Origin of the sequence: Rarobacter faecitabidus, from assembly GCF_006716265.1 — a bacterium.
Taxonomy (GTDB): Bacteria; Actinomycetota; Actinomycetes; order Actinomycetales; family Cellulomonadaceae; genus Rarobacter; species Rarobacter faecitabidus.
In genome coordinates, this window is sequence record NZ_VFOS01000004.1 from 115,343 (window position 1) to 173,013 (window position 57,671).

The window sequence follows — 57,671 nt, forward strand, 5'->3', positions numbered from 1 at the left end:
GCCGCCACAAAGCGACAACAACCACAGAAAAGTGCGCCAGCTCCACCGTCCATCGAGTAGGCCCTGTTGGACGACTCTCTCCGACAAGTGGGGAGTGGGCGGTCTACCGATCGCTTTCTTCACGGCCGAGAACCTCGAACGCAGTCGCGGCGTACTTCTGCTTCGCCTCGTCCGCCGGCCCGGAATCCTCGGTGACGTTCACGCTGATCGATATGATCGCCCCTGTTCCCAAGGTCGCGGTCTGGGCCTTGGGGATGGCCCTGGCGTCGATCTTGACGATCTCGCCCCCGTCCATCTCAAGCTGCCATGCGGCGATGTCACTCACGGTGCGCAGCACGCCTCGGATGGTGGTCGGCTCCAGCTCCAGCTCCCGCGAGGAGATGACCTGGGCAATGTACATCAGCTCGGCGGCGTTCAGACGGGTCCGGAGCCGTGGTCGTCGAGGTTGTGCCCATGCGATGTCGGGCTCGAACCCGAACTTGACGAGCGTCATGGTGAAGTCGCGCAACGTCGAGGCGACTCTCGGACCGCGCTGCGTGAGATCGCTCAGGAACGCGCTCCCGTCGACGTCGGGGCCGAGTTGTCGGCCCCCGTCGAGTAGCCCAAGCGCGTCCTTGACCGCAAGGTCAACGAGTTGGTCCTCGGTGTCTCCGAAGAGTCCAGTCTGACCGTCCGGGACGATCTCCTCTGCTGGCGGCATCGCCGGGACCATTTGGAGCACAAGACTCCCGGGCAGTGGTGATCCAGAGAGGCTCAGCCGTGTCTTCGCCACGACGTCGGCGGGGGGCTGCCCCCTCAGTGACGTGTGCCCGGTCGATGCCAGGCCAGTGGCCAGCACGAGCCGCTGGAGGTTCCGTAGCGTCTCTGCGATACCGTCGATCGACCCGGAGTGTCCCTCGATGCCGCTGCCTGTAAGCCGGAGCGAACCAGAGGATGAGTCCCGGCGCAGGCCGCCGCCCTCGGTCCGGAAGGTGTCGATGCTCATGCGCGCGAGGTCATCCGAGTCCGCCCAGTCAGACGAACCCGTCAGCCCTCTCTTGAATGCCTCCCAATCAAATACCATGGAAGCCGTCCAGCTCTACCTCGAAGTAACCACGTTTCGGCAGCGCGTCAGCAAGCTGCGGAGGTGCATCCTTCGTGCCGGCGCGGCGCCGCATCCAGAAGTCGTCCCAGTAGCCTCGGGCAGTGACGTAAGCCTGATGCTCTAGGCAGGAGGAGCGATCCGCCTCGGGGTACAAATGCCATTGGCAGTATCGCGTGTCCACACGCAGGCCGGTCGCTCGTCGAACCAGGTTGTCCGCAAACAGTTGCAGAAGCTCCCTGTCGCGAGGGTCGGCAACTTGGTTGACGAGGTTGTCCTGACACCAGTAGACGAGGTCGATGTCGTCAGGGTCCAACTTGTCGGTGAGGAAGCTACCGCCCACCCAGACACTGATAACAGGGACGACCGAGCGTAGCCCCGCTGTGGCCGACCAGAAGTCCTGCCAGATCTGCTTTCGCGTGCTCGATGCCGAGAAGTAATCGGCGTCGACAAAATCACGCTTGATCTGATCAAGCGTGGCGCCGAATCTCCCCAACGGGAGTGCTCCGGTTCGCGTGTCGAGCCCAGGGAGCACCGCCCACCTCCTCGTGTCCGAACCCTCTCTCCGATTATGGACCACACCTACGACAGCTTGTGCGAGGCTGGCCGTACACGGGATCCCCTCCGGGGGCCTAGCCAACCCATGGGGCATCGTCGGCTAGGGTCGGAGCATGGACCTGACACACTCATACGACCGCGTGGTGCCCGAAGCTGTGCGCTCACGCTACGTCGTCCGTGAGACACGACAGGCTGCGGCGATCCTCCAGGCGACCAACCCCGAGCTGTTCGACGAGATGGTTTCCGCGCTGAACGAGTTCGAGATCGTGGGGAACGACCTACTCACGGCGGGCGGACAGGAGACTCAGCTCGCCCGTCGGTTCAACGACGCCTTCCGCAGCAGGGGATGGCGCGAAGCCCGCGTCGACACGGAGATTGAACTGCGACTGCGCATCATGCCTTACAAGCCCGCCGGGGAGACCAAGGCCGAGGTCATCACTACGCCGGTGAGCAACAAGGGATACAAGGTCGACAACTTCAAGGGCAGGGTGGCGCTCGACCTGGAGTGGAATGCGAAGGATGGCAATCTAGACCGCGACATCGGCGCGTACCGGGCGCTCTACGAGGCTGGATTCATCGATGTCGGAGTCATCGTCACGCGTACCCAGGACGAGCTGCGAGCCTTCGCGACGCAGCTACGCCTCGACGCGGGCATGCCCGAGGTCGAAGCCAAGAAGATGCTCGCCACGACGACCACGACCAACCTGGAGAAGCTCATCCCACGGCTCACGCGAGGTGATGCGGGCGGATGCCCCATTCTTGCCATCGCGATCTCCAGCAGCGCTTACGAGAACGCGCCTACACCGCGGCCCCAGAACCCTCCTGCCGCTTCGGTCGACCCCGGCCACGCAGTGTGACCCCACCCTTCGCTAGCAGCGTGCGAACCCGCGCGATTGAGTAGCCCGACCTGTCCGCGAGCTGCTGGACGGACGAGCCGGATTCGTACTCCTCCACAAGAGCACGGGCAACGCGATCAGACAGCCAGTCGCTCATCCGCTCGTTGGGCTCCAGGGTCGGCAGGTAGGTGATCTCGCCGCCGCTGTAGCCCTTGTGCGTCTGGCCCTTGGGCTCAATCGTCGCGTCCGACTCATTGCCCCAGGCGGTCCATCCCGGTCGGGCGTAGCGCGCGAACATCTCCAGGTAGGGGCCAGGGGAGCACGACTCGATGAGGTCGTATTGCTCGTCAGGCTTGCGGCTGTGCTCCCGCTTGCGCGTCTCGATCATGTTCACGGTGGACCGGGCTGGGGCCAGCGTGCGCATGGAGCCCTTCACGCCGAACAGGATCGGCTCTGTGACGTTGCGGAAGTAGAAACCCACTCCTCGCCCGTCCGGGCCGCCGTCCTTGCGGCGCTTGGCCCACACGACGTTGCTTACGTAGCGGAAGCCCCACGCCTGAAGCACTTCCAACCCCTCCGGCAGCAGTGCGTTCGGAACCCAGAGGTACAGGTGTGCGTTCTTGGCGGTCACGTCGGCCACCGGGAGTGACTTGATCGACTCCAGATCCATCGTCCCGTAGCGGTCGAGCCTACGGTGCTCGGGCGCGACCTTCCCCGTGCGGTTGGCAAACCGCCACGGAGGGTCAGCGAGCACCGTCTGGAACCCGCCCTCCACGGTCGGCAGAGGTGCAATGTCCGGGGTCTGTGGCAAGGTATCGATGGTCGCCGTCATGCGCCCATCCTAACAGGATAAGATCTACTTCTCCATATTAGATCTTTAGAGCGTGTCGTTTGCCAGCCCCGCAGTAGCGGGCCTCGGGACTCTTCCTGAGAGTCGTGCCGCGCGGCGTAACCGCGTCCATTCACACGAGCAGGACAGCCTGCCGTGCGCACGGCCCTCCACCACAAGGAGGAGCTGCCGTGACCACCACAACACCCGCTACCGAGACGACCCCGAGCGCCTGGATCGGCTGCCTCGCCTGCTACAACGCGGGCCGCCTCGTCGGCGACTGGTTCGACGCCATCAGTGCTGACGAGGTCACAACCTACGACATTCACGGCGCTCACTCGCGTGCTGATTCCCACGATGAGCTGTGGGTGATGGACCACGAGAACATCCCCGTCTCGGGCGAGATGAGGTCACGACTGGCGGCCTGTGGTGGCAGCTCGCGGGGAGAAGTCGACTGCACGGGTGACAATCACGTCCTCGAGTCGACCTATCGAGAGCTCGAGACTTCATCGATGAGCCGACTCCCCCGATCGAACCCCACTGAGGAGAGTTAGCAGGCTCGATCAGTGATGAGAGTCCTCATCGAGATGACTTATCAGTCATTACTTCTAAAGGCTATGGACTTCTGGCACCGTGGTCATCACATCATCAGTTCGGCCCGCTCGCGGCGGGGCGGGACGTGTGGTGTGCATGAGCGAATCAGAGGTTGGGACGTGCTGGCGTTGCGGTGGGAGGCTGTCGGGGCGGCAGCGGATGTGGTGTTCTGATCGGTGTCGTTGGGCGGCTGCGCAGTTGCGGCGTGGTGGCCGGGCGGGTCGGGTTTCGCGCAGTGATGTGGTGGCGGCAGCGGTGACGAGGTCTGCTGCGGTGCGCCGTGGGGCGCTTGGTGTGGAGCTTGCTCAGGCTCGTGGGCGGTTGGCTGCTTTGGCCAGCCAGGTGGCGCAGTCACGCGACGAGGTGGCTGAGGCTCGGGCAGTAGCGGCTCAGGCGGTGGCTGATGTTCAGTGGCTGGCGGGGTGGGTGGTGGCGGTCATGGACCGTACTGGCTGGCGTGGGTATTCCGGGCAATTGCGTGAGGTGGTGGAACGCTATGTGCCTACCGGTCATTGACCGCTCATCACATGCGGCGGGAATGGCGGCTGGCGGGCGGTGGTGGCTGCGGCGGTTGGAGATGCGACTGGCGGCTGGTGGCGGATTGTGGTGGCTGGCGGCGTGGATGGCTAGCGGCTGGCTGGTGGTGTGGGTGACTGAGGGCGGTTTGACTGCTGGCGGGACGGGTGGTGGCTGGTTGTGGCGATGAGTTTGACGCGGCTGACTGCTGCTGGTGGCGTGGACTATCTGCTGAAGACGGTGGCGGCTGGTGACGCCACGGTGGCTGGTGGCGGGCTGACTGACTACTACGCTGCGAGCGGGAATCCACCTGGCCGGTGGTGGGGCGGCGGCGCGGCGGTGGCTGGTCTGGCTGACGGAAGTGTGGTCAGCCATGAAGGCGCCGACCGGTTGTTCCGCCATTGTGAGCATCCGCTGACGGGTGAACCGTTGGGTGTGCAGCCAAAGCTTGGTACGGGGCGGTCACCGGTGGCGGGGTTTGACTGCACGTTCACGATCCCGAAGTCGGTGGCTGTCGTATGGGCGGTGGCTGACCGCCGCAGCCAGGAGTTGGTGATGGCTGCTCATGAGCGAGCGATTGACCAGGCGCTTAGCTGGCTGGAGTCCGAGGTGATCCAAACCAGATCGGGCCGTGGTGGTGTGGCTAGTGAACCGGTTGACGGGATTATCGCCGCCCGGTTCGACCACTACACCTCTCGTGATGGCGACCCACACCCGCATGTGCACGCGGTGATCGCCAACCGTGTGCGGCGGTCGCGTGATGGCAAGTGGTTGACGATCGACTCGCGCAGCCTCCATAAGGCTGCGGTCGCGGCCAGCGAGCTTCACCAGAACTTGTTCCTAGACGAGATCTCCCGGACCCTCGGGTGGGGGTTCGTTGAACGTGAGGATCCGGGCCAGACCTCTCGGGCCGTGATCATGGACCTGGACGGTGTCGATAGCCGGCTCCTTGACCGGTTCTCCTCGCGTGACCGTCAGATCAGGGAACGCGAAGCGGAATTGACGGCACTGTTCGTCGCGTCGAACGGTCGCGAGCCGGGGAAGCGGGAGCGGGCGGTGATTCACCGTGATGCGTGGCGTGACACACGCCGGCCGAAAGATGAACGGCCCGAACCTCTTACGGATTCCATGAGTCGGTGGCGGACCGAGCTGCGCTCGTTAGGGATCAAACCAGGTGCGTTGATTGATTCGATTAGCCGTTCAGATGCTCCAGTGACAGGACTACGGGCGGGCCTTGACCCCACATTCGTGGACGCCGCGGCTGCGACCGCCTTCCAGGACGGTGCGAGCAGTACCATCACTGACTCCGCTGCGGACAAGGGCGTCAGTGGGGACGTGGACGATGTTGCTGCGGCAGCGGTCGAGGCGACGATGGGGGCCAGGTCGACGTGGTCGAGATTGAATCTTCGCGCTGAAGTCGAACGCCTGACCCGCCATGTCAGGTGTGACAGTCACGAGTCCCGAAGCGTGATGGTCGAGGCGATCACTGACCGGGCCATCGAGATGAGTGTGCCGTTAACCGCCCGGCGATATGCCGTGATGGACGATCACCGGTTGGTTCATCGCGGCCGGTCAGTGTTCGATGACCCTGGGCTTGAGTTGTTCACTCACGGCCGGACCTTGGCTGCAGAGGACCTGGTGCTGTCCGCCGCCCACCAGCCCTTCGAGTCGCTGACCCCCGAAGAGGCCAGTCAGATGATTGCGGAATACAGTGCCGCGATGCAGCAGGAAACTGGCTTCTCGCTCGGGCAGGACCAGGTCGACGCGGTCGTGGGTGCGCTCAGTGATGGACGAGCTCTCAGTGCGATCGTTGGACCGGCGGGCACGGGTAAGACCTCTGCGATGCGGATACTGCGTGAGGCGTGGGAAGTGGGTCATGGTGCCGGATCGGTCATCGGCCTGACGACCTCGGCGCAAGCTGCTGCCGTGTTGGGAGAGGAAATTGGTGCCGGTACTGACACGGTCGCGAAATGGTTGTTCGAGTCCGTGGGCGGCGGTGTTGCGTTGCGAGAGAAACGGGCGCTGGAACTTGAACGGCGTATCGAGGGCGCGACCTCTCGGCGGACACGTGGACGCTTCGAGCGTGAGCTTGTGGCGTTGCGTGCACATCAGGCGCACTACAGGATGCGCCCGGGCCAACTCGTCATCATCGATGAAGCCTCCATGACCGGCACCTTCCCAATGGCCGAGATTGTCCGCCAGGCCCGCGCGGCCGGCGCGAAGGTCCTGCTGGTGGGTGACCCTGCCCAGCTCGGCGCACCCGAGGCAGGAGGACTCCTGGCCAGGCTTGACCGTGAGAACCTGACCTCGCATCTGACGGCAGTATGGCGGTTCCGAAACGACTGGGAAGCAAAGACGAGCCTGAAGCTGCGTGCCGGTGATGTCGGCGCGATCGCGGACTACGCCGCACGCGACCGTATCCGTCACGGGGTCGATGAAACCATGCTCGATGGCTGCTACCAAGAAGCACTCACAGATCTGGCCGCAGGCCATGACACGCTCCTGGTCGTAGGCACCAACGAGACGATGCGGGACATGAACACCCGCTTCACCCTCGACCGGCGCGCAGCCGGCTTGGTAGACACCACGACATTAGCCGCACTGCGCTCACGCCAAGATGCCGGCGTGGGTGACGTGATCGTGTCCCGCCACGTCGACCGAACCATCACTGACACCGCAGGTGACTTCATGCGCAACGGAACACTCATGACCGTTCTGGATATCGCGGCATCCGGTGAGATCCGTGCCCGACGCCACGACAACAACGCAGAAGTCACGCTGCCCGTCCAGCATGTGCGCGAGCACACGGACTTGGGATATGCGATGACCGCGCACCGTGCGCAAGGTTCCACCGTCGATCGAGCACACGTGGCGATCCCCACCTCGGCTTCCCTGCCACGGGAATTGTTGTACGTGGCGATGACACGAGGCCGGGATTCCAACACCTGCTGGGTTGGGGAAGAAACCGTACCCGATGATCACACCTTCGACGAAGACGGACTCCTGCGCTGGCAAGACCGGCTCGCCAAAGCGATCACAACGTCAGGGGCAGAACGCTCAGCAACGCAGGTGCGTTTGGATGAAAACGACCGCCAGCACAACCTCGCACAACTGCACGCAGAACGAGACCACCTGCTCTCGCTCATCGCCCCACCTGTGGACCCCCTCGCGGTCGACCACATGCACACATGGATCGTGTCGAGGTTCGGCAAACCCAAGGCCCTAGTCAACGACCACGATGATGCCGGCGCGTCCCGCCGTGTCCTTGCACGCCACCTCGCATGGCTTCAAGCACAGGGACACGACGTTAACGCTGTTATCAACCAGGCGCTCGCGTTACGTGACACCGGAGATGCGGACGACATGCCAGCACTCATTCACTGGCGACTCACGCATCTCCTCGACCTGCCCATGGGCGGCACGCCAGCGGACGTCGACATGCTGGCAAAGGCCGACCCACACCTATATGAAGCCATCACACAGGTGGGCGCAATGATCATGGACCGTGAACGCGTCCTCGCGCAACGGCCAGCACACGAACCCTGGGCGCGAGACATACCAGGAGAAGGACAAGCACACGCCAAACTCGTCACAGCCGTGCGCTGCTACCGCGAACAATGGAGCATCGACCCGACCGAAGCAACACCGCTGGGACCGGCTCCTGATGCACGCAGCAAGACGCAAGCCCGCGCATGGCTAGCGCTCAAACAGGCGATGACGAGTCCGAGAACCGGACCAGCAACGGTCAGCGACATCGTGATTGAAGGCCAACAAAAGATAGAACTTGGATAGCACTTAGGAGCGGCAAAGAACCGGGTCTGAGTTCAACGACTTCACATACGTCCGCACCTGGGCGGGGTTCGCCTACGTCGGGTTCGTCGTGGATGTGTTCGCCCAGCGAATCGTCGGCTGGCACGCCTCCACCTCGAAGCAGGTCGACCTGGTCATGACGCCGCTGCGCATCGCGATGTGGCAACGAGAACGGGAAGGAAACCCTGTCTCGCCTGGGGATTTGATCAATCACCGCGACGCTGGATCTCAATATACCGCGCTTCGGCTGACCGAGCATATCGCCCTCGAAGGGATCGTCCCGTCGATCGGGATTGTCGGCGACGCCTTGGATATCGCGCTGATGGAGACGATCAACGGCCTGTACAAGACCGAGTGCATGCGCGCGACCGTCTTCCACGCCGATCCCTTCCGTACCCTCGCGGACGTCGAGTTCGCGACCGCCAGCTGGGTCGACTGGTACAACAACCGCCGCGTCCACAGCTCCGTCGGGATACTCACCCCGGTACAGTTCGCGATGCTCCACTACGAGGCCCTCTCCCGAGAGCCCGAACCCACAAAGTAGCGGCAGAAAACCCGGGCTGATTCAGATCGCTCCTCGAAACAGGAGGAATCCGACCCCATCTACAGCCTCAGATGCGATGAGCCGATTTAGAGTTGTTTAAAAGTCGCAATGAGTGTCGAGATTAGATTTTGCTCATCATTAGAATCTTCTTCTGATTGTTGTATCGCAAGGGATATTAAAAGCTTCGGGTCAAGCCCACGCCGACGAAATTCATTTTCTGCAATCTCTAGCAACACTTTTAATGAGCATTTGCTGGGAATGGAAATGTGAACATATTCGGCCAATCCATGTTCAACTCGCACTAATACTATCCTTTCTGCCGCGCGGATTTCGCTTCGGATTACCCTAGAATGCTAACAGATACCCCCTGAATTCCCTGGCATCTTGACGGTTGAATAAGAATGGTCGCCACTCCATCTGCCACGGCAGTGGATTTACGAGACATATTCTCTAGCATCTCGAATAACCCATCAAAGGCGTCGACCTCGTTTCCATTTATGAAGCTCTCCGCTACTAGCGTATTAGCAAGGGTGTCATCTGTCGAGTATTCAATTGCTAACCCAACAGTGCCTATAACTTCATATTCTCTAATGGCAGCACTTGGTATGCGGTTTTCATCAGAAATAGCTGTGCTCGAAGGGATATACCAAATTTTCTTTACGCGTGAGAGCTCAGCGTGCGCTTCTGCTATCCTCTCTCGCGCTGAGCTGATTAGTTGCAAACCGTCATCACTACGAATCGATGGAGTGAATCCGAGTACACGTAAGCGAGTCCATGTCGATCGGCTGACCATCCGATTCAATCCTGTCTATCTGTATAAGTTTCGTATTCGACCACCACCACCGCCGATACCAGTGATTCTACCCGCACTTCCGCCGCCACCGCCACCGCGCATTTGACTGCGCGCGGTGCCGCCGCGATTGTTCGAGATGTTCTTCTCGTGGTTTTCCACCTTCTTCTGTGCTTTTGACTTCGACTTACTTGAACTTTTTTGACCAGAATTCTTCGTATATCCTTCTCGTTTTGGTATATCTCTTTCGCGTTTAAACTTTTCGTTCGCAACTTGCTTTCTTTTACCGGAGTGAAATGCCCTATTGTCATAAGGCAGTCCTGCCTTTTTGTTCGCTATCGCGACCCATTCAGCATCTGTCAACTCATATTTCTGCATGAGGCCCGACAGATCATTCCAATTTATCGGATCCTGCGGGTATGTATATGCCGTGGTGTTGCCGCCTTTGACGGGGTCGGGGCTGGTGAAGAGACCGGTGGTGGGGTTGTAGAGGCGAACGCCCATGAGGGTGAGGCCGCTGGTGGGGTTGCCTGCGCGTTCTTTGCCGCCTTTCCAACCGTAGGTGATGTCACCTGTGGTCGGGGTGGTGGTGAGGGGGTTGCCGTATTCGTCAAAGCTGGATAGCCCGGAGATGGTTCCGAGTGTTGTTCCGGTGACGGTGATGGTGGCTGCGACTGAGTCCCAGGGGTCGACGATGTCGAGGGTGAGGTCGGTGCCGGTGTGCTGGGCGCCGAGGTCTCCGGCGATGCTGGAGGCATACCGGGTCAAGGTGGTGGTGCCGTTTTTGGTGGTGGTGGCCCAGCCGGGGTTGTCGCTGGTGTCCGCGTAGCCACGCCTGATGGTTGTTGTTCCACTACCAGTGGTTCTTGTCTCTACGAGACGGCGTTGCAGAGCATCCAGGGTGAAGGTGGTGGTGTTCTCGCCTTGGGTGATGGACCTTGCGAGGTCGTTGTCGTAGTAGCCGATGGTGATGGGCCCAGCGGCCTCACCGAGAGGTGCGTCAGTTGACGGTATCTGGGTTTGGCGTCCGAGCATGTCGTATTCGTATGCTCCAGCTACCCGGTCAGCGGCGTCGTAGCCCCACGTCCGGCTACTGGGTGTCGAGCCCAGGTAGGCGCACTGCCCATTGATTGTATTTCGGTATAGGCCGGTGCGGTTTCCGTTGCTGTCGAAAGTGTATCCGCGGATTTGGCAGGTGTTTGAAATGCGGTCACGTACCTGGGTAAGCCTATCGGCAGTGTCGTACTCATAGTTCACGGTGCGCAGTCCGCCATCGCTAGCTGGCCCAGTAACCCACGCTTTCTTACCTTCGCTGTTCCATCCGGTGTCCCAGGTCGCAATGGGCGTGCCTGTCGAGCTGGCGTAGGCGAGGGTGGTTTGTTGCCCGGTACGGTCAAAAGTGTTGGTCTGGACCAGGCCGCCGGGGGAGGTTTGACTGGTCATGTCTCCGGCAGCGTCATAGACGGCTGTCCATGTTCCCATCCCTGTCACGGTTTGGGATGTGACCAGGCCGCGATATTCTCCTGGCCCGTCATATCCGAACGTCGTGGTCCCGTTCGGATCCTCGACTTGGTAGACACGACCCGCAGCGTCATAGGCGGTCAATGTGGAGCTTATCTGGGACCCGGTGGTGCTGACGTGTGAGATCGCTCGTTCCCACGCGTCGTAGTAATCGTTTTCAGTACCAAGCGTGGTGGCTCCATTCGCGCTCAGAGCTGACGTAGTTGTCAGTTGGCTGGTGATCGTGGAGTACCCGTAACTGGTGAACAATGTCCCCGAAGTGTCGGGTTGGTTGTTGATCGAGGTTTTGGATGTCACCTGCCGGCCAGCGGTATCAAACGTGTTCGTGGTTGACCGCACCACGGACCCGTTCGACTCGGTAGTTTCCTGGACGGCCAAGTAGTGGCTGTAACTGGTGACTTGTTCAGTGGTGATGCCGTCCACAGTCCGACAGGTCAACCCCGCCCAGGCAGCGAACTTGGCCGTCGTGCCACCACAGGCCTGATTCGGTGCAGGTTGTGCGTCGACCGTGTAATACGAGGTTGTGCTGGCCGCCCCCGAGGGCTGACGTTGCTCCACCACCCGCCCTTGGGAGTCATAGCGTGTTTTTGTGGTGATATTGTCCCCACCGACGAGGACAATCGCGTTGGTGGTGGGTGCTCCCAGGATCCATCCGGAAGTTTCGCCGGTCGGGCTGGAGGTATCGATCGGGTTGTACCCGGTCTCGGTCTGGGACAAGGCATTCGTTTCCAGTGGCACAACAGTTGCCGGGTCCCAGGTGGCGGTATTGGCCGCAGCTGTGGTGACAGTAACCGTGGTCGGTAGCCGCCACGGCATTTTGGTGGCTGGGTTGAGTTGTGCCGGGGCGCCTTGGTCATAGTCAGTATGGGTACGTTGACGGCTGTACGTCGGGACGCCATTGAGTGGACGGATCTCGCGCACGGGTTCCCAGACGTCTGTGACGAGTGTGCCCGCTGGGGTCAGGACGGTGCCCGCGGGGACGGTTTCCCCGTCAACGGTGATGGCCGTGTCGGCGATGACGTCGGGGTTGTATTTGGTGATGGTGGCATAGTCGTCGGGGTTGACCGATTGGCTGCCTGCTAGGGCTGTTCGGATGTGGTGGATGCCTCGTGCGTCAATTGTCCGCACGACGCGGTTGCCGGTGTCGTAGGTGGTGGAGGTGGGTTGCCAGTCACCGGCGCCGAAGGTGGCGGTGTTGATCACGCGTCCTTCGTCATCGGTGAAGGACAAGTCGGCATAGCGGAGGTCTTCCGTGCTCGGGGTTGTCCCGATGGCACCTGCCCGGTCTTGCCCCCACACGGCATACCCGTGAGTGGGAGCAGCATCTTGCCCCCACGTGGCAACATCGGCCGAGGTGAGGTCCGGCATCCCAGCAGCGCTAAGGCTTAGGTCGTAACCGTACTTGGACAAGACTGTGGTGCCTGAACCGGTCGGGTTGGGGCGCGATACCGAGAGCAATGCGCCGGCCTGGGCAGTGCTCGACGACCCAGTCGCATAAGTGAACAGGAAGGGCTTAGGAGCGAGGGAACTGCTGAGTTGAGTGGTCACGGTCGCCGGGGTAATGGAGGTCAGCGCCGCTACACCATTGCCGTTGATCGGGGCCCCGTAGCTGTACCCGGTGATCAGGTTCAGCCGCGGGTCAGTCACGGAGACAAGCCGGCCGTCTTGATCGTACTTATAGGAGGCGACTACCACTGTGGTCATCGCACCGCTGCCATCACTGGCTGTCGGTTTGAATGCCGTGTAGGAGATCGACTTCACCTGATCCACGATGTCGCCGGGAACTGTGTTCGTGGCCGTGGTCGCGGTGGCGTAGTCGATGGTCAGGATCCGGCATCCAGGCTGCGGGGATGCGATAGGGCAGGTGATCGGCGTGCCGGTCTTGGGCGGGATAGGCGCAACAATCCTGGTGAGTTTCCCGCCAGTATGGGTATAGGACGTGGTCAAACTAGTGCCTGGTTCACTGACCGACAGCACCTGCCAGGCACCAGAGACCCACGACCAGATGGTGTTCGTGCCATCGTCCTCGGTGAAGATCAACTGCTTGCCACTACCCACAGTCTTGATCTCCAGGCGCGCGCCCATATTCGCGGTTTCCTCATCCAGGGCAAGGTAGACCCCTACCTTCTGCGCGGCAGGCGTAGTGGTCCCGGTCAGGCCGGGCTGCTCGTAAACGAGTGCTTCGCCTTCGGAATCCACCAACGCGATCGTGCCATCAGAAGCAGTGTCGTCATACACCTCAACCCCTGCCACACCAGCATCCACACCGTCAAAGGACGATGTCCACCCCGGCCCGAACGGCCCCATCTTAGACGCGTCCGCGAAGGTGTTGTACGTCCGGGAGACCGACAGGTCCCCGGTGTATCCCGGGACGGACACATCCGTCGCGGTATGAGTGAACTCACCCGTCCACAACGACACCGTCCCCGGCCCGGCCTCACTCGTCGGGTAAGCATCCCCGAACGCGTGAGGAACATAGGTGACGGTACGGGTGGAGTATTCCTCCCAGATCCCGCCTTGTTGTGTGCATAGTTCCAGGTTGGATGGGTACGTGAAACAGACCTGAACTTCGTAGGTGACAGGTCGCCTGCTGGTCGATAGCTCCGAAGCGATGTTCCAGTCACCCGTCGCCTGGACCATACCGCTACCAATCGAACTGGTCGAGATCGTCAACGGCGCGTATTGGGCATCCTTCCACCCACTCACACCACTATTGAGTTCCCGGTACTGCAACCTGGCAGTGACGGCACCATTCACACTCCCGTTTGCGTGAGCAAGAATCTTGGTCGCCGTGGTCGCTTTCACCCCACCTTGACGGGGCAAATACGGCAAAGCCAAACCATTACCAAAGGAGAACGCCGAGGTTGTTGTGTTCCCGGCCCGGTCCACCAGTTGCGCAGTGAGCACATGGGACCCTGTCGGATTCCACGCGAACGTGGTCGTGGTGTTCCCGGAAGAGACAGGGATCGTGACCCAACCGCCGTTATCTTGCTTATACGCGGCAGCGACCAGATCACTGCCCGAGCCGGTAATCGTGAACGTGTTCGATCCCGGAAGGTCGGTCACCCATTGCCCGTTCGTATACGCGGTCGCGGTGATGGCGGGGCTAGCTGGTGGATCGAGGTCCACGCCCATGGTGGTCCATCCGGCCCAGCCTGGTGAAGACAGGCCGAAGGCGTTAATCGTTTTAGCCCGCACGTAGTATGTCCCAGAGGTCAGGGCTGTGCCTGGCTGGCAGGAGCCTTCGGCGCCGGAGGCGACTAGCGCGGTAGTGCAAGTACCGGCCAGAGTTGCTGCTGTCGCGGCGGTGGAGGTGTGAACCTGGATCTCATACCTGACGTTATCCCCATACGGATCCGTGCCCTTGGCCTTGAGGACCGGCTGCGGTGCATTCGTCCACCCCGCCACCGTCCCAGTTTGGGTAAAGGACACCGTGGAGGGGTTGGTCGGGGCTTTGGTGTAGGTGACCGAAAGTTTCGGAGTACGTGCCGTCTCGAAACATGCCCCAGAGTTCACGTCAACGTTATAGGAACAGAACCGTTTCCCGTAAGCCGGGTTGGATGCCTCAGCCACAGGGGCATTTAACTGCAAGCCATGATTCGCCCGCACACCAGAAACCCAATCCTGGACCATCTGTTTGAGAGAGACCGTCACCCACCCATTAGGCGAATTAGCACACCCATCACCGCCCTTGTTATCAGCAAAACTGGTAGAGGCAGACGTCCCAGTAGCAGGGGCAGGCTTGTTCGACCACAACGTTGCGTTCGAGAATGCCCCACCCAACGGGTGAACACTTGTCCCGATCGACGTCGAGCAGCTCCCGGCCTCATACTGCAGCATCTGCAAGGTCGCGGCCGTGACCGTCGCACCCGTGATATTCGCCGGCAGATTCCACTTCGCGAACGTCAGACCCTGGTTCGCATTCGTCGTGGTCGCCCCCACCAACCACCGATAATCACTACCCTGGGCCGTCGTCGTACCCGAACGCACCCATGTGTCAGCCGCGATCGTCAGCGAACTCACAGCCGGATCAACCACAACGGGATAGACCGTGTCAGGGTCCTGTAAAAACTCCTCCGACACCGACAACGAAAGCGTCTGCTCCACCACTGGAGCATCGCCCGCCGCAGCCCGCTTACCCTTCGCCACCTTTCGCGCAGCCTTGACAGTTTCGCCATCGCTCAGATCCGGGTCGACATCCACCACAACCTCAGGATCACCGCCACCATCCTCACGGGCATCCCACGCCGTCAAGTCCGCCGACTCACCGACCCTTTCGCCCTCACCGTCAGCCAATACCAAAACATCGCCGTCCTGGGTGAGTTCCGCACCCTGGGTGAGCACACCCAACTCCACGGTCCCTTCCCCGGGCTCGGGCGCAGAGTTCAACCGCACCGCGACATTCATGCCCGTCGAGGTCAACCACACCAACACATCACGATCCTCATCGACCGCATAGGTAGCCACACCACCCTCAATCGCTGGCTCAGGAACGTGACCTTCTGGCCAGGTGAACGACACCGTCGAACCGTCCCCGAGTGTCAACCGGCCCAGTAGGTCCGAACCACCACCACCAGCAACTACATCTGCCGCCGAGGCACGCGGCACGAAATTGCCGTCCCCATCAGCCTTAAACCGTAAATCAACATCCGACCACGCGCCCTCAGCATCCCGCACCTGAACCGGACTACCCCACAATTCAGAGGTCCACGTCCCATCAGGATTCACAAACGTCTTCGAGGACTCCGTGCGTTGGGACACATCCTCCACCCGCGAACCCTGCAACCGTGCCTGCACGCCCGCTGAGAACGTGTCCGGACTCTCGATCGCCTTTGACGGCACCGGCACTGGAGTGGGGTCAGCCTGCTGTCCCTCGTCAGCAGCCGCCTGGGTCACCGTCAATGACGAGCCCACCACCGCGAGAGCCAACCCCACAACACCCAGACGAGAACCCAAACGACGCATCACAACACCGATCTAGACATAAGAATGAAACTCCAAACGTCCAGACACTACCAGCCTGAAAGCACCCTGGGAAGGCGTTGGTCAAAAGTTTTCCGACATGTGCCGGTTTGGCTGGGGCTGTGCTGAGGTCCGGCGGTTTCATTCATGAGTTGTTCTCCCGAGCCGTCCGGTGAAGGTGATCGGTTACGCTTTGAATGCGGGCTTCCATCTCAATACCCAGCGTGCTCTCCCATCTCCGCTGGTGGGGTAAAGCAACCGAGTCACAAGATACAGGCACTACGCTGAAGCCTGAACGTTCGGGAAGGGCCCGCGCGCCTGGACCGCCCGCCATCATCTGGCGTTGATCGACTCGATCGCATGATCGCCCAAATCACTCAGCGCATATCGACGCCATACTCCAGGAACGGCTCAACCTCAGTCCATATTGGCCCAGCTTTCAACTCGACGAACACCGTAGGCAGAACCGAGACGCTCTGAGCCCCTACACCGTTGGTCGACGTGGGTCGGATGTCGTGAAGATGGCCCTGGGGGTGGTGGGTGGTTGATTCTGGCCGCTACAGTCCGGGCGCGTGAGGCGTGAATGGGATATTCGACTGTGACCCTTGCGGGGCTGCGGCGGGGTGTGGTTTGTCTGTGACGCCCGGTAGGACGTGGCGGGGATTGGCTGGTGAAGCCGCCACGCGCATGAGTGCTTCTGTTTTGGGTGAGCTGGTTTCGAGGGTGTTGAGCCAGGTGGCAACATTCCGGTTGGAGATCTGGCCTATGCCGTCGGTGCCGTGGGTGAGTACGGCTGTGGCTGCCAGAGACATGATGCCGGTGCGGTGGCCTGGTCTGCTGGTGCGGGCTAGATCGACTGCGACTCTGGTGAGTGACCGGTCGCGGATGAGTTGTGTGCGTGCTTGGTGTGCTGCTGCGGGATAGTTGGCTAGTTCGGTGATGAGGGTCGGGACGTGGACTTCCTTACCACCGATTGGCATGGGAGCGTGCCAAAGATCGGGATCGTTTGCCAGGGTGCTGAGGGCGTTGGTCATCAGAGTTGCTTGCCGATCGGGTGGGAGCTGGCCTGCCAGGGCGGCGACGTCGATTGTGTCGTCCACGAGAGGCGCTGCTGGGTTTTCCCCCGGTAGACGCCATGTGAGTCGGGCGAGAACTTCAGTGGGACTGGCTGCTGTGTGGCCGAACTTGCTGAGCAATGGGTGCCGGGTGCGTTCTTGCCATACGTTTTCTTGGCCTTGTCGCAGCTGACTTCCGTCGATGGTGATGGTCGTGGAGATCACTGGTGGGCGGGGGTGGTTTCGCGCGTGGTTTCGTAACGCCGCCGTCCAGGGGTCATTGTCTGCCAGCTGCGGGTCGTAGGTGAGTATTTGGATGCTTGTGATGCCAGGGATCGCGGCGTGGAGGGCGATGGCGTCGGCCTCAGGGCTGAGACGCGCGATCGCGATATCGCGCCCGGCGGTCACCATGGCCACGGTGCCGGCGTGAACTGCGTAGCCGATCACGGTATCGACGAGGTCTGGAAGATCAGTGATCTGTAGTGGTCTCATCGGTCCTCAAATCGGCGGCCGGGATCCACACAATGTCGATCACAGGGCCGGAAAGCTCGAGTGTGGCGGGGCGCTGGGTGGCGGGCTGTTGTGACATGGACTGTCCTGCTCACACCTGGGGTTTGACGTTGATGGTGGTGTCCTATCGGGTCGGGCTGGTGTCGTGACGAAAGGCGTCTGAGGTGGGTAACTGCGACTGGGTAGGGGTGGCCGCCAACACGGTGGCACGGCGGCGGTCGGTTTGATCGACCGGGGTGTTTCTGAGTGTGGATCCGGTCATGTTAACCCCTGTCAGGTCCGCGCCGGTCAAGTCCGCGCCGGTGAGATCGGCACGTTCAAAGTTGGTGGTGGTGGCCCGTGACTGTTGTAGAACGGTTGACACGCATAGTGTTCGCCGGAAGATCGCCTGGGAGATGTTGGCGCGGGTCAGGTCTGCACGGGTCAGGTCTGCGCTGTCGAGATTTGCCAGGTGGAAGGACGCATAGGGCAGGCGTGCGCCTAACATTTTCGCGTTCATGATGTCAGCCGAAGCGAAGACCGCTCCGGGCATGGTGACGTTGTTCAGGGTGGAATTCATGAGTAGTGCGTTACTGAAGTTCGCGTCGGGGGCCGTTGCCCCAGTCAGGTCTGCCCTGATCATCATTGCCCGCTGAAACGAAACTTCGGGCGCTGTGATGTTACGGAGGTTACTGGAGGAAAGGTCCGCCCCATCGAAGATTGCACGCGACAAGCTCGCGCCTGCAAGTTTGGCTGCTGCCATGCGCGCTTCGCGACACGAGGCTTTCGTCAGGTCCGCGCCAGTCAGGTCGACACCACCCAAGCGGGCACGTTCCAGAGATGCCCCAAGTAGTGAGGTTCCCCGGAAACTGAAGTGACGCAGATCCATACCGGTCAGATTGACCAGGTCGAGCATCAGCCCATCGAGGTTGATAGTGATATCGGCTGCGGCGTTGAGTTCCACCATTTGCTCGATCAGGTCGGTTTTCTGGTCGGAATGCAGGGTGGATGATTCAACCAGGTGGGCGCGAAGATCCATGATGCGCGCTGCATTCGGATGCACAGAAGGGGTGTTATCGGTAGTCATCAACATGTCCTTAACTGAACGTGGCCGGAAGAGTCATCGTGATAGCCCACGTGAAGCTTCTTGAGGGTTCTATGGGAGATACGGCGCCGTGGGGCGGGACGTGACTGTGTTGATAGGTCGAGGCCGGATTTGGTGGTGTTCCTGTCCGGCATCTCCGTGGTGGCTGCTGCTGAGATCACGGTCTGGGGCGCGTTCTTCACGGTGCGTTGATACCGGTGGTAGGCGGCGCGTGTGTGATCTGGGTGGTGTGGGTTTCAGCCTGGCTCTGGTTGGCTGCTGCAGCTGCCATCTCCTCGTTGATCTGGGTGAGCCGTGATTGGGCGATCGCTAGGTCGTGTTCGTGTTTGAACGGTTGGCCGATGCGCTGGCGTGCCTGGTCTGCGTCTCGCAGTGCGGCGTCGCGGTCTGTTTCCATGCGCGTGACCTTCTGGGCGATCGCTCCAGGGAGCCGTTCGAGGCGGGCGATGATGAAGTGTTTGCCGGGCTCGAGTTCGCCCGGTTCAATTTCGAAGGAGATTCCGCTGACTCCAGCGAGGGTGAATCGGAGCCAGTACTTCCCGAACGAGAACGAGGTATCGGTCTCGATGGTGTGCCCTGCGAGCTGGATCTGGGCGGGAAGTTGAACATGCTGATCGATGCCGTACCGCAGCCGGTGATGGTGAGTCTCTATGACTGCGGAGGTGAGGTCATGGAGGTGGGTTTGCGCCTCGACTCGGGAGGTGAAGTGGCGATCGCCAATGCGGATCTGAAATTCTTCACCGGCTGTAGAGATGGTGCGCGCCATAGCGGCCCGCAATGCCGGCATCTGCAGCTCGACGTCATCGACGATGGCGGCGGCCGCGGTGATGGCGGCGGATAGTCCTTGTTGGGTGCGGTGGTGGGCGCGCTTGAGCCTGGACAGTTTCGTGACGCGGGCTTGTGTTTGGGCGAGTTCGAGGATGAGCGGGTCACCAGAGGCAGCTGCTTTGGCCGCTCCGGCGCTGAGTGTGGCGTCCCCGATGTCTTCGATTTCCCGGACGTCGAGGCTGCGTTGCATGAGCTGGTGAATCATGCGTGCTTTGCGTTCTACGGTCTGCCACATGAAGGCGTCAAAGGACCGTTCGGTCAGGTACCTGAACACGGCCACTTCGGGGTTCTGGTTGAGTTGCCGGATGGCACGGCCATCACGCTGGGTGAGGTCTGCTGGACGCCAGGGGCAGTCGACGTGGTGCAAGGCGATGATGCGGTCTTGGACGTTGGTGCCGGTGCCCATTTTATCGGTCGACCCGAGCAGGACTTTGATGCGCCCCTCACGCAGTGCCGAGAACAGGCCCGCTTTTTTGGCGTCGGTATTGGCGGAGTGGATGAACGCTATCTCGCCCGGCGGCATCCCTGCGTTGATGAGCCCTGACCGGATTTCCTCGTAGATGTTCCAACCGGCTCCGGTAGGGGTGGAGTAGTCGCAGAAGATCAGTTGTGTCGCCCCGGTGGTGGTGGATGGTTCTCCTGTGGTGGGGTTGATGTAGGGGCGGTCTTTGGTGGCTTGCCAGATGCGCGTGACTTTGTCGATGACGTAGTCGGCTTTGGTGGGACTGGTCGTGGTTTGCCCGATCATGCGCATGTCGCAGGCAGCTTTTCGTCCGTCGGTGGTGACCTTGAGCATGTTGTCCTCGCTCGGGTCGACCAGGCGCGACGCGATCGCGTCCACGCGCCTGGTGAGGTGGACCATATAGTTGTGCAGTTCGCGGCTGGCGGGGATCAGGACGTTCATCGCGGCGCGTTCCCCGTCTGGCCCGGGCGCGAAGTCGGGGCGCGGGAGTTGCATGTCTTCGGCGGTTTTGGTGTCGGCGAACATCGACCACATGGCCAGGAGTTCGGGCACGTTCTGAAAGGAGGACAGGCGCGTGTTCAGCTTGTATCCACCCTGAGGTGCGATCTCCATTTCGGTGACTTGGGTGCCAAATGTCGCCACCCACTGGTCGAACACTTCGATACCCGCATCGGTGAGGATGTCGGGGCGTAGGTAGCGTTGCATGACGAAGGTTTCGGTGATCGAGTTCGATACCGGTGTGCCGGTAGCAAACGTCGCCACCTTGCCCTTGTTCTCCCGGAGCCATTCGATCTTCATGTGCAGGTCGGTGGCTCGATCTGAACCGGCGATCGCAGCACCAGGAACAGCCGAGGGCGTGGCCAAGTTCTTGTAGTGGTGGGCCTCGTCAACGATGAGGTAGTCGATACCGGTCTGTTCGAATGTCAGGCCTGGGTCCCGGTCAATGCCTGCGATGGTAGCTTTGAGTTTCTCCTCGCGTTTCTGCAACGTCTTTTCAGCGTTCTTGATCGACTGGGTAGTGCCGATACCGGCCTGCCTGGTCCGTTCGATAGTCAGGCGCAGCGCGTCGATTTCATGGCGCATATAGGCTTCCTCAGCATCGGCGCTAAGTGAGAGTCGTTTGAATGCCCCTTGGGTCATGATGATGCCGTCCCAGTCGTTCACGCTGGCCCCGGCCACGAACGCGCGCCGGTCCTCGATACTGGTCAAGTCTTGGCTGGATGCAGCGAGAATTCTCGCTGCGGGATACAGGCCAAGCCATTCCCGCGAGAACTGTTCAAGCATGTGGTTGGGCACAACGATCAGGGGTTTGTTCACCATGCCCAGGCGGCGCAGTTCCATCGCACCCATGACCATTTCGGCTGTCTTGCCCGCACCGACTTCGTGGAAAAGGCCGACAGCCTGTTCGTGGAGCATCCTGGCCACAGCGATCTTCTGATGCTCCCGCGGGGTGAAGGTGCGCGTCAGGCCGGGCAGTGTCAACGCGGCCGCTTCTGTTTCGAATGTGCGCAGGACCAAGGAGTTGAAGGCTTCGTTGTAGATTTTTTGCAGGCGCACGGAGCGTTCGGGGTCTTCCCACACCCATTCGGAGAATCGTTCGCGGATCTCGTCGGCTTTGGCGAGTGCGGCCGCGGTCCCCTCGGCGTCAACCATGCGAGGTTCGGATCCGGGGGTGTAGACGGTGATCTGCTGTTGTCGGGCGATCCTCTCGATCAGTTTCCCGGCGTGCATCCTCTCAGTACCCCACACCCCGCTCGCCAGGACGGAGTCTCGGCCTGCCGCTGACAGTCGCACTTCCCAGATTCCCGAGCCTGCGGTCTTGACCGTGGCGCGGGAATCGCCCACGAGCTGCCGGGTGAAGTCTTGGAGCACATCTGCCGGAATCCACACGGCGCCGATCTTCGCTTCAATCTCACCGGCTGCAAGCGGGACCGGCTGCACCTTAGATAGTGCTTCGATGTTGCGCTGATAGGTGTCAGGAGCGCGGGTTGCTGCTTCCTGGGCGGCAGCGAGTTTCAGTCGGACGTTACCCGAAAGGTAGGCCGATGCTGGTTCGAGTTGACCCGTGTCTGGGTCGAGGAATGCCTGATCACCGATCTCGGTCAGTGCGGTGTCTTCGTCGATGTCCAGGAGCGCCGCGATGTAGGGCAGATCGATGCGCCCTCGGGTATCCAGGCTGAGCGCGATCGCGTCTGAGGCGGTATCCGCGCCTTGGGGCCGGACACGCTCCTGCACGACGCGTTCATGCAGGATGGTTGCCTTCGTGAACGATTCGGTGGCCGCGTCGAAGGTGGCCAGGGCGAACACTGTTTGCGCATGAGGATCGGTACGGAAGATCCGTGAGGCCCGAGGGATGCGCCGGGTCACGATCGGTGACTCGGGGTCGCGCGGATTCTCACGAACGCTCACCGACACCCGCGAGGGGCACCCGTACTTCGCGACATGGGCATCGAACAGCGCCTCGAGGTGGCGGCGCTGCTGCTGAACGGCCGGGTGGTCGTCGCCCACGGTTTTCGCTTCCAGAGTGAGCAAGTCGGTCGTGGCGTCACGCAACTGGATCAGGGACCGCAGCTCCCGGGCCAACGCCACCGACGTCTCAACAGGTTCGAGGCTGCCAGCGGAATACCGAGAGATGGTTCCATCCTCGCTGGCGTGCAGGGATCCTTCCCATCGCACCAGCGCGGCGTGCTCACGTTCGGACGTGACCTGGACGGGCGCACTGGCGGGAGCCGGGGAATGGATCAGACCTGCAGCGCGAGCATCGTCGGTAATCTTGTGCAGCGCGGCGGTAAGCGCGGCGGGTGTGTGGGTGCCCGGATCGGCTGTCACGGTGGCGGTGGCCTCCCCGTGCATGCCATGCCCGACGTGGAGGGTGCCGAGCACCATTTCAGGATGGTCCTCGAAGTACTCGTTGACCCTGATCTCATGGCCGTCGACCACGCGGGCACGCGTGGACGTCCACGCGGCCTGGGCGGGCGCGCGACCCTCCTCGCGCACGCGGAAGACCATGACATCGGTCAGTGCGTCAGTGCCAGCTGAACGCCTGTGTGCGCCGGTAGGAAGACGTACTGCGCCCAAGAAGTCTGCCCGTTCAGCCATGAGGAGTCGAGCCTGCTTGTTGCGGGTGTCCATCGTGAACCGTGAAGTGATGAACGCGGCCACACCACCCGGCTTTGTCAGTGCCAAGGCTTTGATGATGAAGTGGTTGTGCAGCGACTCGTTCGTGGGGTTGTGCGCCGGGTCATGGAGTTGGACGTCACCGAAAGGCACGTTCCCGATCGCCACGTCGAAGCTCCCTGCAGGGACGCGCGTGTCAGCGAAGGACTGCGCTACCACTGTGTGGGCAGGGTGCAGGTGGGCGGCGATCGCCGCGGTGATCGGGTCCAGCTCGATGCCGGTCATATGGGCACCAGCCGGAGCTGTGCCCATGAACACCCCCGATCCGCAGCCAGGTTCCAGAACGTTCCCGTCGGTGAAACCAAGCCTCGTCACGGCCTGCCAGAGCCCCGCAGCAATCTCGGGGCTGGTGTAGTGAGCGTTCAGGGTCGTCCGGGACGCCGCGGCGTACTCGTCGCCGGTGAGCAGTTCACGCAGCTGCTCACGCTGCGTCGACCACTGGGGTTGCGTGGAGTCGAATATCCCCGGAATCGCACCCCAACTACCCCACCGGGCCAAAACCTGCTGGTCCTCGACGCTGGCAGCGCGGCCAGAGCGTTGAAGGCCGCGCAGAGTCGTGAGCGCCGCCAGATTCGCGTCAATCCTGGCCTTCGTGCCCGATGGCGCCAACTGATCCTGACTGGTGATCCGGAAACCACCAGACGGCGTTATGCCGGCAGGACCGGCCTCCCTGCTGGTAGTGCTGCCAGGCCGATCTGGATCGCTGCCTCCCGGTTGCGGGTTGATGCCGCCATCGCTTCGGGTGAGGTGGGTTCTGGCCAGAAGTTGATCCGTGCCTCCTTGGTCAACAACTCGCTCCACATCGCGATGTGCCGGATCTCCTCCAGGTTCGACGCCTGATTCAACAATGCTGTCGCGTAGTCCACCTTCGGATCCCAATCTGCGGCTTCCATTTGCCTCACCAGTGCCTGTTCCAGGTGCTCCCACCTGTCCCACATGCGCAAGTACTCCTCGCGGGGAGTCAGGGCTGTCGGGTGATCCCACAACCCGTCCGCCTGGTCGTCCGGGACTTGCGGGAGCGTCGAGTACACCAGATCGTGCATCACGATCTCGGTCGCGGCCGACCTGCACTGGTTGCGGTGTCCGAGCTCCGCCAGGTAGTCCTGACTCGCTGGCTGGTGGGTGATCAACTGATCGGTCAACTCCCCGATCATCGTCTCGGCCCTTGTGCCCAAGTTGGAAAAGTACACGTCGACGTCCTCCGGCGTCATTGCCGCGATCCTCGCCGGGTCGCACACCTCGATCGTCCGCTTGGCCTGCAGTCCGTACTGATTCATCACGGTCCTCCTCTGGTAGTCCCCACAGGTCAAAGAATCCTTGACCCGTGATCTGCTGTGAATTTTTGTTTCGACCCATCTCGTCGTTGCCCCCGATGCCGTGATGCCACTATCACGTCCATCACGGCGAGCTGCATACACGACGACGGGGAATTGATACTCTGCACGTCGATCGCGTCCCCTACCCATTCGCTTCACCACCCCAGGCACCGGGACTGCGAAACGCACGAGTAACGACATCGTCACGACGATTCGCCTCTAACTCCAGGGGTCGCCAGGGAGCGTGGCTGGGGAATAGATGGTGTAGCCGTCGGGGTGCATTTCGGTTTGTCCGTGGTTGGATAGCCGGCAGAAGTTGACCCATTCCCAGGCGGCGCCTCCTGCCCAGCGGTAGGCGCCGTGGGTGACGTAGGCGGCGCCGCGGTATCCGAGAGCAATGTAGTCCTTCACTTGCGCGCGCAAACCGGTTTCGTGGGCGCTGTCGAGGCGGCGGAGGATGTCGTGGACGGATGCTTTGACGGTCCAGCCTTGTTCGCTGCACGACCACTTATAGGGCGTGACGGGGTAGTTGGCGTCCATCTGGTCGCTGATGGCTCCTGGGATGGAGTGGAAGCCGAGCGTGGTCTGGTTGGAGTAGGTCGGGAGCATGCTCACACCCAGGCGGGTGCGGCCGAGGGCGCGGGATGCGGCGTGGGCAAGGGTTGGCCCGCCGTGGCCGAGCACGGTCCCGTAGCCGGGCGCACTCGAGTGGGGGAACTGGTTCCAGGTGAGTGTTTTGATTTCTCGCCACGGTGGGCCGTGGGCGTCGATCTCGGCTTGGGTGATCCAGCCCTTTTCGACTGCGAGCTGGTTGAGCGCTTCGACGGTTTCGGGCATGTAGGCGATCTCGGGGTTCGCGTCGTTGTAGGTATCGACCGTGGGGGGCGGACTCCATTCGACGGGAGTGCTCGGGTCGTAGCCGCGAGAGAGTTCGTTGGGTGTCGGTTTGCGCCAGCAGGTGATGGTGACCCCACACCGGTTATCGAGCCAGTAGTGGTCCGCGACCGTGGAGATCGCTTCAACGGTCACTGCACCGTAATCGGTGCAGCCTGGAATACGTGTCTCGAAGTATCCCTCCCATACCCCTGTTGCAGGGTTGTAGGCGTAGCTCGTGACGTTATCGAAGCAGTACCGCTGGCCGGGCTGCCAGTCGATCGGCGGTGTGGGTGTGCCCGGGTCGGTTCCTCCACCTCCTGGGTTGCCTGGGTTGTCGGTATCTGAGCCGCCGGTGCCGGCGGCCGGTTTGATCGTGGTGGTGGCCACGGTCGCTGCGGCCAGGCGCACGGTGGTCGGCGCGTAGAGCCGCCAGGTCGTGGCCGTCGACGAGGTCGGCACTGTCGCAGTCAGGGTGACGCGAGCAGCTGCACGAGTCGTGAGTGTGGCTTGCGTGCGCCAGGTGGAGTCGGTCTTGCGCTGGACGAGGACCTTGCGGCCGCGAGCAGGCGTGAGCTGCGCGGAGATCTCGACTTTGGAGCCTGCCTTCGCGGTGACGGTCACGGTCTTGGCCGGCTTGGCGCTACGCCCATCGACATAGACCTTCTTGACGGTGGTTTTGACCTTCTTGGCCTTGACGCGCTTGGTTACACCGAGTGCCTTGACCACGGTCGTGGCGGGCTTGGACGTGACGATGCGGGCCACACCCCGGTATGCGCCGCCGGACCAGCGGGCCTTGACGTTCTTGGTCTTAGCGCCGGTCTTGACCTTCACGGTGATCGCGTGGCCACGGCGCGCAGTCTTGACCGTGACCTTCACGGTCGTGCGCACCGTTGTGGCAGACCGAGACGTGGTGGACGTCGTCACCGTCACATGCGCCTTCGTGGCCGCGGTGCTGGCGGGCGCTGTGGCGATCGCCATGGTGGTCATGACTGCTAGTGCCATGGCGGTGGCCACGGCTCGGGTTTTCAGTGATGCGGTCATGCTTCACCTTCTGGTGCTTGATCCCAGATGTCTCTCACGAGTATGGCGGTGCCGGCGGGAGCCGACTCCACGACTGCCGGCGCTTGGCGTCGACGAACTGCGTTGCGGTCGAGGTCCAGGACGTCGGCCGCTTCACGAAGAGATGCCCCGTCAGCGATCAGCACCGCTGCCGCTTGCCGGTGCACGACTTGCCTGGCCGCAGCCGCCCTGTCCGCGGCTTCGTTGGCGATCGCCACGGCTGCGATCGCAGTCTCCCACGCGGCACCGACATACTCGGCCGAGCCGAGCACTCCCGTCGCTTCTGCGTCGGGAGTCTCACGCCACGAAATGGGTATCGGCTGCCGTGCCATGTACCCATTGTCTCATCCGGCCCCTTAATGTGCCATATTTATGTGTGCGGGATCTCGCGCAACTTTTTGTGCCGGCGACCGGTGATGACAAAGGAGGGTCAGCGCCCCTGCACGCTGACCCTCCCTAATGGCACTCTAGAACGGTGGTTCCTCGAATGCCCCGGTATTCTCTGCTGGTGGTGCGGATTCCCAGGGATCTTCTGAGGGTGCCGGTCCGGCGGCTGGCCGTCCGTCGCGGCGGACGCGTTCGACCTTCGCGGTCGCGGACCTGAGCGACGGGCCGATCTCGTCGACCTGGAGCTCGACGGAGGTGCGCTTCTCGCCCTCGCGGGTCTCGAAACTGCGCTGAGTCAGACGACCCTGCGCGATGACGCGCGAGCCCTTGGTGAGTGATTCTGCGACGTTCTCGGCCGCGTCACGCCACAGCGAGCAGCGCAAGAACAGCGTGTCGCCGTCCTTCCACTCGTTCGCTTTTTTGTCGAAGGTGCGTGGAGTCGAGGCGATCGTGAAGTTCGCGACAGCAGCCCCGGACGGGGTGAAACGCAGTTCGGGGTCGGCGGTCAGGTTCCCGACGACCGTGATAACGGTATCTCCAGCCATGATCATTCCTTCCAGTTGGTTTGATTACTTGGTGCGCACGAGCTTGGTGGTGCTGGCGGACGCGTTCACGATCACGCGCACCTTGGCGCGCGTCTTGACCGTCACCTTGGCGGCACCCGCCTTGGAGGCTTTCAGGGTCTTCACGGTGCGCCATGTCTTGCCCTTGCGGATCTGCACCCGGATCTTGGTTCCCGGCGCCGTCTTCGCGACTGAGATCTTCCTGGCCTTCTTGGTCTTCTTGATCGTGACCTTGGGCGCCGTCTTCGCGGTGGTCGACGTCGCGATCGGTGTCTGCCATGGCGAGGCGGAGGACCCGACGAGGGTGCGGACGGTCACGGCGTAGGCAGAAGATGCCGTCAGACCGGTGATCGTGGTCGACGTCGACGACGTCGACACGGTCTTGCCGCCCTTGCCGGTCACGCGGACCTCGTAGCGTGACCCCGCCGGCCCGCGTGTCCAGGCGAGGGTGAGGGTCGTTGGCGATCGTTTGGTGATCTTGACCGCCGGTGGAGTGTTCGGGGTCGTGGCGAACGTCACCGTTGCCTGGGAGAGTGCTTCCCCTGGGGCCGTGGCGGTGATGGTGGCGGTGTAGGTGCGCCCGGCCGACAGTCCGGTCAGCGTGACAGTCGGTGAGGTGGTTGACCAGGTGCGCGGGATACCGGCGAGCTGCACCAGGTAGTCGGTCGCTCCCTCGACAGGGTTCCACACCAGGGCGGCCGTGGTCGACGTCGAGGACGTCGACCGGGCACCAGTTGGAGCCGCTAGGGCTGTCCTGACCGTGGTCGACGCGGTTGCTCCGGGGTTCGCCCCGATCGCCTGAACGGTTACCGGGTAGGTGGTGCGAGGCGCGAGGCCGGAGACCTGGGCTGAGGTGCTGGTGACAGTGCGTTCGAGATCTCCGACCGTCACCCGGTAGGACGTTGCACCGGGCGGGGGCTCCCAGGACACGGCGGCGCTCGTCGAGGTCGAGGTGACACGCACCCCGGTGGGTGCGACGGGGCCGGTGGTGAACGTGGTCGACGCGGTTCCGCCGTACCCGTCGGAGCGGGTGTAGGTGGCGGTGTAGGTGGTGTTCGGGTTCAGTTCGGTAAATGTGTGCGACCCGGCTGTCAGGGCGAGGGTCTTAGTGCGGGTCTGCGCGCTGGAGGTCACCGTCAGATTCGCGGTATCCAAGCCAGTGCGGAACCGAGGTGTCACAGGGACCGAGAGGGTTGCAGTGGTGTCGATGACGGCAGTTGGTGTCACCGACAGTACCGGGGTCGGTGCGGTGCGGGCGATCGTCGCACCGGCGGGCTGGATTTGTTCGGCCGCGACGAACTGCCGGGCGACTCCGTCTGCTTCGAGGACGTGCAGTTCGGTGCTGGGCACCGTATCGAGGGATGTGACATCTATCGTGATCGGGCCGGGCTTGTCGACAAAGATTTCGACCGGTTCGAGCACTCCCTGATTCACGACCAGGTCCGCGGACGTCTTCGAGGTTGCCGAATCGAACGACGCACCCGTGAGGGTGACCGGCAGGGTGTAGCTGACGGCCGGGAGTGAGCTGTAGTCGAATCCGGTGCCGGCATCGACCAGTTTGATACCAGTCAGCAGGTAGACCCCGCGCACGGCGTCGTAGGCGGAGAGTTGCGGGACGATCGAGACCTGCCCGGTATTGCCGGCAGGAATCCCCCCGACCTGAGCGGCAATCGCTGTGGCCGGGTCACTGATCGCCAGGCAGTTAGCGACGTCAGGTGCTGGAGCACCGGCCACGATGCCGATAGCCCGCCACAGCACTCCGTAGCGTGCAACGGCATCGTGCGGTGCGGCGGGTTGTGCCCGGCTGGAAAGCAGGTACCCGATCTGTGCGCGCTTCGCGGGCGTCAGCACCGTGCCAGCGGCCGTGAGCGAGTCAGAGGCGGTGATCGTGCGTTCTTGCCAGTCGAAGCCGCCCGTAATGAACTGTTTCACCACCGGAGTCACGCCCTGGTCGCTGTAGGCATCAATCAGCCAACGCTGGACCGGGGCCGAGCCTGTCGACCCGGCCTTCGTGGCGTAACTGACCTTGCCTTGTGTCCCACACGAGTAGTCCACGATGTTGTCGAACGAGATGGTGGCCGCAGTGGCAGGTGGGGCCGTGGCGGCGATAGTAAGGCCGAGAGCCGTGGCGATCGCCACGGCCATCAAAGAGGGTCGTCGGTTCATCACAATGCCTTCCTAGAGCGTCTGTCAGTGGGTGTGAGAATGGGCCGGCACCGCGGTGCCCAATTCGCGGTGCCGGCCCCTAAGGGCCTGGTGGGTCAGTCATCGTGCCGAGAGGTCACGGTGGTCCACTGCCAGGCCGGTCTAGAGTGCAGTTGCGGGCTTATGCAGCTGCGCGGGAATCGCGGCGCAGGATCACGACCACACCGCCGACTATCACCAGGCCCATACCGAGCAGCCCGAGCAGCGTGACCGTGGCCCCGGTCTCGGGAAGGCCGGGTTCTGGCTCGTCGATGATGTCCGGGGTATCGGTGATCCGGGTCGTCTCTGCCTTGACCCGGTAACCGCCCACCGCGATCGGCGCGGTGCGGCCGGGAACATAGACGGCCTCGACCCAATACACGGTCGCCTCGGAGTCGACCGAGATCTTCGGGGACACATAGTCACTAGACGCGCTGGCGTCAATCCCGTCGACTTGGTGCAGCAGGGTGTCGCCCTGGTAGCCGTGTTCGACCCGGGCGGCGTCTTTCTCACCGGTTTGGTCCCACACCTCCCAGGCGATGGTGGACCCTTCGGGCAGGTCGGCGGGGACGTCGAGGTGGACGGTGTCGGTGAATTTCTCTCCGAGTTTCGCGGTCTTGGTCGCGGTCGAGCTGACGTCGACGATCGTGGTCGTCTCGTCGGGCAGGCGTGGCTGGCCGGTGATGAACGGAGGCTGATCGGTATCGATGATCCTGTCCGGGGTCGGGACATACAGCCGTTCCCGGAAGTACTCCAACCCGGTCAGATCTCCCACGGTGATAGTGGGTGATGTGTAGTCGCCAGGACCGTCCACCTCGACCGGACCAACAGAGCCGATCAGCTCATCATTAGCCGGATCATCCGAGTCTGACTGACGGTAGTAGTCGAAGTAGAGCACCGATCCGGCCGGAACCGGACCGGTCACGGTGGCCACGTCGTAGGTCGTGGTTCCGATCTGGGCGTAGGGGTTAGCCGTCGTGGTTACCGAGACGATGCCAGTGACCTCGGTGGAGATTCCGTAGTCCGACTGCCACGACTCATGGAAGTTCCCGCCCGGGATCGATTCGGTCCAGGTGAAGTACTGGCAGTCACCCGGCGCGGCGATGTGTGGTGACACTCGAGTGCCGACGTTCCCAGCCGCATCCGACGTCACGGTCGAGGTGACGGTCCCGGCGGCGCGTGCCCAGGAGGGGACCGTCGAGGACAGTGACGGCTCGACGGTCGAGCAGTAGCCGGTGTGCGTGACTGTCACGGTGGTGTTCGCCGGCAGGCCGGTGACGGTGAACTGATCGGTCAGTAGCGCGCCTTCGGTCGCGACCTGGTGGGAGGCCATGGTCGCCACAGCGGGCTGGAACTTGATCAACGCCAGCTCCGAGACGATCCCGTAGTCCGACTCGGTCCCGATACCGGCGGTGCCGGCGTCCGCATCGATGAGGGTTTCCGTCCACGGGTAGTAACCCGGTGACGTGGCCTCGAAACCATCAGCCACCGCGCTACCGCGTCCAGCGGCGTTGAGCTGCACCTGAACCTGCTCAGAATGGGCAACCTGCGGCCGATCTGCATCCGTGAGGGCACGGACGGCCGGTTGAGCGTTCACGGGCTCGTAGGCGCGCAGCAGGATCGTCACCGTCGAGTTCGGTTTGCCGCCTTCGACCTCCACCCGGTCCGCAACCGTGTCACCCACGCTCCCCGCAGAGGCGATGGCTGGTGACGCGGTCGTTGAGACGACCGGGTTCCAAGGGATCGACACCGTCTCAACCTCGTAGACGGTCGTGTCGCAGTACCCGTCATAGCCCAGAATCCGGTCATTGGGCGGCGTCCCATCAGCCCAATGACCCGTCGCCGCATAGCAGTACGTGTAGACCCACCAGCCGCCGGACAATGCCGGATCTGACGGCAGGGTGTACGGGTGCTGGCCCGAAACAGGAATATCGGTGCTGGACATCGACGTAATCGGAGCCAACGTCGTCGAGGAGACTTGGTCCACGGTGCCGGGCTGGGCGGTAATGTCACCGTTCCACACCGGTTCCTCACTCAGGTGCCACAGCGTCGAGGTGATCACCAGCGGGTAGTCGGCAAGGTCGGCTTCCTGGCGGGTGATGGTGAACGTGTCCGAGACCGTCGCTCCCGGCTCCAGAGCCGTGGCAGACGCGACCGTACGCACCAAAGGTGAGCCAGGACGGATTTCATCGACCGACACGGTCTCTTCCCGTACGCCGTAGGGCGAGGTATACCCGGCTGGCAGTTGGCCGGGGATGGCATCCGCAGAGACGACCCAGGTGTAGGGGGTCACTACTGCGCGTTGAGTCACCGTCCGGTTGACGGTGGCTGTCACATTGCCGACAGCGTTCGCGACCGGTGTCGAGACGATCTCAGCACCTACCGGAGTCGCACCAGCTGGAATCGACGCTTGCCCTCCTGCGCCCGGCAATGCCAACCCGTCGGGGTGTTGGTAGAGCCGCGCACGAAGCGTGACGGTGGTTCCGGGTGCGAACCCGGAACCGGTGATCTGGTCGGTAACCACAACCTGGTTCGCCGCGTTGGGCGCCGACGTCGAGGCTTGGGTCACGATCATCGCGTTCGCCCAGGATCGGGTTTCGGCCGGGATCCCGTAATCGGTAATCGAGGAACCCAGGAGTCCGCCGAGTGCGGCGTCGTTGGCGACAACCCAGGTGTATGCGCCGGGAATGCGCGTGGTCGTGACCGACGGTGACCAGGTTGCGTTCCCGTTCGCGTTCAGAGTCACGGTCGTGGTTTGCATCGCTGCGGCCGCGGTCCCCGGAATCGAGGACACGGACGACACTGGGATCTGCGCTGGCGTTGAGGTGCCGTGATAGCGCAGATAGGCGGCCAACTTGACCTTCTGCCCGGCAAAGCGTGCAGGAGCGTTGACGGTGATCGAGTCACGGTGCGTGAGCACCGAGCCGTTGTCCACGATCGCTGCGGCGGTCGTAGTGATCGTCGGGATCGAAGGCGAGACGGTCAGGGTGTCTGTGGCCGTCACGTTCACCCGATTCACCGTCGCCATGTCCTGCACCGAGCCCGACGCACCGAACGTGTTGTCGTCACCCGACCACTGGGTCAGATAGGCCGACGGCAACCCGGTCACGGAGATCGCCGCCTTGACCGTGCCAGGACCGGTCAGTGTGATACCAGGGAACGAACTGGCAGCAGTCCCAGAGGTGACCGACTTGGTCTTAGCGCCGTTCCCAAACGCCGCAGGCCCAGACAGCGTGACCGTCACCGGAAAATCGGGCACGAACGTGCCCTTGGCACCCTTGACCCCTACGCCCGAGAGTGTGACTGTGTTCCCATCCGCGTTGCGCGACAGCGTGCCAGTGGCCGTATACGGACCGTAGTAGGCATCGGCCTTGACCCACATGCCCGCGGCGATGGCCTTGATCGCTCGGCGAGTGTTCGCCTCGTACTTAGAGGTGTTCGACCCGGCAACGTCCTGCTTCGTGTGAACTAGATACGATAGCGCCGCATGCGTAGCGTCCTTGGAATAACTGCCATAGTTCATTCCCGACCAGCGCTCCAACGCGAACGAGATCCGCGGCGAATGCAGCACCTGCGACTTGCCAGCCGACGTCGGCACGGTAGCCCCGCCCTGGAGGCACCAGGCATACGTGGTTCCCATTGCCGGGGCCGCCCGATAACTTCCCAGCCAAGACATCCACGACTTTCCTTCCCAGATCTCCTCGCCATATTGGCGCGAGAACGCCTTGGTGGATGGGGCGGCGGTAGCTGCAGGGCTGATGCTGATAGAAGTGGTCAGGACGGTGGCGATCGCTATCATGGCGAGCCAGATGTGGCTTCGCCTGAGGCTTGTTGGAGTTGCGGTGGTCATGGTTTCCTCTCGGGTGGGGGTCATCGGGCAGGGCCTGAAAAAGTCACGGAATGGTCGCTGGTCGTGGTTTGTTCCCACACGGGGTCATCGCGGCGACGGCGATCGAGGTCGGCTTCGAGTGCGAGTTCGGCTGCCAACGCGCGTTGTTGTGTGAGGCGCAGATCGCGGGCTTCACTCACGCAGGCTTGGCCGTATTGCTGGCAAATACTCCACGCTTCGGTCTGAGTCATCGTGGCCGGTTCGGGTGCGATGACGCCGGTTAACGTCCCGCCGGCGGACATCGTCGCCATCGACGACAGCCCTTGGTTGTGCCGTCGGATATGGGCAGGGACTGAGAAGTCCCGCGGGGCAGGTTCGGGCGGTGGTTGCTCACCGGCGCGAATCGCTTGCGCTGCCTCACGTGTCCACTGCCGCCACTGGACGGCTTTGTCGTGGGCGTGCCTCGAGATCGCGGTTGCTCGCACGCCGTCCGGGAGATCTTCGGGGTGTTGCGTGTCGAAGTCCCACACCACGTAGGCGAAGCCCGCAAGGCTTGGCTCGAACGGCAGCTCGGGCTGGCCGGAAGCTGCCGTGAACCAGGACCGCTCGCGCATCCAGTCGGCCACGGCCCGATCCCACAACATGGCGTTCAGCACGATCACGGACGCCAGGCGGTGTTGCTCGGGGTCGGGGAAGAGTGTGCGCTCCATAGTTACCTTGGGTGTCAGGGGACGTTCAGGCCACCTGATACACACCGAGCCCTGCTGCGGCCGGCGGGAACTAATAGATGCCGTGCCTAGCAGGGCGTGGGATGCTCGATGTCATGTGCGGGCGATTTGCTGTTGATCGGGATCTCGACGAGCTGGCTGCGATCTACGGGGCGACTCCCGTCGACCAAGTCCATTGGGAGCCGTCGTGGAACTTAAAGCCGACCCAGTCCATCCCGGTGATCCTTGAATCAGCCGCGGGCGAGGCGGAGGTAGTGCGCCGAGCGGCGATCGCCCGCTGGTCCCTCACTCCGATCTGGTCCAAGACGCTCGCCACGCGGTTCTCCACCTTCAATGCGCGCATCGAGTCAGTGACGGAGAAGGCGTCCTTCAAGAGTTCTGTGAAATCTCGGCGGGCAATTGTCCCGGCAGCCGGATACTACGAATGGACGACCAAGGCTGGCATCAAACAACCGCACTACATCCACCTGCCAGAAGGTGAACCATTGGCCTTGGCGGGTCTCTACTCCTGGTGGGCGGACCCCGCAGCCGCCAAGGACACCGACACTCGCTGGCATCTGACCGTGACCATGCTGACGTGCGACGCGGTGCAGACCATTGCGGACGTCCATGATCGCGAACCAGTTCCTCTACCGGCAGATCTGTGGGACGACTGGCTCAACCCGCAGGTCGAAGGTGACCAGGAATTCCTGGGCGAGGCAGTCCAAGCGTCCCTGCCGATCGCTGCACGCCTGATCCACCATCAAGTCGCACCCCTCAAGGGTGATGGGTCGCACCTGATCGAACCGACTCGCACATAGGCGCCATCAGGACGACAGCCCCCTTGTCAGCGGGCGGGTCTACACTCAATCGAAGTAGTACGCATGTTCGATTGGAGAGTGCCGTGATCGTCACCGAGGTCGCCACACCTGGGAGCGCACCTTTGCGCGTCTGGGAACCAGTTGCCGTCGCAGCGGGTTATCCGAGCCCAGCGCAGGACTACGACCGCACCGAGATCGACCTCGTCTCCGAGATCGTCAAAGATAAGACCTCGACATTCTTCTTGCGCGTGGCCGGGGAATCGATGTCAGAGGCGGGGATCTCTGACGGTGACGTGATCGTGGTCGACCGCAGCTTGACCCCTGCAAGCGGGGACGTCGTCGTGGCGGTCCTCGATGGAATGCTCACCGTCAAACGCCTCGACGTCTCCCACCGCGGCGTGACGCTGCGCGCCGAGAATCGACACCATCCTGACATCGTGGTCGACGAGCTCTCTGAGCTGACGATCTGGGGCGTCGTGACGACGTGCCTGCACCATCTGAGGGCGTCATGATCGCCCACGTCGACATCAACTCCGCCTACGTGTCCTTCGAGCGCGTCTTCGACCCGAGCCTGGAAGGCATCCCTGTCGTGGTGCTCTCAAACAACGACGGCATGGTCGTCGCCGCTTCGAGCGAGGCGAAACAACTCGGCCTCGACCTCGGCAAGCCGTGGTTCGAGCTGAGGCCGGTCGCGAGCGAACTGGGTCTCAAAGCACTGTCGTCGAATTACGAGCTGTACGGGGAAATGAGCGGCCGCGTGATGGACATCCTCTCTCGCTTCACCGACACCCTGCAGGTCTACAGCATTGATGAGGCGTTCCTTAAACTGCCTGACGAACCCAAGGTCCTCGCCAAGGTCGGCCACGAGATCCGCGAGACACTGCGCCAACTCGTGGGAGTGCCGGTGTGTGTCGGGATCGCACCGACTCGCACGCTCGCGAAACTCGCCAACCGGACCGCTAAGAAGGTACCCACATTCGCCGGGGTGTGCGTGTGGCCGCAGACATCCCCGACTTGGCGTGAGCAGCTGCTCGCGCGGCTCCCGGTGAGCGAGGTTTGGGGCATCGCTCGCCGCCTTGAGCGCCGTTTGAATGCGATCGGCATCTTCTCGATCGCCGAATTGATCGCCGCTGATCCTGTTGAGATGCGCCGACGTTTCAACGTCGTGGTCATGCGCACCGCGCTCGAGCTGCGCGGCGTGCCGTGTATCCCTGCCGAGGAGGACCGCACCGGGAAAAAGGACCAGCTCATCGTGTCCCGCTCGTTTTCGCAAAAACTCACCACGGAAACCGAGATGCGCCAGGTGCTGGCCGTCTACGCTCAGCAAGCCGCCGCCCGCCTTGTGAAACATAGCCAGGTCGCTGGCCGCGTGACGGCGTTCGCTGGGACGAGTCACTACGTCGACGAACGACACCACCCGTCCGTCCTCGTTCGGATACCTACCCCGACGAGCGATCCGGTTGTCATTATGCGCGCAGCATACGAACTCCTGCCACGCCTAGTCGACGGCGCGCGATGGGCCAGAGCAGGGATCATGCTGAGCGACCTGGAGCCTGCTGGCAGAAGGGAAGTATTCGAAGAGTTCCGTTCCCCACACGAGGAAGCCGGAATAGCCACCCTGATTGACAAAATCCAGAAGACAACCGGGCACGAATCCATTGGCCTTGGGTGGGCTGGTCTGCGGCCCGGACCGGCCTGGCAGATGACGAGGAATATGCTCTCTAAGCGCGCCACGACACACTGGGGCGAGTTGGCGATCGCAAACGCTGCCTGATGAATGCGGTGTTGTCGAGGGATCGACAAGCTATTTGAGTTGCTGCCGCGTTCGAGTGATCGTTCGCGGCAGCAACTCAAGGTATTTCTGCCTACAGCCAGCGCTAGTCACTGGTTGCAGGCACCTGATGAGGTGTGCTTGCAGGCGCTCGTGTTAGGACTCGGCCAATCGGGTAGGCAAGGGCGATACCTAGGGATACACAGGACCACATCAGCGAGCGTTGCAATGCGGTGATTTGGCTGAGAGAGTCGTTGGCTGCTCCGAAGTTTTGGGAGACAACGAAGCTATTGATGGTCGCGATGATCGTGCCGACGATAGCGATTGCCCACAGGACTAATGTGAGTGTCTTTAGTTGGTATCGCATGGGATCGTCTCACCTTCGCTCAGCAGAACTCTATGGATAGACATTGTGGCACTGCTCCCCGCGGTACGTTCCCGCCACGAACATGCGAGCGCACAGTTGACCAGTCTTAACATTCCTCTTTGTTGAGTAGGTGTGGTCGGGGATGTAGCCGTATGTGCATCCTGTGCGTAGCGGGGATGTGTAGGTGCTGTATATGGTGCTTCCGTGCCGGTTTTGGAACTGCCATTGCGTGTTGCAAAGCTGGACGTACTTCGGCAACTTGAACACAAAGTTGGCGGTTTCTTTGGTGACGGTCAGCCCAGATCCGCTGATGCTGTGATAGATAGTACCGCCGGGAACAGTGATCGTGAGGCCTTTCCATCCAAAGGTGAATCCGGGAACCGTGCCGATGCCAGAGGCGCTCATTGGCGTGATCCCTCCCGTGGGCGGAGCAACGTAGTCGTAACGGGTTGGGTCGATGTCTTGTGTCTGGCCACCGAGGATGATGGTGGAGCCATCCTCAGCGATGTCCTTGATGATAACGTCACCTGGCTCAGGCTCAGCCTGCGCCGCCGTGGGTGATATTGCGATCATTGCGATCGCAGTCCCAAAGAGAAGTACGCCAAGCTTTTTCATTGCTTTCCTTCCGTCGCGATGCGCACTCGTCTTTGAGTGCACGGCGCTCGATTGCGCCGACACGTCCCACGCTACGAACATCGATGCAGATCAGGCGGGACAATCGTCACTTGACTCAGGTTGAGCATTCCAAGTTCCCATGGGTCACGGTTAACCTGATGTCCACATCGCCGACCAGGAGCGTTGAGGTGGCGTCGACCCAGTGCCCTGACATGGGTGTGAGCGCGATGATCTGCCCATTGCTGTCGATGATTGAGGTGCCATTGGTCGAGGCGAGGTCTGTGACCCAGGTTCCTCCGTGTGTGGGGAGCGGGTCGAGGACGAGGTGCATTTTTGAGATGGTCCTGGTGGGGTCAATGACCTGAATATGGCTGGTGCCGACATCGGGTTGGACCGGGGTGGTCCGCCCGATGACGGTGCGCCCGTGCACAACGGTGCGTCTGCCATCGGGAAAGGCGAGCTCGATATGCACGCCGTTGTCGGTGTCGGGGATGGTGCGCAGGACTGTCCGATCCTCGGCTTCTCGCGGAGCGGACTCGGCGCAGGGGCGGGACGACTCACTTCCAGGCATGGCAACTATCGGAATGTAGGGCGCGAGTTGGGGTGAGTCGTGGCTGTCCGGGGTGACGTCGGGTGGTGCTGCGAGAGACGGCTGGTGGCTGGCGCGATTCTCTCGTTGGAGTTCTGAGGCGAGCCCACTGATGTTGTCTGGGCCGAAGATAGCCATGGTCATTCTCCCGTCGCTGAGGCAGGTGGCCAGGAGTGTCCGTCCACGTACGGGTTCGGGTTTCCCGTGAGGTCTTGCCATTCAGCCTCCGTGATGTGGGTCAGTTCCTTGCCTGTGCGTGCCCCTTGGATGTCTCGGTGACCTTCGCGGCCGCAGCCTGAGTCGGCCGTGATCGACGCCATGCGCGCGAGAGCTCGTTCGAGGTCCTCGTGCCAGCGGAGTGGCCCGACTTCCTGGGTTGGCTGGTAGTAGAACTCGTGAGCCTTTAGGAGCCCATAGAGTTCGAGTTGGAGAGCAGGATGCTGCCACCAGCAGCGCGGGATCTTGTTTTCGCGGATGGTATAGGTGAGGATGATCCATTCGGTGAATCGTCGGATCTCAGGCATGATGCCACCAATGGACCCCAGTGGAGCTTCTCGCCAGTTGAACACAGCTACCGGGAGCGTGGCGCCGGCGGTTGTGTGAAGGACGGCGAGGAAGTCCTCGGATATCGGTGGGGTAGCCGATCCGGTGAGTGGGCTGTCAGTCATGGTGGGGACCTTTCGTGGGGTCGGCGGTTAGCCGGTAGCGCCGCAGGTGGGCAATCGCGTGTAGTGTGGCGCCGCGCCGGCCAAGAGTGTGCCAATGCTTGTGGTGGTCAAACAGGTCGTGGATAGCTCGGTGGCATTCGACACACATCGCTACCAGGTCTTCGTCGCTCTCTTCAGCGCTCCAGGAACCATCTGGGTTGCGGACAACCCCGCCATAGGACAGGTGGTGGAGGTGGGCGGCGCGCACTGTGAGCGCATTGGTGCAGCTCACGCAGGCCAAGGACCCAGATTGCTGCAGCGCGATCAGAAACACGAAACGCCTAGCCCACCAGGCTGGGGATTGCAGATAGCCGGCGCGGTAGGTCGTCGAGACGGCGGTGGATCTACGGTGCAGACTCATGGCCGTGCGCCTTGGCTGAAGGTGGCTGCCCGTTGGCCGGGCGCCAGAGAGTGCGCGGGGTGAGACTGGTGCCATTTCTTGGACGCGGTGATGTGCTCCGCCCAGGGTCGTTCGGGGTGGGGAATCAGGTCGACCAGGATCGGGCGGGCGCGACCTGCCACCAGCAGTGCGTTTCCTTCGGGAAGGCGGCGCAGCTCTTCGACTGACAGCACAGGCCGCTCACGGACCTGTTCGGAATGGTTGGTGTCCGAACTGGCCGACCAGGATTGGGTTGAGATGCGTTCTTCACGGATGCCGAGCAAGTCCGAGAGGTTACGCAGGTCGTCAGTATCCGAGGCGGAACCCAGCAGCAGCTTGCGGGTTGCTGCTTCCCAGATCGTTCCTGCCGCTTCACTCCCGTAGCCGTCGCGGATTTGGTTCCGGGACTGGAAAACGGCGACGCATTGTAGGCCTTCACCTGAGCCGGCCGCCATCGCTTCGGGAAGTCCTGCCCAGGGGTGAAGGTTGGCGATCTCGTCGAGGATGAACGCGGCGGGCGGGTCGAGTCGGCCTCCTGGTGACCGCATAGCGATCTTGTGGGCGGTCGCGCGAATATCGTCGAGCAGCATCGAGAAGAACACCCCGACACCGCTCACGCCTCCGACGGCCGAACGCGGCTCGGCGACGAGGTAGAGGGTACCGGAGGACAGCAGGAATACTTCGGGGTCGAATTGCTGCTCGCCAGGACCGACCTCGAAGACGGCGCGTACTTCAGGGACGTCGAGGGCTGAGAGTGCGGAGGAGACACCAAACCACTTGTTGGCCAAGGACCGGGGTTCCTCGTCCAGTACTGCCGCCAACATGGGCGCCCAGTGCAGATTCGATTTGGTTTCCAATATGGTCACAGCGCGACGCGCGGCGGCGGGCGATTTCGTCCACTCATGCAGCTCGGTCAGTGGCACTTGCCCCACAGCTGCGGCGTGCAGGAGGCATTGGAGGATGTCGGCGGCTTTGCCTGCCCACTCAGCGTTATTGCCCGTGGGTGACAGTCCTGTTCCGGTGATGAGGACGCTGGCTCGTTTTTTGGCGATCGCCCCATCCTCACAGCCGCGTACTGGGGACCAGCGGATCGTGGTTTCACGACCCGTGACGCCTTCAGGGTCAAAGAGGTAGACGGGGCCGACCTGGCTGCGGGCGAGGATGGTGGCTTCCATGTTGTCCCCACGCGTGGAGGTGGTCACCACTGCGCCAGGCGCCTCGACGATCGCAGATGTCAAGATGGTGAACCCTTTGCCCGACCTCGGTGGCCCGATCAGCAGGACTGCATCCTCGAGGCACAGCCACACTTTGACTCTATGACTGTGCCCGAGGAGCCATGCGACGTCAGGCGCGGTCAGTTCGCGGCGTGTGCGCAGCGAGGGGCGGACCTGTTGTCCACGAATCTTGGTGATTTTCGTGCCGACAGTCTTGTCGACTTCTCGGCCTGCGGCGATCTCCTTGCGTGAAAGGAGGTCCTTGCGGAACCACGCTGGGGAGAGTCGCCAGTTTCGCCACCGAGTGTAGATCGTGACGGCAATCGTGATCACCAAGACGACTAGGATTCCCATGGTGATGTAGGCGGGAGCTGTGGTCGTGGTGCAGGTACCGGCCTTCCCGAATGCGCCAGCGGCGTCCTGGAGATGGGCGATGTAGAGGAATCCGCTGAACAGGTTCTGTTCGGATTCTCTCGGCCACTGCCCACAGGAAATGAACGTGGCGAATTTCCCGGCGAAAACCAGGATGGCGGACGCGGCGAAAACTGCGATGGCGGCAATAGGGAGCCACAGTTCCTTGCCGATGTATTTCATCCTGCCCTCCTGGCGTCGGTGTTGAGGATGGCGAGTTCTTCGCTCGTTGGTTCGGTGTGCACGAGGAAGGACCGGTTCGCGACCTTCCAAAGGGCGGTGCCCTGGGGAAGCTTGGTGACCATGTCGCGTTCTTCCGGGGTCAGGCCGAGCGCTTTGGCCACGAGGCTGATCGAGGTGACAGACTGATTGTGGATGATCTTGACCTGGGATTTTGTCAGCAATCCGAGTGCCTGATTGCGGTGGGCACTGCCTTCGGGACCGACCATGTCGAGGTCCGCGAGCTCGTGCATGATCAGCATGTTCGCGATGCCCCATTCCCCGGCCAACCGAACGCGTTCGTCCATGCGAGCGACCATGAGCGGGTCGCGCATCGCGGCCCAGCCTTCTTCTGTGATGACCATCCAGAAATCACCGGTTTGGCCGCGCAAGACCTGGTCGAGCCACACGTTTGTGCATGTGGAGGCGATGGCTTGGATCGTGGGATCTTCGGTGAGAAGATCCTGGGTGTCCATGACGATCATGGGTTTACTCGGGTCCACGCGCACGGTCGATTCTGCATCGAACATGCCAGCCAAGTCGCCGATGACTAGGCGTCGAAGTGCATGTCCGAGGCGCGTTCCGTCTTGTCCGACTAGGGCGGCCGCATCAGGGCTCGGGTTCATCAGGTGGTCCATGACCGCCGGCAGTGTGGCCACGCGTGTGGAGGCGAGGGTGGCCGTCAGGGCAAGTTCGAGAGCGGTGTGTTCTTGTGGTGACATCAGTTGGCCGTGGCGCAACAAGGTCAGGATCGAGGTCAGCAGGCCGCGGCGCGTCGAGGTGGAGCGTTTGATCCATTCGGTCTCAGTCATACCGGCAGGTCGAATGCCGTCATCGAGCGGGTTGATCCGCTCTGGGCTGCCGCGTCCAAGCCGCACGGTGGGGGAATTTACCTGCTGGGCCAGTGCTGTCCATTCACCTTTGGGGTCTGATGCGACCGCGATTTTTCGCCCGAGTGCGATCAACCCCAAGCACATGATCTTGTTCGTCATGGATTTCCCGGTCCCGACCTGGCCGATGGATACAAAAGACGGCCCGGTGATGTGTCGGCCTTTGTACCATTCCCACGGGTCGCAGTAGAACCGGCCCCCCGACAGTAGGTCGCGCCCGATCGGTGCGCCGCGGTGGCCCAGACCTGCGTCGGCGAGGAAGGGTGTGGCCACCGCGAAGCGTGCCGCTGAGGCTCGATGGGCGGGCAAATTGGGTGCTGCTGGCCCCCAGCCTGGTCCGTGTTTGCCCCACCGTGGCGCGAGGTCGGAATCCAACAAAACATCGGAGGTATCGTCGCTGGAAGTTGTTGTCTCCAGGGCTTGTTGCTCGGCGCGGGCGCGGGCTTGGTTGATACGGCGCCGGTCCTTGCGGGTAGGCGGGGTGAAGGCGGCGGTGGTGATGGTGGTTTTCGTCATGACAGTCCCCATCCCAGCGGCAGGGCTGCGGCGTTGAATCCTGCTGCCTGCTGACCTCGCAGGAGCCGTAGGTCCAGGCCGTCAGCGGACATTGTCGCTGCCGATACGGCCACCCCGAGTGCTTCGGTATTGGGTGCGGATACTGAGAGGTATCCGGTCCATTTGATTCCCGCGAATCCCTCGTTGAGTTCTTCTTCTTGGGCAGCGAGGTCGTGTTCTGCCGCTGTGACCTCAAACGGAGTCGGGCGTTTGAGCCGTGCGTCGACCTCTCGGCGCGAGGCGATCGCCAAGCGTTTTGATTCGATGTTTTTCGCGGTCTGTGTGACGGGTTCAGGCATGAAGACCTGGGTAAGCGTGCGTGTGTAGTCACCTTCGCAGATCAGGTTCGATAGGAATCCTGCTTTGGTCAAGGTGCGTGGCCATTGCCGGATCCAGAAAGATTGGTGGACCGCGGTGTCGGTCTCGAGTCGGTCGGGGTGCTCTCGCAGGATCACTGGTCCGGCATCGGCCAGATCGAGGGTCAGGCTGCCCTGGACGGCTTGGCGTTCGAGCAGTGACACGGCTTCGGGGTCGTAGGCCAGGCGGATGGTCGCGGCTACTTCACGGGGTGTGAGCCATCGCTGCGTTCTCACTCCGCATTCGGTCAGCAATGGCCCGAGCGCGGTAACTTCGCGGGCCATGACGTGTCCCAAGCCGATGTTGCCTTTGCCGGCATCTTTGATTAGCGGGCGGACTTTGTTGGTGTCGACCGAAACCACGACGATCACATCGCGCTCCACATCGCGCGCTGAACTCGAGGTGAGTCTGGCCATGACTTGGTCGTGTGCCCACGGGGAGACCATTGCCCCTGCCCCCCGCGCTGTCGAGGTGGTGGTGTAGTAGGCGGTTGCGGCTTCAGCAGCCGCAGGGGTGGTCCGTGCCATCACTGCCACGCGCACGACGCCTTCGTGTGCCAGGACCGCACTGGCCAGGCGGGCATACCCCCAGGTTCGGCCAGCTTTGTCATCGGCAGCGGCGAGGTCGAATGTCGAGGATTCACAGCGGATTGCGATCGAGGCCCATCGGGTGTGTTTGTCGAATAGCACTGCGGCACCGGAGGCATAGGGCACTTCGATCACATCGATCCGTGCGCCAACAGCGCCGGGGATGTTCAGTTCACCCATGGTGACGGGCTGTTCTGGCCGGACGACATAGTCGGTCGCGCCAAGCATGCGGCGAAGTTTGGACACGATGGCCTCCATCAATGCGATCAGGGCGGGCCTGTGATCAATCTGGACGATCCCGAGCGTCGCAATGGGAGCGGTCCACAGCGTCAAGGTGGCAAGGATCGCCGTTCCGCCAGCAAAGGTCGCGACCATGAGGCCAGCGACCGCGACCCCAACAACGATCAGTTGGGGTTTGGATAGGCCCCACAGCCAGCCTTGGCGGTCCAGACGCGGGAAGGCAGCAGCAGGGACGATGTCGTCGGTGTTCATCGGCCTTTACGCATTCGTGAGGGCGTGGTCACAATACGCTGCGTGGTTTGGGCGTTGTGAACTTTTTTCATCACTTCGTCGCCGCCGCCGTGGGCATCGGCTGCCTGACCTGCACCGGTGAAGGACACAAGTTTGAGAGCGGCCATCGGTGCGAAGCATGCCATTCCCATCAAGACGACAGCCATGGTCGCTGCTGCCGCCGCGTCGGTGCTGAACCCTTGCACGAGGTTGTCACCGATCGCTACCCCGAGCATGAGGATGCCGGCGGCCAGCGGTTTAGCGATCAAGAAAGCAAATAGGGTTTGCATCCACTTGACTGTCCACTGGCGGGTAACGTCCCACGGGATCACCATCGTGGCCACCGGTGCGAAAGCTATCAACGCGATGACAAACAATGTCCGGGCGAGCATGACGGACGACAAGAACATCGATGCCAGCCAAACAAGCCCCATAATTAGCAGCCCGCCAATCCCGAATGAGTTTGCGGAGGGTTCGAACAGCCACGCCAGTTTCGTGGGGCTTGATCCCAGGATTGCTGAGGTGAGCTGATCGAACCCGACGGTAGCGGTAACGGCAAACCAAATCGCGACAAAGGTCACCGGAACCGCTAGGGCGGCATTTAGGACGGCTTTGGCGATTGAAGCCCGATTCATCGAGACGGTGCCGCGGATGATCTGCAAGACCGCGACCAGGACGGTAGCGATCGCCATGACCGGGATCCACTTACCGGCCATGTCCGTTGCTGTCATGAACTCTGCTGGGGAAATGGTGCCGAGTTGGCCCGTGAACGCACCACTGAGTTGCCCCCATGCGATCGCAGCGAGATCCTCGGTGGCTTTTTGCACCATCGCATCCCACGCGTTCGTGGCAGCCTGGGCGGTCTTACAAACCGCGTCCAAACTTCCGCATTGCAGGTCCACGGCTAGAAGCCCCAGTCGATGCCGGTGCCCCACTTCATGATCGCTGAGGCCCCACCGATCAGGGAGGCGATGAAGATCGCCCAGCCGATGACGCTGGTCGAGACTCCTGCCACCTGGTTGGATTTAGAGGTCTTGGCTACCAGCAGCATCACCAGTCCGATGATGAGAATTACTGTGGCTGCCACCACGGCCCCGGTTTGAATTGCGCCGGACATCGACTGCATTTTCGACACCCCAGGGATGCCCGTGGTGTTCGGTTTGATACCCGGATCGATCTTGTCGGCGAGCACGATGGCTTTGACGGTCAGGTCGGTGGCAAGGGACACGGTTCCTCCAACGTTCAGAGATCACGCCCCACATCAAGGGGCACATGAGACACACGTCCTCAATGACCGATCACCGCAGTTGCTAATACCTCACGTCCCTCGGGCACCGAATTTCACCAATGATGGCGGGTTCTCAACCGTGGGCACCGATCCCTTAACCCCGGCCACCCCTGCGCACTTGTGTGAATCCCAACTGGCCCGCGCCCACACGTGCCCCCAGGAGTCCTTCTTCGACGCTTTAAACAGGTCCACGGCTAGCTGGCACGCATCTGCCTTCGAGGGCTCGTTGACCTTGGAGGTGTCCACATTCGCCAAGGCGCTGGGAAACTTGGTGCCCGACCACGTCACAATGCCGGGTACGGTAGCCACTGCGGAGGCAGCGAGGACGACGACTATCAACGTCGTGACCCCGATCCGGCGTGACCCGGTGACCTTGCCCGTCAATACCAGAACCGCAAAGACAACGAATGCGGTGACGAGGATGATGATCGCTGCCGTCATCACCCCACCGGTGATGTTGCGGAGCCAGGTCATCGATGAGAACCAGGAATCATCGACTCGCGTCACAGTCATGATGATCACTCGCCCTTTTGTTCGGGATCGCCATACCAGAAGTCCTGGACCGGTATCGACCACATCAGATCGTGATTGGAAACCAACCAGGAGCCGTCGTCCATGGCGACGAGGGTGAACGTGAACACGTTCGAGGACTCTGCGATCTTCCAATCGTTCGCCGACCGGTGGGACCAGGTCACAACAGCCGCACGAGTGACCCGCGTGGAGGTATCGGGCGGCGATCCTATCGGCTGGCCGGCATCGGTGATCGCATCGAGTTGAAGTTTGGATTCATCTGCTTCGAGCTGCTTGTTGAACAGCGACCAGGCCGCGGCGTCACGGTTCACGATCCGTGCCGTGGCATCGTCAGCATCTGGAGTCATGAATTTCCCTGCAGCTGCGGCCGCCGTCATGACCTGCACGCCATTTCGCGGATCCACATCAAAGAACGCCCGGGTGGTGTCTTCGATCACCTCCCACGCATCGGGGGCGATCTCACCGGCAACTTGCTTCCCATACATTCCGGCATCATCGAGATGCTCAGCTACCTGGTCGTCTTGCCCCGTCGATGAACCATCATCATCGCCCGAACCTGTGTGGTTTCCACCTGAAGTTAGTGGCGCATCAGGGGCACCTCCTGCCAGCGAATGAGGCGAGGGGCGCGACCCGGATTCGTTCTGTGCCCGGTAGGTACCCACGATGGCGGCGGCGACCAGCACCACGATCACGACGATTCCGGCCGATATCCACATCTTGCGATTCATCACGATGCTCCTATGTATTCCCAATGCCACAGTTCTTGTTTTGATCCACCAACGCGCGCCCAGGACGGGTGGTCCCACCCGAACGCTCGAGCGTTCGCGCGCATCCACAGGTATTCCGCTGCTGTTGAGCTGCCGCCATACGTCGCTGAGTGAAAATCGAACGCCAGCCCCCACCCATGGTTGGAATAGCCAGGTTCGGCGGCCATGTTCCCGTTCGCGCGCTTGGTCGCGACCTGTTCCTCATAGGACCGATACGCGCAAGGAGCACCGCAGCTCCCTGCCATCGACCTGCGGAATTTCGCCTTGAACGCGACGTTCCACGCATCAAGTGCAGCCGCCGCATCGCAGCGCAACACCCACACCGAAGATCCCAGCACCGGGCACAGTTCCGACCGGTCAAGCCGGCCAGAACCTCCCTTGGTCAGCCGATACGTGCCATCGCGAGCGACACCTGGGCCAGTGCGCTCCAACGCTGGGTCGATCTTCGCGCCATAGCCTGGAACCACCAGGCCCATCGACAGCGCCGATTGGGCGTAGGCCACGCCCGCGGTCTGCCATTCTTTCGACCACTTTGCGGTGTGACCGGCATCCATGACCACCTTCACCCCGGTGGAGGCCAACCCGGTGGCCGACCACACCCCGAGATGAACGGCCGTGTACGTCTCGCCCTCAGTGACGTCAGGCCAATCACCGAACTTCTCAGCGACCGCGCACCATATCGCGCCGATCGTCTCGATTCGCTGCTGATTCGTAGCCTTAGCGGCTGTGACCTTCTCCCCACGGTAGGCATCCCACGTCCCTGTCACCTCGAGCTGCGCAGCCGCCTCTTTGACCGGCCACGACTCGGTGGTATCTGGGCCCAGGAAAGTGATGATGCTCGCCGCGATCGCCGCCGGATCCGCCTCACACCTCTTCGCAGCCTCCTCTACGAACTCCACTTGCCCGGCTGGAACCCCGGCATCAAGGCTGCCCATATCACCGCCGCCACTGGTGGTCTCAGCCAGCCCTGTCAGCGCCGAGTCACCTGTCAACGCCGTGACCAGAAACAGCCCTGGCAACAACGCCATCGCCGCCACAGCCCCGATCAACGCGAACACCAGAGCTACCAACACCCCTAGGACGCGGGAACCACTCTTTGTCGAGCTGGCAGCCTTCACTGCCGTAGACACCGCTACCGGGACAGCCATAACAACCTCATGGAGTCATCACGTCCCAGCTGTGACCGAGTTGCGCTGCGCTGATCGACTCAGCATGCTCTCGGCGGCAGTTCGGGCACTTGACAACGCCCCCAGCGGTGACCTCGGCTGGCTCGATCGGCAGGCCGTGGGGGCATTCATCGCCAGGATGTCGGCGGACAGCGACGGCCCAGGCCGACACAATCGGCCCCTTGTCGACCACGATGTCGGCCGCGGTTTCCGGGGCGGCAAGATCCCGCAACCACGCCACGACAGCACCGCCCCCTGCCCCAGCCCAGGACCGAGCCCTGACCTGCTCGAGCAACCCAGCGGCCGTCCACCCTCGGCCTAAACACTGACTCACCGCGGCCCGGACTGGACCGACCGTGATCGAAGACCGCAAACCCGAAGGCAGCGCAGCGATCACCTCCCGGCTCACGTCCCCGGCAAGTACGCCTGCAGCATGCTGAGTCTCGGATATCTCCTCCACCACCCCGCCCAGGTCACCGATGGCCTGGCTCAGGTCTGTGGAGGAGGTTGGTGGTGGATGGTTCATGGATGGTTTAAGGACGGTTCTATATGAAGACAGCTTCACCCCGTGACTACCCTGTGCTTCACCCCGTGGTGCAGTCGGGTTCACCCCGTGCAGCGCGACGGGGTGAATCTCCTTCACCCCGTGCCGTAGGCCGTCTTCATCGTTCCGACTCGCCGGGGTGACCTGGGGTTTTTCTACGGGGTGAATCTCCTTCACCCCGTAGAAATCGGCTTCTCCGTTGATATTGAGATCCCACACGACCGGTCGACGGTCGCCACGGAGGTGAGAAACCGCCGTCTGATTACCCCGACGGATCAGGCCCGCGTTTTCCAATATGCGCAACTTAGCGTGGACGGTCCTAGTCGAGCACCGCGCGTAGTCTGCGAGGGTCGCCGCGGTTGGCCAGGCACCTGTCCCGTCGTCGGCGGCGTGGTCAGCCAATCCCACCAACACCAGGTGGGCTAACGGCTCCCCATCAGGGACAGGTGCCTGCTTGAGCGCCCACACCATTGCCTGCAAACTCATGATGCTGCTCCTGTGGTGTCGAAAGTAAACGCGAGCTGGCGCACGGCGGGCCGGTTGGACCAGAGCACTTCTGTGCGGGTGGATTCAGCTCCCGGCAAGACTGAGGCGCCCTGCGTGGTTGTGGTAGTGATTTCGGTGCGCTCCCACATGGACAGCGCCTCGTCGTATAGCGGTGAGGCATATCCCGAGATGACGACAGCGGCGTGAATACCATCGAGTACTTCAAGCAACTCCTGGTGGCGATCGATGTCTTTCATCTCGTATCGGTAGGCCGAAGTCGTCCCGCGTAGCGTCCCGAGGTAGGGCGGATCGACATACAGCAGCACGTCAGGATCAGTTCCGTAGTCAGCGATCACCTCGAGAGCTGGACGGCATTCGAGGGAAACTTCCGAGATCCGGGCAGCTGCAGCGGCCAGCCGGGAAGAGTAGCCGGCCAACACCCGTGACATTGCGGTCGCCCCGCCGCGGTAGGACCGCCACCCGGTCCGCATCAGTTGTCCTGAACGGCCCTGGGTGAGGGCGACGAAAACGCGCCGGGCGCGCTCGAGGTCGTCGAGGTCGACCCGTGTGCGCGACAGAGCATGCTCACCTCTCGAATGGGGCGTCAGGGCACATTCGCGCTCCAAACCTTCGGGATCGTCACGCAGCACACGCCAGAACGTCATCACATCCCCGTCAAGGTCGTTCACTGTCTCCAAGACAGAGGGCTCCTTGGCGAGCAGGACCGACAGGCTCCCGGCGAAAGGTTCGACGTAGTGGCGGTGAGGCGGGAAAGTCTTGACGATCTGGTCAGCAATGCGTTGCTTCGACCCGAAATACGGTACTGGTGGCTGGATCATGTCAATGCCTCCATCGCGTCAGACAGCATCACTTGGCAGGTGCGCCATGCGGTGATCCGCTGTGCCCAACCCGGTCTGGAGCGGTCGCCCTCGATGTAGGACGGATGCCACGTCTCAGGGTGTGGCCACAATTCGTGTGGCCGGTAGAGGTCTTTCCATTTGGGTTCCGGTAACGAATCCGCCCACTCGGTAAGGTCGTTACGGCGCGGATCATCACCCAGGACGTCACGGAGCTGTGCCCAGGTGGTCAGGTTCTTCGGAGTCCTATTCCAGCCGCTCTTCCCGCCATCAGTCGGGCGTGCCCAGTGCTCCCAGGATTCGTGACGCAACCCGGCGTCACCGACCGCGTACGCCCAGTTCCCGGAACTCCGCGGTGCCCGGCTGTCGCGGCCGGACCGGTTCTCCAAATAAAGAACGAGCTCCAGTGCCTCGGGAATAGAATCACGTAGGCATTCCACAGCAGCTCGAAGCGGACGGTTTCGTGCCTCGTGACGCTCTGCAGCAATCTCGGGGACAAAGTCGAAAAGGTCAATTTCGATGGTCATGCGACGTCTCCTTGCCTCTGGCTATTGGCAGCGTTTTGCAGTGCGGTCAGTTCGGCGAGGAGTGCTTGGCGGGCGTGGATTCCCGCTTCGGGTTTGAGGGCATCGCGCGAGAGCCGGTCCCATGTCGCGACCCCACCAGGCTTTGCCATGACTCGGGCGCGGATCAGCGCGATCACGCGTGCTGCGTTGACACGGTCGTCATCATGGCTTGGACCTCCTGTGGCCTCGAGGGATCCGGGCGGGAGGTCGTCCAGGCCGATGTTGGTTTCGTGTTTGCGTTCATGTCGTCGCCACGTAGCCAGGGACCGTACAGCCACCCCGTTGCACCAGGCCGCGAACTTCGGGCACCCCCGTTCTTCCCACCGCGGCAGTGATTCCCAGGCGTCGGCACGCACGGCTGCCATAACCTCATCGAGCCGGTCGAGGTTTCCGAACGCTGCGAGCCTGGCTTTGATCCAGGTTCGTTGGTCGTCAACACCTGCATGGAACTCAGCGGCGGTGATAGTTCCGGCGCCGCCAGGTCCATGAAGCAACTCAGAGTCGAGGGACGGCATCATCCTGCTCCCTCGTGACGTCGGCCCACAGCTCCTGCCACAGGCCAAAACCTGAGTCGGGATCAGCAAGAGGTCCATACAGGCCATCAATGCGTGCGCCGGCGACCAAGACCTGGACAGCCTCCACCGCGGTCACGGCGGGGCTGAGGTAGTAGTTTTCTGCTGACCAGAGCCGTGCTGCTGCTGCGTATCGCACACTCAAACTCGGCCACGTCTCACGCCGCGGTAATGCAGGCAGATCCACATCAATGGCCACCACGGGCTCGTCGTCTACCTGTGATATCGCGCGCCGCACCCTTCGTCGCGCCAGGAGCCAGACAGTCAGCCCGAGGAGTAAGGCTGCCGGAACACCGGGCATTCCCGCCATGACCCATCCCGCCAGTGGGCCGCCGACGAGAGCCGCCATGAGAAGCAACCGTGACCAGCGCGACCAGGAAAGGTACCGGCATGTGGCACGAACCACCGCGGCCGCTGAGCCCGGTGCGGCGATGACAACAGTCACGCCACGATGCCTGAAGCCAGGTTGGACGACCCCCACAGCGCGAGTCGGCGAAGACACCGACCGCAAGACCTGGGCAGCCAAAATGTTGGCAGCTTCCTCCGAATCGCGACCAGCAGCGAAGTGAGCAGTGTTGGAACCTTCGCGAGGATATGCCTCAGCATTAACACACTGGTCCAGATCGGAGTCATTGGTAACTTGAGTTGGGCGCGCGGTGGCATCGTTGTTAGCCGGCATCGGTCGATTCCTTCACTCCAGGACTGTCCCAAGCGCATGAAAGTCGCCCTCTGCGTATTCGTCGCGTCCATGCGCCGTGCAGTCCGCCGGCACCCGCAGTCATGGTGATGAGTACCACCAGAAGTAACGGACCAAGGCGCGGATTCCGCTGCTGTTTCGGGTCCACAGCGCCACGAGAGAGGTTCGGGCTTCGGGACGTGCCTGCCATAGTTCGATTCGCTTGGGTCTTGATTCCTCGACCGTCCTCTTCTTCGCGCGATTCGTCGACCGTCCGATTCTTCGCGCGCGGACCCGCGGGGATGCCTGTGGCAATAAAGGACAACCCGGCTACGACCATGTAGACCAGGCCGATGATGAGAAGTACCCACGGACCAAAACTCGGCATGCCGGGGATGGAATCGAGGTATATGGCGAAGATGACCATGGCCACTCCGGCAACACATTGCAAAGCGAGGGTTCGACGTGTCATCGTGTAGCTCCTTGAACAGGGTCTGCGGTGGGCCAGTCCATGAGGGTTGGCGGGTGAGTAAGTGTGACGGACCCATCGGGGCAGTGTTCTATGTCGGTGTCGTGGTGGCTTCCGGCTGAGTGTGCGACAGCAGCCAGCACGAGGTGCAGCTGGCGACGATCGAGCCGTGCGATATCTGTGCTGTCGAGGTGCGTGCAGTCGATCAGTCCTACTGCGATCCGAGTGAGCGCCTGCTCACCGGAGGACCAGGCGCCAGACTCAAAGGTCAGCAGGGCAGTGTCGATAACGAGTCCGTTGCCGATCGGAGCGAGCCATGGTGCACCGGGATAGATTGCCTTCCCATCACGGATGAGAAGTTCCGCGCCAGCCTGAACACGGTCTGATCGGTCGGCATAGTGGCGGCGGACCGCCGCAATGGCTTCGCCGGTGATGGTCATGCTGTGTGCTCGCTAACGGTGGTGGCTGACTGGAAGATCTCAGGTGAGGACTCGCGCAGCACTTTGATGCGGCGGCGGGCGGCTGATTCCGAGGTGGCAACTCCGGCAGCCACCGCAGCCACCGCAGTGGGCTTGTGACCCGTGGACACTGTATGGCGGATCCAGTCAGCCAAGTCGGCATCGCCTTTAGCTGCTGGCTTCCTGGCGGCGGACTGGCGGCGGGCGGCGACTTCTTCCTTGTGCTTGGTGGATTCCAACTTGCTGGACGGCACGGCGTGGAGGGAACGACGGTGGCTGGCGGCTGGTGAGATCACCGTCATATCACCGTCATCACCGTCACTCGTCTGCTGCCTGGCGGGTGGTTGGCTGGCTGGCAGCTGCCATATCTCGCGCGGCTGGCTGGCCGCTGCATGGCTGGATGGCTGGCTGGCATCGGTGAAGCGGTGGCTGGCGGCTGGCTGGTCCTGAGCGGTCGCAGTGGCGGCTGGCTGGTCCTGAGCGGTCGCAGTGGCGGCTGGCTGATCGATAACTGGCTGGTCGGTTTGACCTCCGAGGAGATCGGCCAGGTCGGCATCGAGGTCGTGCCTGGCTGGCGGCGTGGCGGGCTGGCGGGTTGGGTCCGGTGGAGTTTCCGTCACGTCGGTGGCTGGCTGGCTGGCGCGTGCGCGGCGGGCCAGGATGACCGTCAAGTGAGTGATCGACAAGAGCACGACTGGTGGCACTGACGCGACCGTGACTGCCATCCACTGCGGTGTGGTGGCTGCGGCAGCAACCACAGCGTGAGCGCCGTTAGCGATGATCGAAATGACCGCGCCGAATCCGAGGAGCAGCCACGCATAGGACCGGGCGCGCGAGTCGGCGGAACGTAGTGCGACGATAGCGATGGTCGCCACGACAATGACGCCGTCGACGATCACTGGCCACACAACAGAGAGTCTTCGTGGTGTGCCGGCGCGCACGGCGAGATCCGCAAGGGCAGTGAAAGACAGGACCGCTGCTCCTATGCCGATCAGTACCGTTCCCGCGATCGCTGCGTTCACGACCGCCTTGGGTACCGGACGGTCGGCGGTGGTGTTAGGCTCGGAAGTACTCATTGAGGCTCCTTCGGGAGTTGGCGGGCACCCCTTGGCCGGGTGCCCGCCGTTTTATTTGGTGTGTGCGAGTTGGTCGACGACGTCGGCGATTGTGCGGGTCCACCGCAACTGGAGTTGGTGGTCAAGAATGTCGGTGGTGGATATCTCCGCGCTCGCCCGGGCTAGTACGAGCATCACGTCAGCGAGTTGCGGAACAACGACCGCGACGGCCGCATCTTTCTCGCCCGGCTCGACCCAGCCATCAGCAAGGATGACCGCGTGCAGGAGCTGCTGTGCGCCGGCATCGAGATCACGCATGATGTGACGGGCTGTGGTCGCGAGCTGAGCACCAGGGTGCGTGTCAATGGACGCGAACGCGGCCAGCGCCTGCGGTGTGGGCGCCTCGGCCACTAAATCCTCGACCGTCAGATCCATTTCAGATGCGAGACGTGACACGGCAGCAAGATCGTTCGAGATGGTCGCTTGACTAACCCCTAGAGATGCGGCGATCTGAGGCTGTGACATCTTCTTAATGACGTGAAGCCTTGCCGCTTCCGTCCGGCGCTCAAGAACCTCACGTCGGGTCGCACGATCATCTGGCCGAACCTTGCCGTCCAACCCCACCACTTTGCGACCAATCGCATCGAGCGATCGCGCAACAGCCCGCGCCTCAAACCTCGGCAACACATCGTCCGGGGCCTCTCCCCCATCAATCCATGTCGAGCTATCAACTGCCCCAAATGGGGCAGATGATAATGCCACGGACCGCGAGACTGTTCCTTTACTCAATCCGGTCGCTGACATGATGGCGCGCTGGCTCAGGCCTGCGTCGCGTAGAGAGTTGACCACTTCGCTGCGTTCCTCGCGAGGCAGAGGGAGGCGTCGATTCCCGAACTCGCTGGTGCAGTAGTCATCCCAAGAGCCGTAACCCAGTGCTTTCCAAGCGCGTCCCTGGTAGGCATCCACAATCAACTGCCACGTCACATCAAGCGCGGTGCGAAGCCTGTCAGTAATGGTTCGCGCATCATGAGCAGTCAGTTCTGGCGCAACGAACAGTTCATCCTGCTGCATTGAATTCACTCCCCGGGGCGATCGGACTGTGGTCCGGCCGGTTGAAGGATCGCCTGGACCTGTTCCTTCGTGAATCGGAAATGACCTGAAGGAAGGACGACGGCCTCAACCTTTCCCAGACGCACATAACGCCTTAGTGTTGAGGTGGATACACCGATTTGCCGTGCCACTTCGCCGATCCCCAACTCAGGTACCTGTGTCATACACGGCACACTATGCCAACCATAGTCCTGTGTCAAACACAGCAATACGCGCACGTCAGTCATAAGTGTCAAGTAGGTGACTAACTGCGTCGTTGCCGATATCATGTGGATATGACTATCGATCCCGAAACGCACGGATGGCGACCTAACGACCAGCGTTTTGGAGCGCGTCTCGCGCTCATCAGGCAAGCCATGGGATGGGGAAACGTAAAAGAAGGTGCTCTAGCGTGCGGGCTACCGGTGGAGTCTTGGCGCACTTGGGAACGAGATAACGTCCAACCGAGAGATATCGTCCGTATCGCCAGGGTCATATCCGAGCGCACAGGGTGCGACTACTACTGGCTTATTGACGGATCAGCCGGCCCTGGCCCGGGCATGCAAAAACCTCGCCCGGGTATTCCGGCGGACGAGGTTCGCGCGTGCGCCCGGAGGGATTCGAACCCCCAACCTTCTGATCCGTAGTCAGATGCTCTATCCGTTGAGCTACGGGCGCATGGCCGCTTGGGCCAGATAGAACTCTACAACGATTCTCGGCCCTGCCCAAATCGACGAATGCCACTTCGCCAGCCCTTTACCGGGCCGCTCGATGGAACCTCCTTCCGGGTCTCCCCGCCGACCCTTCCTGCCCCCTCCGCCGAGCCTCCTCGCCGGCCCTCCCGGGCCGCCTCGCTTGGCCAGTCTGACCGCTCGCGAGTCAGCCGTCCTGCGATTCAGCCGTCCTGCGATTCAGCCGTCCCCCTTGCCACCATCCCGGTTAGTTAGTAGAGTAATTAACCAGTGAACCAAAGTCGCAGCGGAAGGAGGGAAAAGTGCTGAGCGACGACCGTCCCATCTTCATTCAGCTCGCGGAGTGGCTGGAAGGGGGAATCGCCCGAGGCGACTTTCCCGAGGGCTCCCCCATCCCGAGCATCAACGAACTCGCGGCTTTCCATCGCATCAACCCCGCAACCGCCAACAAGGCGGTCGCCCAACTGACGGCGAAAGGCCTGATCACCCGCCAACGGGGCGTCGGAATGTTCGTCAATCAGGGTGCCAGGGCGGCACTCGTCCACGAGAAAACCCAGGACTTCGCGGAAGAACGCATCGCGCCACTGGTCAGCGAGGCGAAACTGATCGGCCTCAGCCTGGACGAGTTGACCGCGCTCACGGAAAAGGAGTGGAACGCATGACCACCGTAATCAAGGCCACCGGCCTCACCCGAGAATTCCGAACCGGCGCCCTGCCGAGCAAGAACGCCGCGACAAGGGCCCTCGCCGACGTGTCCTTCACCGTCAACGAGGGCATGGTGTACGGCCTGCTCGGCCGCAACGGTGCGGGCAAGACGACCCTGATGTCGATCATCACCGGCCAGGATCGCCCCACACGAGGCACCATCGAGGTGCTGGGCCACGCCCCATTCGAGCACGCACCAACCTCGGAGGCCGTCTCGTTCATCCGCGACAACCAGCGCTATCCCGACGATTTCACGCTGAGGTTCGCGCTGAAGAGCGCCGCACGCTTCCGGCCGAACTGGGACGCGGAACTCGCCGCCCGACTCAGCGACACCTTCCGGCTGCCCAGCAAGACGCCGATCAAGAAGTACTCGCGCGGGCAACTGAGTGCTCTCGCAATCATCCTCGGGCTCGCCGCCCGCACACCGCTCACGCTATTGGACGAGCCCTACCTCGGCCTCGACGCGACGGCCCGTCAGGCCTTCTACGACATCCTGCTGAACGAGCAGTTGAACCATCCGCGGACGTTCCTCATCTCCACCCACCTGGTCACCGAGATGGAGAACATCTTCGACCACGCGATCGTCATCGACCGGGGACGGATCGCCCTCGACTCGCCCGTCGACGACCTCTCCGGCACCTACACGCTCGTGTCAGGGTTGGGCACCCGCGTCGCCGAGTTCACTCGCGATGCGCCCGTTCTGCAGACCCGCACCGTCGGGGCGCTCGTCAGTACCCTCGTGGCCAAGTCCTTCTCGAAGAGCGACATCGACTCGGCGCGGGCCGACGGCCTCGAAGTAGCCCCCGCCGACCTGCAGAGCGTCGTCAGCGCACTCGGCGCGACATCCGAACAGCCCGCCGATCAGGCAGACGCGTAAAGGAGCACACCATGACCGCCCAAACGAACGCCACCGCGCAGCCCGTCACGGGGAAGGCCAACGGCCGGACCTCCGTCGCGCGAATCGGATCGGTTCTGCGCCTGCACTTCGTCAAGCGCGATGTCCTGCTACTGACCCCGCCGTTCATCCTCGCTCTGGTCGTCGTCGTGACGGTCATCATCGCGCTCATCCTGCAGCGCGTCGGCTTCGATACGTCCGCCCCGGCGTGGGCCGAGGGCGCTCGGCAGAACGGTGGAGTCGTCTGGTCCCTCGCCGGATTCATCACCTACCTCGGCGTCCAGTCTGTGGGAACCACCTTCCCGTTCGCGCTCGCCATGGGCGCGACTCGGCGGCACTTCGCACTCGGCACTCTGACAGCGCACTTCGCGCTCTCGGTCTACCTCACCGCCGTGTTCGCGGCGCTACTGACCGTCGAGAAGGCGACGGGGCACTGGTTCGTCGGCGCGTACACGTTCGATTCGTACTTCCTCGGATCCGGCCGATACGAGTTCCTGGTTCCCATCGTCCTGCTCGGGTCGTGGGCACTACTCAGCATCGGCGGAGCATTCGGCGCTGTGTGGGTGCGCTACGGCAAGCGGGGCCCGTTGTTCGTCAGCGTCGGCATCGCGCTGGCCCTGGCGATCCTGCTACTCGTCCTCGCGCCGTCCCTGCCCACGATCTTCGCCGATTTCCGAGCATGGTGGCTTGCGATCCTAGCGGCAGGTGCGATTCTCCTGGCCGTGGCGGGCGAGTACGGCACCCTGCGCTCGGCGTCCGTTCGCTGAGCGCCAGCGCTTAGGCG

Annotated in this window: 45 protein-coding genes, 1 tRNA gene and 3 pseudogenes; 10 read left to right on the plus strand and 39 right to left on the minus strand. The window is 62.3% G+C overall.

What is annotated here, in order from left to right:
* Positions 1 to 103 precede the first annotated feature (103 nt).
* Both FB461_RS10730 and FB461_RS10735 read right to left on the minus strand, forming a co-directional pair.
* Positions 104 to 1,063 (minus strand): hypothetical protein, encoded by a 960-nt coding sequence (locus FB461_RS10730; protein ID WP_142121942.1) that lies wholly within the window; start codon positions 1,061 to 1,063, stop codon positions 104 to 106.
* Positions 1,053 to 1,616, minus strand: a complete 564-nt coding sequence (locus tag FB461_RS10735; protein WP_142121944.1) for a DUF6932 family protein — start codon at positions 1,614 to 1,616, stop codon at positions 1,053 to 1,055. The genes FB461_RS10730 and FB461_RS10735 overlap by 11 nt, the downstream gene beginning before the upstream one ends.
* 136 nt (positions 1,617 to 1,752) lie before the next feature.
* On the opposite strand from FB461_RS10735, the gene FB461_RS10740 reads away from it, so the two are divergent.
* Positions 1,753 to 2,496 carry a BglII/BstYI family type II restriction endonuclease gene (locus tag FB461_RS10740; RefSeq protein WP_142121946.1) on the plus strand — a complete coding sequence of 248 codons (744 nt, stop codon included), beginning with the start codon at positions 1,753 to 1,755 and terminating at the stop codon, positions 2,494 to 2,496.
* Here FB461_RS10740 and FB461_RS10745 read toward each other — a convergent pair.
* Positions 2,438 to 3,307 (minus strand): MT-A70 family methyltransferase, encoded by an 870-nt coding sequence (locus tag FB461_RS10745; RefSeq protein WP_142121948.1) that lies wholly within the window; start codon positions 3,305 to 3,307, stop codon positions 2,438 to 2,440. The genes FB461_RS10740 and FB461_RS10745 overlap by 59 nt on opposite strands.
* 188 nt (positions 3,308 to 3,495) lie before the next feature.
* Here FB461_RS10745 and FB461_RS10750 point away from each other — a divergent pair, with 188 nt between their 5' ends.
* The 3 genes and pseudogenes from FB461_RS10750 to FB461_RS10760 all read left to right on the plus strand — a co-directional run.
* Positions 3,496 to 3,858 (plus strand): antirestriction protein ArdA, encoded by a 363-nt coding sequence (locus FB461_RS10750; RefSeq protein ID WP_142121950.1) that lies wholly within the window; start codon positions 3,496 to 3,498, stop codon positions 3,856 to 3,858.
* A 742-nt stretch (positions 3,859 to 4,600) separates the two neighbouring features.
* Positions 4,601 to 8,206, plus strand: coding sequence for a MobF family relaxase (mobF, locus tag FB461_RS10755; RefSeq protein WP_281282083.1), 3,606 nt, complete (start codon positions 4,601 to 4,603; stop codon positions 8,204 to 8,206).
* Between the two features lie 37 nt (positions 8,207 to 8,243).
* A pseudogene (locus FB461_RS10760) lies at positions 8,244 to 8,768 on the plus strand (integrase core domain-containing protein); the annotation flags it as partial.
* Positions 8,769 to 8,854: 86 nt separating this feature from the next.
* Here FB461_RS10760 and FB461_RS12185 read toward each other — a convergent pair.
* The 13 genes and pseudogenes from FB461_RS12185 to FB461_RS10810 all read right to left on the minus strand — a co-directional run bounded on the left by FB461_RS12185 (position 8,855) and on the right by FB461_RS10810 (position 34,082).
* Entirely contained in the window at positions 8,855 to 9,070 is a 216-nt protein-coding gene (locus tag FB461_RS12185) for a hypothetical protein (RefSeq protein ID WP_211349908.1), read from the minus strand.
* A 506-nt stretch (positions 9,071 to 9,576) separates the two neighbouring features.
* Entirely contained in the window at positions 9,577 to 16,044 is a 6,468-nt protein-coding gene (locus FB461_RS10765; protein WP_246046229.1) for a DNRLRE domain-containing protein, read from the minus strand.
* Positions 16,045 to 16,227: 183 nt separating this feature from the next.
* A pseudogene (locus FB461_RS12545) lies at positions 16,228 to 16,479 on the minus strand (transposase); the annotation flags it as partial.
* 119 nt (positions 16,480 to 16,598) lie between these two features.
* Positions 16,599 to 17,588 carry a hypothetical protein gene (locus FB461_RS10770; protein WP_142121958.1) on the minus strand — a complete coding sequence of 330 codons (990 nt, stop codon included), beginning with the start codon at positions 17,586 to 17,588 and terminating at the stop codon, positions 16,599 to 16,601.
* A gap of 142 nt (positions 17,589 to 17,730) precedes the next feature.
* The gene (locus FB461_RS10775; protein ID WP_170222724.1) at positions 17,731 to 18,672 is read right to left on the minus strand and encodes a pentapeptide repeat-containing protein; all 942 of its coding nucleotides are present in this window, start codon (positions 18,670 to 18,672) and stop codon (positions 17,731 to 17,733) included.
* Between the two features lie 196 nt (positions 18,673 to 18,868).
* Entirely contained in the window at positions 18,869 to 23,767 is a 4,899-nt protein-coding gene (locus tag FB461_RS10780; RefSeq protein ID WP_170222725.1) for a DEAD/DEAH box helicase family protein, read from the minus strand.
* Between the two features lie 38 nt (positions 23,768 to 23,805).
* Positions 23,806 to 24,435, minus strand: coding sequence for a hypothetical protein (locus tag FB461_RS12075; RefSeq protein ID WP_170222726.1), 630 nt, complete (start codon positions 24,433 to 24,435; stop codon positions 23,806 to 23,808).
* A gap of 258 nt (positions 24,436 to 24,693) precedes the next feature.
* Positions 24,694 to 26,391, minus strand: coding sequence for a hypothetical protein (locus tag FB461_RS10785; RefSeq protein ID WP_142121964.1), 1,698 nt, complete (start codon positions 26,389 to 26,391; stop codon positions 24,694 to 24,696).
* A complete protein-coding gene (locus tag FB461_RS10790; protein WP_142121966.1) occupies positions 26,388 to 26,741 on the minus strand; it encodes a hypothetical protein in 354 nt (117 codons plus the stop codon). Before FB461_RS10790 ends, FB461_RS10785 begins: the two co-directional genes overlap by 4 nt.
* Positions 26,742 to 26,876: 135 nt before the next feature.
* Positions 26,877 to 27,341, minus strand: a complete 465-nt coding sequence (locus FB461_RS10795) for a single-stranded DNA-binding protein (RefSeq protein ID WP_142121968.1) — start codon at positions 27,339 to 27,341, stop codon at positions 26,877 to 26,879.
* 24 nt (positions 27,342 to 27,365) lie between these two features.
* Positions 27,366 to 29,525 carry a fibronectin type III domain-containing protein gene (locus FB461_RS10800; protein ID WP_142121970.1) on the minus strand — a complete coding sequence of 720 codons (2,160 nt, stop codon included), beginning with the start codon at positions 29,523 to 29,525 and terminating at the stop codon, positions 27,366 to 27,368.
* A 160-nt stretch (positions 29,526 to 29,685) separates the two neighbouring features.
* Positions 29,686 to 33,393, minus strand: a complete 3,708-nt coding sequence (locus FB461_RS10805) for an RHS repeat domain-containing protein (RefSeq protein WP_142121972.1) — start codon at positions 33,391 to 33,393, stop codon at positions 29,686 to 29,688.
* Between the two features lie 20 nt (positions 33,394 to 33,413).
* On the minus strand, positions 33,414 to 34,082 hold the full coding sequence (locus FB461_RS10810; RefSeq protein WP_142121975.1) for a hypothetical protein: 669 nt from the start codon (positions 34,080 to 34,082) through the stop codon (positions 33,414 to 33,416).
* Positions 34,083 to 34,195: 113 nt separating this feature from the next.
* On the opposite strand from FB461_RS10810, the gene FB461_RS10815 reads away from it, so the two are divergent.
* The 3 genes from FB461_RS10815 (at position 34,196) to FB461_RS10825 (ending at position 36,674) form a co-directional block, all read left to right on the plus strand.
* Positions 34,196 to 34,900 (plus strand): SOS response-associated peptidase, encoded by a 705-nt coding sequence (locus tag FB461_RS10815; RefSeq protein WP_170222727.1) that lies wholly within the window; start codon positions 34,196 to 34,198, stop codon positions 34,898 to 34,900.
* 83 nt (positions 34,901 to 34,983) lie between these two features.
* A complete protein-coding gene (locus tag FB461_RS10820) occupies positions 34,984 to 35,412 on the plus strand; it encodes a LexA family protein (protein WP_142121978.1) in 429 nt (142 codons plus the stop codon).
* Complete coding sequence (locus FB461_RS10825) at positions 35,409 to 36,674, plus strand: Y-family DNA polymerase (RefSeq protein WP_142122097.1); 1,266 nt, start codon at positions 35,409 to 35,411, stop codon at positions 36,672 to 36,674. Before FB461_RS10820 ends, FB461_RS10825 begins: the two co-directional genes overlap by 4 nt.
* 394 nt (positions 36,675 to 37,068) lie before the next feature.
* On the opposite strand, the gene FB461_RS10830 is transcribed toward FB461_RS10825, so the two are convergent.
* The 23 genes and pseudogenes from FB461_RS10830 to FB461_RS10930 form a co-directional block, all read right to left on the minus strand.
* Positions 37,069 to 37,653: a hypothetical protein gene (locus FB461_RS10830; protein WP_142121980.1), complete on the minus strand. Its 585-nt coding sequence runs from the start codon at positions 37,651 to 37,653 to the stop codon at positions 37,069 to 37,071.
* A 115-nt stretch (positions 37,654 to 37,768) separates the two neighbouring features.
* Positions 37,769 to 38,380 carry an FHA domain-containing protein gene (locus FB461_RS10835; RefSeq protein WP_170222728.1) on the minus strand — a complete coding sequence of 204 codons (612 nt, stop codon included), beginning with the start codon at positions 38,378 to 38,380 and terminating at the stop codon, positions 37,769 to 37,771.
* A gap of 2 nt (positions 38,381 to 38,382) precedes the next feature.
* Complete coding sequence (locus tag FB461_RS10840; protein WP_142121984.1) at positions 38,383 to 38,910, minus strand: hypothetical protein; 528 nt, start codon at positions 38,908 to 38,910, stop codon at positions 38,383 to 38,385.
* Entirely contained in the window at positions 38,903 to 39,310 is a 408-nt protein-coding gene (locus FB461_RS10845; protein ID WP_142121986.1) for a hypothetical protein, read from the minus strand. Before FB461_RS10845 ends, FB461_RS10840 begins: the two co-directional genes overlap by 8 nt.
* Positions 39,307 to 41,136: a type IV secretory system conjugative DNA transfer family protein gene (locus FB461_RS10850; RefSeq protein WP_170222729.1), complete on the minus strand. Its 1,830-nt coding sequence runs from the start codon at positions 41,134 to 41,136 to the stop codon at positions 39,307 to 39,309. Before FB461_RS10850 ends, FB461_RS10845 begins: the two co-directional genes overlap by 4 nt.
* Positions 41,133 to 42,578, minus strand: coding sequence for an ATP-binding protein (locus tag FB461_RS12080; protein WP_170222730.1), 1,446 nt, complete (start codon positions 42,576 to 42,578; stop codon positions 41,133 to 41,135). Before FB461_RS12080 ends, FB461_RS10850 begins: the two co-directional genes overlap by 4 nt.
* Positions 42,575 to 44,053 (minus strand): SCO6880 family protein, encoded by a 1,479-nt coding sequence (locus FB461_RS10855; RefSeq protein ID WP_142121989.1) that lies wholly within the window; start codon positions 44,051 to 44,053, stop codon positions 42,575 to 42,577. The genes FB461_RS12080 and FB461_RS10855 overlap by 4 nt, the downstream gene beginning before the upstream one ends.
* Positions 44,050 to 44,973 carry a TrbL/VirB6 family protein gene (locus FB461_RS10860; protein WP_142121991.1) on the minus strand — a complete coding sequence of 308 codons (924 nt, stop codon included), beginning with the start codon at positions 44,971 to 44,973 and terminating at the stop codon, positions 44,050 to 44,052. Before FB461_RS10860 ends, FB461_RS10855 begins: the two co-directional genes overlap by 4 nt.
* A 2-nt stretch (positions 44,974 to 44,975) precedes the next feature.
* A complete protein-coding gene (locus FB461_RS10865; protein WP_142121993.1) occupies positions 44,976 to 45,299 on the minus strand; it encodes a hypothetical protein in 324 nt (107 codons plus the stop codon).
* Between the two features lie 90 nt (positions 45,300 to 45,389).
* A complete protein-coding gene (locus tag FB461_RS10870) occupies positions 45,390 to 45,881 on the minus strand; it encodes a hypothetical protein (RefSeq protein ID WP_142121996.1) in 492 nt (163 codons plus the stop codon).
* Complete coding sequence (locus FB461_RS10875; protein WP_142121998.1) at positions 45,878 to 46,576, minus strand: hypothetical protein; 699 nt, start codon at positions 46,574 to 46,576, stop codon at positions 45,878 to 45,880. The genes FB461_RS10870 and FB461_RS10875 overlap by 4 nt, the downstream gene beginning before the upstream one ends.
* Positions 46,577 to 46,617: 41 nt before the next feature.
* The gene (locus tag FB461_RS10880) at positions 46,618 to 47,715 is read right to left on the minus strand and encodes a M15 family metallopeptidase (protein ID WP_170222731.1); all 1,098 of its coding nucleotides are present in this window, start codon (positions 47,713 to 47,715) and stop codon (positions 46,618 to 46,620) included.
* A 97-nt stretch (positions 47,716 to 47,812) separates the two neighbouring features.
* Positions 47,813 to 48,349 (minus strand): hypothetical protein, encoded by a 537-nt coding sequence (locus tag FB461_RS12380; RefSeq protein WP_246046218.1) that lies wholly within the window; start codon positions 48,347 to 48,349, stop codon positions 47,813 to 47,815.
* A 303-nt stretch (positions 48,350 to 48,652) separates the two neighbouring features.
* Positions 48,653 to 48,853, minus strand: a pseudogene (locus FB461_RS12550) (helix-turn-helix domain-containing protein); the annotation flags it as partial.
* Positions 48,850 to 49,692 carry a DNA adenine methylase gene (locus FB461_RS10890; RefSeq protein ID WP_142122005.1) on the minus strand — a complete coding sequence of 281 codons (843 nt, stop codon included), beginning with the start codon at positions 49,690 to 49,692 and terminating at the stop codon, positions 48,850 to 48,852. The gene FB461_RS10890 and the pseudogene FB461_RS12550, both read right to left, overlap by 4 nt.
* Entirely contained in the window at positions 49,689 to 50,237 is a 549-nt protein-coding gene (locus tag FB461_RS10895; protein ID WP_142122007.1) for a hypothetical protein, read from the minus strand. The genes FB461_RS10890 and FB461_RS10895 overlap by 4 nt, the downstream gene beginning before the upstream one ends.
* A 534-nt stretch (positions 50,238 to 50,771) precedes the next feature.
* The gene (locus FB461_RS10900; RefSeq protein ID WP_142122009.1) at positions 50,772 to 50,987 is read right to left on the minus strand and encodes a hypothetical protein; all 216 of its coding nucleotides are present in this window, start codon (positions 50,985 to 50,987) and stop codon (positions 50,772 to 50,774) included.
* Between the two features lie 529 nt (positions 50,988 to 51,516).
* The gene (locus FB461_RS10905; protein WP_142122011.1) at positions 51,517 to 51,996 is read right to left on the minus strand and encodes a hypothetical protein; all 480 of its coding nucleotides are present in this window, start codon (positions 51,994 to 51,996) and stop codon (positions 51,517 to 51,519) included.
* Positions 51,993 to 52,433 (minus strand): hypothetical protein, encoded by a 441-nt coding sequence (locus FB461_RS10910; RefSeq protein ID WP_142122013.1) that lies wholly within the window; start codon positions 52,431 to 52,433, stop codon positions 51,993 to 51,995. Before FB461_RS10910 ends, FB461_RS10905 begins: the two co-directional genes overlap by 4 nt.
* Positions 52,430 to 53,527 (minus strand): DUF2637 domain-containing protein, encoded by a 1,098-nt coding sequence (locus tag FB461_RS10915; protein ID WP_142122015.1) that lies wholly within the window; start codon positions 53,525 to 53,527, stop codon positions 52,430 to 52,432. Before FB461_RS10915 ends, FB461_RS10910 begins: the two co-directional genes overlap by 4 nt.
* A 51-nt stretch (positions 53,528 to 53,578) precedes the next feature.
* Complete coding sequence (locus FB461_RS10920; RefSeq protein ID WP_142122017.1) at positions 53,579 to 54,577, minus strand: hypothetical protein; 999 nt, start codon at positions 54,575 to 54,577, stop codon at positions 53,579 to 53,581.
* 5 nt (positions 54,578 to 54,582) lie between these two features.
* Complete coding sequence (locus tag FB461_RS12555; protein WP_425466924.1) at positions 54,583 to 54,885, minus strand: MerR family transcriptional regulator; 303 nt, start codon at positions 54,883 to 54,885, stop codon at positions 54,583 to 54,585.
* A 315-nt stretch (positions 54,886 to 55,200) separates the two neighbouring features.
* Positions 55,201 to 55,273 (minus strand) — tRNA-Arg (locus tag FB461_RS10930).
* Positions 55,274 to 55,589: 316 nt separating this feature from the next.
* Here FB461_RS10930 and FB461_RS10935 point away from each other — a divergent pair.
* Genes FB461_RS10935 through FB461_RS10945 form a run of 3 tightly spaced genes read left to right on the plus strand, consistent with a single transcriptional unit; the run spans position 55,590 to position 57,654 of the window.
* On the plus strand, positions 55,590 to 55,949 hold the full coding sequence (locus FB461_RS10935; protein WP_142122021.1) for a GntR family transcriptional regulator: 360 nt from the start codon (positions 55,590 to 55,592) through the stop codon (positions 55,947 to 55,949).
* Positions 55,946 to 56,869 carry an ABC transporter ATP-binding protein gene (locus tag FB461_RS10940; protein WP_142122023.1) on the plus strand — a complete coding sequence of 308 codons (924 nt, stop codon included), beginning with the start codon at positions 55,946 to 55,948 and terminating at the stop codon, positions 56,867 to 56,869. The genes FB461_RS10935 and FB461_RS10940 overlap by 4 nt, the downstream gene beginning before the upstream one ends.
* Positions 56,870 to 56,880: 11 nt before the next feature.
* Entirely contained in the window at positions 56,881 to 57,654 is a 774-nt protein-coding gene (locus FB461_RS10945) for a hypothetical protein (RefSeq protein ID WP_142122025.1), read from the plus strand.
* Positions 57,655 to 57,671: the final 17 nt, after the last annotated feature.

Excerpts from the sequence above, each read along its gene's own strand:
- FB461_RS10730 (WP_142121942.1), bottom strand. The coding sequence starts at position 1,063 with ATGGTATTTGATTGGGAGGCATTCAAGAGAGGGCTGACGGGTTCGTCT.
- FB461_RS10740 (WP_142121946.1), top strand. The coding sequence starts at position 1,753 with ATGGACCTGACACACTCATACGACCGCGTGGTGCCCGAAGCTGTGCGC.
- FB461_RS10745 (WP_142121948.1), bottom strand. The coding sequence starts at position 3,307 with ATGACGGCGACCATCGATACCTTGCCACAGACCCCGGACATTGCACCT.
- mobF (WP_281282083.1), top strand. The coding sequence starts at position 4,601 with ATGAGTTTGACGCGGCTGACTGCTGCTGGTGGCGTGGACTATCTGCTG.
- FB461_RS10765 (WP_246046229.1), bottom strand. The coding sequence starts at position 16,044 with ATGCGTCGTTTGGGTTCTCGTCTGGGTGTTGTGGGGTTGGCTCTCGCG.
- FB461_RS10770 (WP_142121958.1), bottom strand. The coding sequence starts at position 17,588 with ATGAGACCACTACAGATCACTGATCTTCCAGACCTCGTCGATACCGTG.
- FB461_RS10775 (WP_170222724.1), bottom strand. The coding sequence starts at position 18,672 with ATGACTACCGATAACACCCCTTCTGTGCATCCGAATGCAGCGCGCATC.
- FB461_RS12075 (WP_170222726.1), bottom strand. The coding sequence starts at position 24,435 with ATGAATCAGTACGGACTGCAGGCCAAGCGGACGATCGAGGTGTGCGAC.
- FB461_RS10785 (WP_142121964.1), bottom strand. The coding sequence starts at position 26,391 with ATGACCGCATCACTGAAAACCCGAGCCGTGGCCACCGCCATGGCACTA.
- FB461_RS10790 (WP_142121966.1), bottom strand. The coding sequence starts at position 26,741 with ATGGCACGGCAGCCGATACCCATTTCGTGGCGTGAGACTCCCGACGCA.
- FB461_RS10795 (WP_142121968.1), bottom strand. The coding sequence starts at position 27,341 with ATGGCTGGAGATACCGTTATCACGGTCGTCGGGAACCTGACCGCCGAC.
- FB461_RS10800 (WP_142121970.1), bottom strand. The coding sequence starts at position 29,525 with ATGAACCGACGACCCTCTTTGATGGCCGTGGCGATCGCCACGGCTCTC.
- FB461_RS10805 (WP_142121972.1), bottom strand. The coding sequence starts at position 33,393 with ATGACCACCGCAACTCCAACAAGCCTCAGGCGAAGCCACATCTGGCTC.
- FB461_RS10810 (WP_142121975.1), bottom strand. The coding sequence starts at position 34,082 with ATGGAGCGCACACTCTTCCCCGACCCCGAGCAACACCGCCTGGCGTCC.
- FB461_RS10815 (WP_170222727.1), top strand. The coding sequence starts at position 34,196 with ATGTGCGGGCGATTTGCTGTTGATCGGGATCTCGACGAGCTGGCTGCG.
- FB461_RS10825 (WP_142122097.1), top strand. The coding sequence starts at position 35,409 with ATGATCGCCCACGTCGACATCAACTCCGCCTACGTGTCCTTCGAGCGC.
- FB461_RS10830 (WP_142121980.1), bottom strand. The coding sequence starts at position 37,653 with ATGAAAAAGCTTGGCGTACTTCTCTTTGGGACTGCGATCGCAATGATC.
- FB461_RS10835 (WP_170222728.1), bottom strand. The coding sequence starts at position 38,380 with ATGGCTATCTTCGGCCCAGACAACATCAGTGGGCTCGCCTCAGAACTC.
- FB461_RS10840 (WP_142121984.1), bottom strand. The coding sequence starts at position 38,910 with ATGACTGACAGCCCACTCACCGGATCGGCTACCCCACCGATATCCGAG.
- FB461_RS10845 (WP_142121986.1), bottom strand. The coding sequence starts at position 39,310 with ATGAGTCTGCACCGTAGATCCACCGCCGTCTCGACGACCTACCGCGCC.
- FB461_RS10850 (WP_170222729.1), bottom strand. The coding sequence starts at position 41,136 with ATGAAATACATCGGCAAGGAACTGTGGCTCCCTATTGCCGCCATCGCA.
- FB461_RS12080 (WP_170222730.1), bottom strand. The coding sequence starts at position 42,578 with ATGACGAAAACCACCATCACCACCGCCGCCTTCACCCCGCCTACCCGC.
- FB461_RS10855 (WP_142121989.1), bottom strand. The coding sequence starts at position 44,053 with ATGAACACCGACGACATCGTCCCTGCTGCTGCCTTCCCGCGTCTGGAC.
- FB461_RS12380 (WP_246046218.1), bottom strand. The coding sequence starts at position 48,349 with ATGAACCATCCACCACCAACCTCCTCCACAGACCTGAGCCAGGCCATC.
- FB461_RS10890 (WP_142122005.1), bottom strand. The coding sequence starts at position 49,692 with ATGATCCAGCCACCAGTACCGTATTTCGGGTCGAAGCAACGCATTGCT.
- FB461_RS10895 (WP_142122007.1), bottom strand. The coding sequence starts at position 50,237 with ATGACCATCGAAATTGACCTTTTCGACTTTGTCCCCGAGATTGCTGCA.
- FB461_RS10905 (WP_142122011.1), bottom strand. The coding sequence starts at position 51,996 with ATGACACGTCGAACCCTCGCTTTGCAATGTGTTGCCGGAGTGGCCATG.
- FB461_RS10910 (WP_142122013.1), bottom strand. The coding sequence starts at position 52,433 with ATGACCATCACCGGCGAAGCCATTGCGGCGGTCCGCCGCCACTATGCC.
- FB461_RS10915 (WP_142122015.1), bottom strand. The coding sequence starts at position 53,527 with ATGAGTACTTCCGAGCCTAACACCACCGCCGACCGTCCGGTACCCAAG.
- FB461_RS10920 (WP_142122017.1), bottom strand. The coding sequence starts at position 54,577 with ATGCAGCAGGATGAACTGTTCGTTGCGCCAGAACTGACTGCTCATGAT.
- FB461_RS12555 (WP_425466924.1), bottom strand. The coding sequence starts at position 54,885 with ATGATATCGGCAACGACGCAGTTAGTCACCTACTTGACACTTATGACT.
- FB461_RS10940 (WP_142122023.1), top strand. The coding sequence starts at position 55,946 with ATGACCACCGTAATCAAGGCCACCGGCCTCACCCGAGAATTCCGAACC.
- FB461_RS10945 (WP_142122025.1), top strand. The coding sequence starts at position 56,881 with ATGACCGCCCAAACGAACGCCACCGCGCAGCCCGTCACGGGGAAGGCC.